The sequence below is a fragment of the Pseudomonas sp. 2FG genome, assembly GCF_005502935.1.
In the GTDB taxonomy this organism is placed as follows: domain Bacteria; phylum Pseudomonadota; class Gammaproteobacteria; order Pseudomonadales; family Pseudomonadaceae; genus Aquipseudomonas.
This window is the reverse complement of the sequence record NZ_SCMP01000005.1, coordinates 112016-167940: the sequence shown is the minus strand read 5'-3', so window position 1 is coordinate 167940 and position 55925 is coordinate 112016. Positions and strand designations below refer to the sequence as shown.

Here is a 55925-nt window from a genome sequence, read left to right as displayed (position 1 = left end):
GATGGCCTGAACTACGGAGTGGCCCAGCATGCGCTGGGTCACCTTCAGGCTTACTGTGGTGCGGGCCGCGCCGCACTGTACAAACTGGAGTGCGAGCTGCCGGCGCTCTCCCGACCGCTCTACGAGTGCATCCTCACCGGCATCCCGCCGATCGAAAGCGGCATAGTGCATAACGATGTCTCGCGCCTGTCCACCCAGCGCAGCATCTTCCACTACGCCAGCGCTGCCGGGCGCAGCACCGCCGCCGCGGCCTACCACTGGGTCAGCGAGCTGTACAACCGCTCGCCGTTCGATGCCGCCCGCGACCGCCACACCGAGGCGCCGGAATTGCCGATCCAGCACGGGCACTTCTACTACGCCGACCACTATCCGGATTCGCACCTGTTCTCCGACGCAGAGAGCCTGCGCCTGCGCCATGCGCCAAACTTCCTCCTGGTGCACCCGATGAACGTCGACGACGCCGGGCACCAGCACGGCCTCGACTCGGCGCAATACCGCAATAGCGCGCGGGTGGCCGACATCCTCCTCGCCGAATACCTGCAACGCTGGCTCGACGCCGGCTACCAGGTGCTGGTGACCGCCGACCACGGCATGAACAACGACCGCTCGCACAACGGCCTGCTCGTTGAGGAGCGCGAGGTGCCGCTGTTCGTGCTGGGTGACGCCTTCAGCCTCGACCCCTATGCACAGCCGAAGCAGACCGACCTCTGCGGTACCCTCTGCGAGCTGCTCGGTGTGCCCCACGACAAACCCCTATGCCGGGAGCTGTTGAAGTGAGTTCAACCACCCGCGGCAAATGGCTGGCCCTGCTCTGCCTGCTGCCTTTCGCCATCTTCTTCATCGCCTTCCAGATCGCCCCGCTGGCCTGGGTGGCGCTCAACAGTCTGAACAGTGCCGATGGCTGGGGGCTGGGCAACTATGCCAAGGCCTTCAGTTCGAAGTTCTACCTGCAGGCGATCAAGCACAGCCTGCAGATCTCCTTCTGGTCGAGCCTGATCGGCATCGTCATTGCCATCCTCGGCAGCTACTCGCTGCGCAAGGTGGACAGCAAACTGCGCGACTTCGTCATGGCCTTCTCCAACATGACCAGCAATTTCGCCGGAGTGCCACTAGCCTTCGCCTTCATCATCCTGCTCGGCTTCAACGGCGCGCTGACCATCCTGCTCAAGCAGAGCGGGGTGATCGAGGACTTCAACCTCTACTCGAAGACCGGCCTGATCGTGCTCTACACCTACTTCCAGATACCCCTGGGCGTGCTGCTGCTCTACCCCGCCTTCGACGCCCTGCGCGAGGACTGGCGCGAGTCGGCCGAGCTGCTCGGCGCCGGCACCTGGCAGTTCTGGCGCCATATCGGCCTGCCGGTGATGACCCCGGCGCTGCTCGGCACCTTCGTGATTCTGCTGGCCAACGCCCTCGGCGCCTACGCCACCGTCTATGCCCTGACCACCGGCAACTTCAACGTGCTGCCGATCCGCATCGCGGCGATGGTCGCCGGCGACATCTCCCTCAACCCGAACCTGGCCAGCGCCCTGGCGATGGTGCTGGTGGGCCTGATGGCGCTGATCACCGTAGTCCATCAGTGGCTGCTGAAGAGGAGCTACCATGTCGCGCGTTGAGTCCAAGGTCGGCAGCCTCTACCACCGCACCGTGGTCTGGCTGCTGTTCCTGATCCTGCTCCTTCCGCTGGCCGGCACCCTGCTCTACTCGCTGTCCACCAGTTGGTCGGCGACCATCCTGCCGGACGGCCTGACCTTCAAGTGGTACCTGGCGCTATGGAGCGATGCACGCTTCCTCAGCGCCTTCGGCCAGTCGCTGCTGGTCTGCTTCGGTGCCTTGTTGCTCTCGGTGGTGTTGATCCTGCCGCTGCTGTTCGTGGTGCATTACCACTTCCCGAAGCTCGACGGGCTGATGAACATCCTCATCCTGCTGCCCTTCGCGGTACCGCCGGTGGTGTCCTCCGTGGGTCTGCTGCAGCTCTATGGCTCCGGCCCGCTGGCCATGGTCGGCACGCCGTGGATTTTGATCGGCTGCTACTTCACCGTGGCCCTGCCGTTCATGTACCGGGCGATCACCAACAACCTACAGGCGATCAACCTGCCGGATCTGATGGACGCCGCCCATCTGCTCGGCGCCAGCACCTGGAAAGCCGCACTGTTGGTGGTGCTGCCAAACCTGCGCAAGGGTTTGATGGTGTCGCTGTTTCTCTCGTTCTCTTTCCTCTTCGGCGAATTCGTCTTCGCCAACCTGCTGGTCGGCACCCGCTATGAAACCCTGCAGGTCTACCTGAACAACATGAAAAACAGCAGCGGCCACTTCAACAGTGCGCTGGTGATCTCCTACTTCTTCTTCGTGCTGTTGTTCACCTGGGCAGCCAACCGTTTGAACAAGGACAAATCATGAGTTTTCTAAGCATCCAGGGTCTGCATAAAAGCTACGGCGGCACGACCATCTTCAGCGATATCCAGGGTGAAATCGGCAAAGGCGAGTTCGTCACCCTGCTCGGCCCTTCCGGTTGCGGCAAATCCACCCTGCTGCGCTGCATCGCCGGCCTGACCGAGGTGAACGGCGGCAAGATCCTCCTCGACGGCCAGGACCTGGTGCCGCTGTCGCCACAGAAGCGCGGCATCGGCATGGTGTTCCAGAGCTATGCACTGTTTCCCAATATGACCGCGCAGCAGAACGTGGCTTTCGGCCTGCGCATGCAGAAAGTTGCCGGCAGCGCTGCCGAAAAGCGCGTCGACGAAGTGCTGGGGCTGGTTGAGCTCGGCGACTTCGCTGGCCGCTACCCCCATCAGCTGTCCGGTGGCCAGTGTCAGCGGGTCGCGCTGGCCCGCTCGCTGGTCACCCGGCCGCGCCTGCTCCTGCTCGATGAGCCGCTGTCCGCCCTGGATGCACGGATTCGCAAGCACCTGCGCGAGCAGATTCGGCAGATCCAGCGCGAGCTTGGCCTAACCACTATCTTCGTCACCCATGACCAGGAAGAAGCGCTGGTCATGTCCGACCGGATATTCCTGATGAACCAGGGCCGCATCGTCCAGAGTGGCGACGCCGAGACCCTCTACACCGCCCCGGCCGATGTCTTCGCCGCGGGCTTTATCGGCAACTACAACCTGCTCGACGCCGACGCCGCCAGCCGCCTGCTGCTGCGCCCGGTCAACAGTCGCATCGCCATCCGCCCGGAAGCTATCCAGCTCGGTGTTCACGGCAATATCGAAGCCGAGGTACGCAGCCACAGTCTGCTCGGCAACGTGATCCGTTATCGCGTCGAAGCCCGCGGGGTAGAATTAGTGGTCGATGTCCTCAATCGCTCGGCGACCGATCTGCATAGCAGTGGCCAACGCCTTGCACTGTCCATCGATCCCAGCGCGATTCGTGAGGTAGCCTGATGGCTCTGGCAATTTTTGATTTAGACGAAACCCTGATCCACGGCGACTGTGCCAGCCTGTGGAGCCAGCAAATGGCCAGGCTCGGCTGGGTCGACGGCGACTCCTTCCTGCGCCGCGATGCCGAGCTGATGGCCGCTTACGCCGAGGGCAAACTGGCCATGGAGGACTACATGGCCTTCAGCCTCAGCCCGCTGGTCGGTCGTACCCCCGAAGAAGTGGCCTTTGTGGTCGAGCCCTTTGTCGAGGAGGTGATCGAGCCGCGGATCTATGGCGACGCCTGCACCCACCTGGCCAAGCATCGTGCGACGGGTGATCGCCTGCTGGTGATCTCCGCGTCCGGAGTGCACCTGGTGGCCCCGATCGCCGCACGGCTGGGCGTCGAAGACGTGCTGGCGATCGAGCTGGAACTGCAGCACGGCTTCTACACTGGCCACACCGAAGGCGTGCTGACCTACCGCGAAGGCAAAGTCACACGTCTGCAGGCCTGGCTGGAAGCCGAAGGGGAAACCCTGGAGGGCGCCAGTTTCTACTCCGATTCGCGCAACGATCTGCCGCTGCTGCAACTGGTCAGTCGCCCAAACACGGTCAACCCCGACCCGGTTCTGCGGCGCCATGCCGAACAAGCGGGCTGGCCGATTCTGACCTGGAGTTGAGTCAGGCGGCGGCTAAGGCTTGGCGCTGCTCGCCCTACGCGGGAGGAAAATCCTCGCAGGGCGAATAGAGTGCGGCACGATTTGTCCGCCGTCTCTTACCGCAAGCTTTCGTCGATCAGCAGCACCAGCTTGCCCGCCACCTTATTGCTCGCCAGCGCGGCGAACGCCAGCTCAACCTCCTTGCTCGGGAAGCTACGCTCCAACTGCGGTTTGAGTCGCCCCTCGGCAAACAGCGGCCAAACGTGCTGGCTCAAGTCACTGAGCAGATCGGCCTTGAACTGCTCGTCGCGGTTACGCAGAGTCGAGCCGCACAGCTGTAATCGTTTCGCCAACACCAGCGCCAGATCCAGCTGCGCCTCGCGCCCGCCCATCAAGCCAATCAACACCCAGCGCCCATCCTGCGCCAGCAGTTGCTGATTCAGCGCCGCATAGCTGCCACCGACCGGATCGAGGATCACATCGAAGGGGCCGAAGTCGCGCAGGCTTTCCAGGCTCTCGTCGCGAGTCGCCCCGCCCTGGGCGCCCAGTGCCTCGCAATAGGCCAAGCGCTCGGCCGAACCGACGCTGACCCAACAGGGATTGCCGAAGGCCTTGCACAGCTGGATCGCCGCCGAGCCAACGCCACTGGCGCCAGCGTGCAAGAGCACCTTCTCACCCGGTTTGAGCCCAGCCAGCTGAAACAGATTGAGCCAGGCGGTCGCATAGACCTCCGGCAACGCCGCGGCCTCCGCCAGGGACAGGCCCTCCGGCACCGGTAGCGCGTGTCGCGCATCGACCACCACTTCTTCGGCCATGCCGCCGCCGGCCAGCAGGGCGCAAACCCGATCGCCAACCTGCCAGGCGCTGCCGGCGCCAACCTCAGTGACCACCCCGGAACACTCCAACCCGAGGATGTCGCTAGCCCCTGGCGGCGGCGGATAGAGGCCGGCACGCTGCAACAAATCGGCTCGATTGAGACCCGCCGCCGCCACCCGAATGCGAATTTGCCCCACATCGCACGCCGGGCTTGGCCGTTGTGCCCATTCCACCTGCCCTTCAACGCCTTGCAATGCCTTCACGCTGCCTCCATAGTGACTTTGGACTGAGCCCCTTGCAAAACATCGGGCTATTTGCATTATGCAGCCGGACTCGAATGGAACCGGCGCTCTCAAAGACGGCCTAATATGCGTTATCAACTGCCCCCGCGTCGACTCAGCATGCAGCGCTTCCTCCCCAGCACCGCCCTCGCCTTACTCCTTAGCCTCAGCGCTTTACCGCTGGCGGCCAGCACCACTGCCGTCAACAGCTGGGACGGCCTACAGCCCGACCGTGAGCAGGTGATCGCCAGCCTCAATGTGGTGGAGTTGCTCAAACGCCATCATTACAGCAAACCACCGCTGAACGATGAGCGCTCGGCGATCATTTACGAGAGCTACTTGAAGCTGCTCGACCCGGCACGCAGCTACTTCACCGCCGCCGATATCGCGGAATTCGACCGGTGGCGCAACAAGTTCGACGATTTGCTGAAAAGCGGCGACCTCGAGCCGGGCTTCGTCATCTACAAGCGTCATCTGGATCGTTTGAAGCAGCGCCTGGACTTCGCCCTGGCCCTGCTCGACAAAGGCATCGGCAGCTTCGACTTCAGCGTCGATGAAAGCCTGCAAGTGGACCGTGAGAAAACCCCCTGGGCGAAAAACTCGGCGGAGTTGGACGAGCTCTGGCGCAAACGGGTGAAAGACGAAGTGCTGCGGTTGAAAATCGCCGGCAAAGAGCCCGAAGCGATTCAGGAGTTGCTGACCAAACGCTACAAGAATCAGCTCTCGCGCCTTGAGCAAACCCGCAGCGAAGATATCTTCCAGGCCTATATCAACGCCTTTGCGCAATCCTATGACCCGCACACCAATTACCTCTCGCCGGACAACGCGGAAAACTTCGACATCAATATGAGTTTGTCCTTGGAGGGTATCGGCGCGGTGCTGCAGAGCGACAACGACACCGTTAAAGTCGTTCGCCTGGTACCGGCTGGCCCGGCAGAAAAAAGCAAACAAATCGCACCGGCCGATAAGATTGTCGGGGTTGCCCAAGGCGACGGCGAAATGGTCGACGTGATCGGCTGGCGACTGGATGAAGTGGTCAAGCTGATCCGCGGCCCCAAAGGCTCCGTGGTGCGCCTGGAAGTGGTTCCCGCCAGCAATGGTCCGAACGATCGGACCAGCAAAATCGTCGCGATCACCCGCGAAGCGGTCAAGCTGGAAGAACAGGCCGCGAAAAAATCCCTCCTCAAGCTGTCCCATGATGGCCGTGAGTACAAGCTGGGCGTGATCGAGATCCCGGCTTTCTATCTGGACTTCAAAGCCTTCCGCGCCGGTGACCCGGACTACAAGAGCACCACCCGCGACGTTAAACGCCTGCTCGCCGAACTCCAGAAAGACCAGGTCGACGGCGTGGTCATCGACCTGCGCAACAACGGCGGCGGCTCCCTGCAGGAAGCCACCGAACTGACCGGCCTGTTCATCAACCAGGGCCCCACCGTGCTGGTGCGCAACAGTGACGGGCGCGTCGATGTGCTCGCCGACGAAAACCCCGGCAGCTACTACACCGGTCCGCTGGCGCTGCTGGTCAACCGCCTCTCCGCCTCGGCTTCGGAAATTTTTGCCGGCGCCATGCAGGACTACCATCGCGCCTTGATCCTTGGCGGCCAGACCTTCGGCAAAGGCACGGTGCAAACCATCCAGCCGCTCAACCATGGGGAGTTGAAGCTGACCCTGGCGAAGTTCTATCGCGTCTCCGGGCAAAGCACTCAGCACCAGGGCGTACTGCCAGATATCGCTTATCCGGCCGTCGTCGACACCAAGGAAATCGGCGAAAGCGCACTGCCCGAAGCCATGCCGTGGGACAGCATCCGCCCGGCGATCAAACCGGAAGTGGATCCGTTCAAACCCTTCCTAGTCGAGCTGAAAGCCCGCCATGATGCGCGCGTGGCCAAAGACCCGGACTTCGTCTTTACCCGTGACCGCCTGGAACTGGCGCAACAGCTGACCCACGAAACCACCGTCAGCCTGAATGAGACCAAGCGCCGGGCGCAACATGCCGACATCGAAACCCAGCAGCTGACCATGGAAAACACTCGGCGCAAAGCCAAGGGTGAGGAACCGCTGAAAGAGCTGAAGAAGGAAGACGAGGACGCCCTGCCGACAGAAGACGAAAAGCTCAAGCCAGAAGACGATGCCTATCTCGCGGAAACCGGGCAAATCCTGCTCGACTATCTGGGCTTGAACTCGGCGGTAGCCACGCACTGATCGAGTGTCATCAAAGAGTCATCACCCTGTCGTGAAATAAGGGGCTGATAGCGATATCAGCCCCTTCGCTTTTTCAGGACATCGAGCCCCAGCATGACCGTCACCGAGCAGCTGGGCGCACCAGGCCTAATCCTCGCTCAATCCACTGATGTTGCTAGCCGGTAACGTGCCGATTCAGCAATGCCTGATCAGGTTGTTGCAGCAAGCCCGCGAGGGGGAGTGCATCTACACCCGAAGAACTGCGCGCAACTGGCCAGCCTGGCCTCGGAAGCCAAGCGGCAGGCCAAGACAGTACCCGGCTACAGCCTGCATATCATCGACACGCAAAAGCTCTCGGCTTAAAACTCAAAGCCCCAACTCGGTCGCGCGCTGCGCATAGAGCGCGGCCTGCTCGGCATCGGCCGCCAGCCCGTGGCCGCCTTGTTGATAGAGTTTGGCCAAGCGGTGTGCCGCCAACGGATGCCCTGTGCTAGCGGCCAATGCCCACCAGCGCGCTGCCGCAAGCCCATCAGGGGCTGCACGGGTATCGCCCGCCAGACTGAGTACGCCCAACTGATAAGCCGCCTTGGCATCCCCCGCGTTAGCCGCCAAACCCAGCAGGCGAATGCCTTCCTCGCGCGCGCCGAAACCACGCCCGCGAAACACCAACAGATGACCGTAGAAACTTTGCGCCGCGACATCGTTCAGTGCCGCCATGCGAGCGAACCGTCCTTCCATCCAAGCCCAGGCCCGTGGTTGACGGACCAGCCACGACCAATGGAAAAGACGCCGGGCCAGGAGATAGCTCAGCCGCGCGCGCAAACGCCAGAGCAGCACTCAAACTTCCTCGGCGTAGCTGTACTCGAACACCCGCACGACTTCTGCGGCATGCCAGGACGCCGCGGCGATACCGTCAGACGGGCCAGCAAAGCGCCCAAGGCGCACGACACACTCAAAGAACCCCGTACGCGGCAGACGGCTCGCGCCCTGACTGATTACCAGCGCGCTGCGCAGCGGCTGATCGGCGCGGGCATCCAACGCAGCGAGATGCTCCAAGGCCGCAGTCAGGGTCTGCATGGCCGGAGTCGGCAGTTCCAAGCGCTCAATCAGCGCCCGATAGGTCAGCAGATGGCGCTGACGGCGCGCATCCTCAAGCTCACTGAGAAGCGCCTGCCAATGCTGGCGGCTAATGCGTACACTCAAGTCTCCAACTCCCAACCGCTAATACCCAGGGCCCGCGCCAAGGCACGACGAATCGCCGCATCCGGCTGGCGCTCGCCACTTTCGATCAGTGTGAGATAGTGCGGACTGATACCCACGGTCCGCGCCAACTCTTCGAGCGACAAGCCCTTGCCCTCACGCAATGCGCTGAGTTCAGTCAGCTTGGACATAACAGTCGGCGCTGGTACAGCGACAACCGGGGCCACCGCGCTGCGGCCGGCGGCCTGCAGCAAGGCCTGATACTCAGGCCAGGGCAAAATCGCGTACTCGGCTTCGCCGTCACGCATGATCACTTGCACATCCATCACAACTCTCCGTGGAAAGTAGTGCCGACAGCTTCAGCACCTTCCTTGCAGGCGGCCATCTTATCAGGCCAAGTATGCCTCTGGGCGTGATCTATACGGCCCTGGCGCAATGCGCGCTGGCAGGATGATGAGCGCGAAGCCACTGCACAGCGCAACCAGCACCTCCAGGCTCAGCGTGACGGGGCCTCTGGCTCCGACGACGGTGCAGACAACAACCGCTCCCAGGCAGTCTGCTGCTCCGGCGATTGCGCCGCTCGCCATGCGCGGAAAGCTTCCAGCTCGCCACTCCAGGCACGCATCAACCAGGCCAGCATGGCGATGTCATCGACAAAGCCCACCCCCAGTAACCCATCGGGAATCGCGTCCACGGGCGAGAGAAAATACAGCAGTGCCGCGACTACCGAGAGCAAAGCCTGCGAACTGATCGCTCGATACTCGCCGCGCCACCACGCCATACAAAGCGCCTGCAACACACGCAGATCCTCCTTCAACGCACCCAATCGCCCACCCTGCGTGGCGCTCTTGCGCGCGACTGCAAACAGCAACGCAGGTAACCGGCCGCGAGCGAGGAAACGCTGAGCTAACGGCAGGTAACGGGTAAAATTCCACGGTGCGTTCATCCTCACTCCTCGACAGCCCGCGTACTGACTGGGCTCGCTGGGTTATCCACTGAAGCTGTGGATAACCTTGTGAACAAATTTTCAATCAGCCGGGCAAAAGCCCAGCCCATGCGGCCTCGCTACAGATCGGGCATTTTTTAAACAGAACAAAAAAACCAATAAAATCATCAGCTTAAAAACAAAACCAAGTTAGCACTAAAGTGTCACCCGAAGTCGATGCGAAACAATCGCGCAATGTGCATAACCGTAACACTCGCAGCGCACTCACCTGTATTCAGACCCTATAGTCAGCTTCGGGTTCGTTTCCTGACTGGCAGAAACAACAACGCCCCGTCTCGACGGGGCGCTGCATAAAGCCGTATTACTTATTGCTGAGTGGCGGCCGGTTGCTGAGCAGCGGCCGGATCTTTGATCCCCAACAGCTCCAACTCGAATACCAGTACCGCGTTAGCCGGAATCGCCGGGCTCGGACTTTGCGCGCCGTAAGCCAGCTCGCTAGGGATGTACAGTTTGTACTTCTCGCCAACGTGCATCAGTTGCAGGCCTTCAACCCAACCTGGGATCACGCCATTGACGGGCAGATCAATCGGGCTGCCACGCTCGACGGAGCTGTCGAACACCTTACCGTCGGTCAGCTTACCCTCGTAGTGCACAGTGACCACGTCGGTAGCTTTCGGCTGAGGGCCATCGGCTTTCTTCACAACTTCATATTGCAGACCAGAAGCGGTAGTGGTTACCCCCTCACGCTTGCCGTTCTCTTCGAGGAATTTCTTACCGGCTGCAGCCGATTCTTCGCTGATTTTGGCCATACGCTCTTCAGCACGCTTCTGCAGATAGGCGAACGCTTCCATCAGCTCTTCGTCTTTCAACTTCTGCTCTTTCTTGCCGACGGCGTCTTCGATGCCCTGAGCAACAGCCTTGGAGTCCAGGTCGTCCATGCCTTCCTGAGCCAAGCTTTTGCCCATGTTCAGGCCGATGCCGTAGGAGGCTTTTTGCGCCGGGGTTTTCAGCTCTACGCTAGTCTGCGAATCGCAACCCGCGAGAACCAGGCCAACCAGGGCCACCGCCGCCGCTAAACGATGTTGTCTCATGCTATTTCCTTGTTCGTGCGCTAAAGGGCAATCGAGTGAAGACGCGAGCTTAGCAGGCTGCCGCAATCACTGGCTACCGGGATACGAACCAGAAAATGTCGATAAGTTCAGGTGTTTAAACGAGTTTTGCGCGGATTGAAGCGAGCTTGGGTAGAACAGAAGCGGGATGATGCGGAGGCGAAGCGAGGAGAAAAATGGCGCAGCGGACGGGACTCGAACCCGCGACCCCCGGCGTGACAGGCCGGTATTCTAACCGACTGAACTACCGCTGCGCGTAACCCCAAAAGTTATGGTGGGTGATGACGGGATCGAACCGCCGACCCTCTGCTTGTAAGGCAGATGCTCTCCCAGCTGAGCTAATCACCCTTCACTCTCGAAGTGGGGCGCATTCTACGGAGCGATCCACCCCCTGGCAAGCGCTTTTTAAAATAATTTTTACTGCCGTTCCAAAGGCTTAGCGCAGGGTTGGCCAATGGCGTCGAGGGGAGAATAATGCGCGCTTTGCGTTAATGGAGATGCCCCCCTCATGTGGTTCCGCAACCTGCTCGTCTATCGCCTTACCCAAGATCTACCCTTCGATGCGCAAGCGCTGGAAACCGCACTGGCCGCCAAGCCCGCCCGCCCCTGCGCTAGCCAGGAGCTGAGCACTTACGGCTTCATCGCACCCTTCGGCAAAGGGGAAGATGCACCCTTGGCGCATGTCAGCCAGGACTTCATGCTGATTGCCGCGCGCAAAGAAGACCGTATCCTGCCCGGCAGCGTGGTGCGTGACGCCTTGAAGGAAAAGGTCGAGGAGATCGAAGCCGAGCAGATGCGCAAGGTCTATAAGAAGGAGCGCGACCAGCTCAAGGACGAAATCATTCAGGCCTTCCTGCCGCGGGCCTTTATTCGTCGCTCGGCCACCTTCGCCGCCATCGCACCGAAGCAAGGCCTGATTCTGGTCAACGCCGCCAGCCCGAAACGCGCCGAGGATTTGCTCTCCACGCTGCGCGAAGCCATCGGCTCGCTGCCAGTGCGGCCGCTGTCGGTGAAGGTCGCCCCCACCGCGACGCTGACCGACTGGGTGAAAACCCAGAAGGCCGCCGACAACTTCACCGTGCTCGACGAATGCGAACTGCGCGACACCCAGGAAGACGGCGGCATCGTGCGCTGCAAACGCCAGGACCTGACCAGCGAAGAGATTCAGCTGCACCTGTCCTCCGGCAAACTGGTCACTCAGTTGTCGCTGGCCTGGCAGGACAAGCTGTCCTTCGTGCTCGACGACAAAATGATCATCAAACGCCTGCGCTTTGAAGACCTGCTGCAAGATCAAGCCGAGCAAGATGGCGGCGATGAGGCCCTGGGCCAGCTCGACGCCAGCTTTACCCTGATGATGCTGACGTTCGGCGAGTTCCTTCCAGAGCTGTTCGAAGCCCTCGGCGGCGAAGAGATCCCGCAAGGCATCTAACGCCGCCACATGGCTTGCGGGGACCTGAAGGAAAACCCCCGCAATAATTCACGCGCCCCATCCATCCCGCCGACCTTGCCCGGTTCGGCGGGATGTGCAAAATAGCGCACGGTGTAAGGACGACCTTACCGCTCGTTGAGTGACCAACCGGGGACGGCCCCATCCATAGTCGTACCCTTGGAGGTCACCATGTCCTGGATCATTCTATTTTTCGCCGGCCTGTTCGAAATCGGCTGGGCTGTCGGCCTGAAATACACCGACGGTTTCAGTCGCCCCCTGCCTACCGCCCTCACCCTCGGCGCCATGATCGTCAGCCTGGCCCTGCTCGGCCTGGCGATGAAGGAACTGCCGCTGGGCACCGCCTATGCAGTCTGGACCGGTGTGGGAGCCGTCGGCACCGTCATCGCCGGGATCATCCTGTTTGGTGAATCCATGGCAGTGATCCGTCTGGCCAGCGTCGCCTTGATCGTCTGCGGGCTGCTCGGTCTCAAGCTCAGCAGCCGTTAAAAGAGTGCATAAGAAGCCCGCCAATTGGCGGGCTTCTTCGTTGCCGAGGTTTAACGCGAACTGCCCCGCAGCTCGGCCACCTTCGCTTGCAACGTCACCCGATCGGCCACTTCCGGCGCCAGTGGGGCACCCGCCACCAGGGTGATGCGCGACCACAGACGACGGAACAAGCCCTTGTTCGGGTGGCGACTGAAGAAACTGCCCCACAGCCCCTGCAGCGCCATCGGAATCACCGGCACCGGATTTTCCTCGAGGATCCGCGCGATGCCATTCTTGAACTCATTAAGCTCGCCATCGCCGGTCAGCTTACCTTCGGGAAAGATGCACACCAGCTCGCCATTCTTCAGGTACTCGCCGATCTTTTTGAACGCCTGATCGTAAATCAACAGGTCTTCACTGCGTCCGGCGATCGGTACGGTACCGGCGGTGCGGAAGATGAAGTTGAGTACCGGCAGGTTGTAGATTTTGTAGTACATGACGAAGCGGATCGGCCGCCGCACCGCACCACCCACCAGCAGCGCATCGACGAAGGACACGTGGTTGCAGACCAGCACGGCCGCGCCTTCATCGGGAATCGCCGCCAAACCACGGTGCTCGACGCGGTACATGGAATGGCTGAGCAGCCAGATCATGAAGCGCATGCTGAACTCGGGAACGATCTTGAAGATGTAACTGTTCACCGCGATATTCATCAGCGACACCACCAGGAACAGCTGCGGAATCGACAGCTTGGCCAGGCTCAAGAACAGAATCGAGGCGAGCGCCGAGACCACCATGAACAGCGCGTTGAGGATGTTGTTGGCCGCGATCACCCGCGCCCGCTGGTTTTCTGCAGTACGCGACTGGATCAGCGCGTACAACGGCACGATGTAGAAGCCGCCGAACACGCCGATGCCGAGAATATCCGCGAGCACCCACCAGGCCTGGGCATGGCTCAGCACCACGAGCCAGCTCTGCGCTTCGGGACCCTGCGGGAAGTTGCCGGAGTGCCACCACAGCAAGATGCCGAACAGGGTCAGGCCAATCGAGCCAAACGGCACCAAGCCGATCTCGACTTTGCGCCCCGACAGCCGTTCGCAGAGCATCGAACCCAAGGCGATACCGACCGAGAACACCGTGAGGATCAGCGTCACCACCGTCTCGTCGCCGTACAGACACTCTTTGGCGTAGGCCGGAATCTGCGTCAGATAAATAGCCCCGAGGAACCAAAACCAGGAGTTGCCGACAATCGAGCGCGACACCGCCGGCCGCTGGCCCAAGCCCAAACGCAGAATCGCCCAAGACTGCCGGAAGATGTTCCAGTCCAAGACCAGCGTCGGCAAGGCGGCCGCCGCACGGGGAATGCCACGGCTGACCAAGTAACCGCAGCAAGCGACCAGCACGATCGCGGTGGCCACCAGCGACGCGTAAGCCTGCCCCGACATCATGATGCCGGCGCCGATGGTGCCGGCGAGAATCGCCAGGAAGGTGCCCATCTCCACCAGCGCGTTGCCGCCGACCAGTTCCTCCTCACGCAGCGCGGCCGGCAAGATCGAGTATTTCACCGGGCCGAACAGCGCCGAGTGGGTGCCCATGCCGAACAAGGCGATAAACATCAACGTCAGGTTATTCAACAGGAAACCTGCGGCGCCAACCGCCATGATGACGATCTCGGCCAGCTTGATCGCCCGGATCAACGCATCCTTGGCGAACTTCTCGCCGAACTGCCCACCGAGGGCAGAGAACAAGAAGAACGGCAGGATAAACAGCAGCGCGCAGAGGTTGACCAATACCGCCCGATCACCGGAAACACTGAGCTTGAAGAGGATGGCGAGAATCAGCGACTGCTTGAAGATGTTGTCGTTGAAAGCGCCGAGCAATTGCGTGATGAAGAACGGCAGGAAGCGTTTTTTACCAAGCAAAGCGAATTGCGAGTCTGTGGTCATGATCCCTTTGTACCTATGCGAGGCCACGCTGGCCGTCCAACATTGGACTGCAAGTACATGACGCCAAGCCACAGGTCACGATAAATTTTGCTGCCTACTGCAAAAAACGGGCGCTCATCGGCGCCCGTTCAACTTGTCGCTGAGGATTAAAAGCTGACGCTGGTCTGCAGATACAAGGTACGCGGCTGACCGAGGTACTTGCCCAGGTTGTTGTCGGTGGAGCGGGTGTAGTACTCGCGGTTGAACAGGTTCTTCACCCCGGCCGCCACTTTCAGATTGGCCAGCTGGGGGCCGAAGGCGTACTCGCCGCGGCCATTCCAGTAGGCGAAGCCGGGGATCTCGCCGAGCGAGCCGTTGGCGCTTTCCGCATCGGTGTTGGCCGCATCGGCGAACTGCCGCGACTGGGCGTAGCCATCCAGGTTCCAGGTCCAGGGGCCGGTCTCGTAGCGCATACCCAGGGTGGCGATCTCGCGCGAATAGAACGGCAGGTCGTTGCCCTGGTTTGCCCCCTCCTCGCGGGTGGCCTCGGTCAGCGCCAGCGAGGCGTAGGCGGAAAGCCCCGCCAGACGCGGATCGAGCGCGGCGAACTGGTAGCTGCCGGCCAGCTCCGCGCCGCGGTGGCGGGTCTCACCGGCGTTGGCCCAGGCGCTCGGCGACGAACCAGGCACTAACTCCAACTGGTCTTCGAACTTGATGTGGAAGAAGGTCAGCTCGGCGCTCCAGACGCTGTCGTTGTAACGCGTGCCGAACTCGTAGGTCTGCGCCTTCTCGGCGCTGAGGTCGTCGTCCTGGGACAGCTGGATGTGCTGGATGCTGCCGAAGGAGGTGTTGTAGTTGGCGTAGAGCTTCCAGGCATCGGACAGGTGATACAGGGCGTTGAGCGCCGGCAGCGGCTCGCTGTAGCGCTGCTGGCGGTGCTCGCCGGTCAGGCGGTTGTGCGAGCTGACCCGCACCTGCTCGTAGCGGATGCCGGGAGTGAGGGTCCAGTTGCCGATATCGATGCGGTCATCGACATAGGCGGCATGCGCCTCGGTCGCGGCGCTGTTGGAGGTCGCCAGTTTTTTCGGCACGCTCCAGGGGTTGGCACCGGCCTTGAAGCTGCGGTCGAAGCGCTTCTCCGTGGAATCCTCTTCGATATAGCGGTAGCCAACCCCCAGCTCGTGGCTGCTGTCGCCGGCGAGGAACAGCTGCGAATAGCGCGGCTCGATGCCGAACACCTCGTACTCACGGGGGAACTGGCGCAACCAGGTCATCTTGCGCGGGTTGCCATTGGCCAAGCTGCTGCCGCGATGACTGGTGTTGTAGAAGCTGGTCAGCTCGAACTTGCGATCGGCATCCGGGGTGCGGCTGTACTTGAGCACCGCCTGTTTGCGCTCGCCCTCGAAATTATCGAAAGGCCGGCTGCTCTGGTAGGGATCCTCATCGAACTCGTCGCTGGTCAGGCCGCCGGGCATATCGGCGTCGGCCTCGTAGTACTGCAGGCTGGCGGAGAGCTCGTCGATGTCGGACAGCTTGTAGCTGGACTTCAGCATCACATCATCGATCTGGGTGTCGCTGTGGTCGCGGTAGGTGTCGCCGCGCACGCCCGAGTAGAGCAGAGCCATGCCTAGACCGTTGTCGGCGGTGCCGCCGATAAAGGCATTGCTGCGGTTGAGGAAGCCGCCCTGGGCCGGCGCCGACTCGGTCTGGAAGCTCAGCTCACGTACCAATTCCTCGGGGATGCCGCGAGTGACGAAGTTGATGATGCCGCCGACATTCTGCGGGCCATAACGCACTGCACCGCCACCGCGCACCACATCGATCGATTCGATATTGCCAAGCGACGTCGGCGCCAGCGACAGCTGCGGCTGACCGTAAGGCGCCACCGCCAGCGGAATGCCGTCCTGGAGGATGGTCGCCCGTGGTGACAGGCGCGAGGTCAGGCCACGGGTGCCGACGTTGAGGGAGATGTCACTGCCGCCGGTACCGTTACTGTCCTGCACCTGCAGGCCTGGCACCCGGCGCAGCACTTCACGGACGTTGCTGGCGCCACTCTCACGGATGGTTTCTTCGCGAATCACCGTACGGGCGCCGGGGTGGTTCTTCACGTCCTCGTCGGTTGCGTCACCGAGCCAGTCCCCCACCACTTCGACATTATCCAACTCCAGCGTTTCGGCAGCAGCCGCGACCAGCGAGGACAAGGCCAAAGCGACACCCAGGGCCAGGCGCGTGGATTTGCCGACAGACTGCATAACATGATCCCCAATAAACCAATGAGCCGATTGCCGGCCCAAAAAAGGGGAGCGAAAATAGGTGAAAAAGAATCAAAAGTAAATAGCAATTAGTCTCAAGTGTAATTTTTATCCATTTTAGACAGGCAGTTGTCCCAACGCCCAACGCAGCAAAAAGAACAGCAGCAGCCCACCGCCGATAGTCGCCAGCAGATTACGACTGAACGCGGCGACCAGGATCGCGCTGAGGCCCGCGAGCAGATAAGCGTTGTCCAGGTTGAGGGCGAGGTGCTGGCCGTCCGGCAGTAGCATGCCGGGCACGACGATGGCCGTGAGCACGGCCGCCGGCACATAGTGCAAACCCTGCAGCACCAGCGGCGGGAAACGCAGACCTGGCCAGGCGAACAGGCTGTAGCGGATGGCGAAGGTAATCCCGGCCATCCCCAGAATCAGCAACCAGAGCTCCATTATCTACCCTCCCCAAGCAGTTCTGCGTCAGCCCGGCGCTCCAGCCAAATACCGACAGCGATCCCGGCCAAGGCCGCGGCCATCAAACCGAGCTTGTACGGCCAGGCATGCGTCAGCACCGCGACTGCACCCGCCATCAGCGCCGCCGCGACCTGCGGCCGATTGCGCAACATCGGCACGACTATGCCGATAAAGGTCGCCAGCATGGCGAAGTCCAGACCCCAGCCGGCCAAACTCGGCATGGCCTGACCGAACAGCACCCCCAGCAGCGAAGAGGATATCCAGCACAGGTACAGCGATAACGCCACGCCGGCGTGGTACCACTGGCCCTGCCCCCCAATGCCATGGGCGAGGTAACGGCGCTGCACGACCGCGAAGGTCTCATCGGTGAGGCCAAACGCCAGGGGTACGCGCCAGCGTTGCGACAGATGGGCGATATAGGACTGCAGGGAGGCGCTGTAGAGGACATGGCGCAGATTGACGATCAGGGTGGTAAACAGAATCACCGCCCATCCCGTTCCCGCCCCCAACAGGCTGATGGCGATAAATTGCGCCGAACCGGCGTACACCAGCAGCGACATGCCCAGCGCCTGCCATAAGGTCAAGCCGGCGACGCTGGCCAGGGTGCCGTAAATAATGCCGAAAGGCACAACACCGACAATCATCGGAATACTGTCGCGGGCACCATAGATGAACAGTTGTGAGCGGGTCATGGGAGCTCCTCCTGCCCGCCAGCCTAAGCGGCCCAGCTCAATCCGTCTTGAACGATCTTGCGCAAGCCAGCCGATACTGACCCGGGCCGACACCATAGGCCTGCTTGAACTGGCGGGTCAGGTGGCTCTGGTCGGCGAAGCCCAGTTGCGCCGCCACGCCGACCGGCGTGCAACCGTTTTTCAACAGCGCCCGTGCCTGCTCCAGCCGCCGCTGTTTGAGCCAAGCATGCGGCGGCAGGCCGGTGGCGCGGCGGAAGACCCGGGCGAAATGGAAGGGTGAGAGATTGACCGCCGCCGCCAGTTGCTCCAGCGAGGGCGGCTCGCTCAACTGCGCACCGAGCAGCTCCTTGGCCCGCCGTACCGCCTGCGGCTCACGCCCGGCAGCAGGCGCCTCGGGAACTCGCGCATGGCGTTGAAGCAGCAGTAGAAGCGTCTCGCGCCAGGCGGTCTGCTGCTGCAAGACGCAGCCTGGCTGCTCCAGCAGCCGATGCAGGGCATTGAAACGAGCGGTCATTTGCGCATCATGCAAAACGCTGCAGGTAAAAACCGGCCAACCATTTTTGGCCAGCCCCAACTCATCCAGCAGGGTATTCAACTGCTCGAACTCGGGGTAGAAACCCCGGTAGCGCCAGCCTGACTCATGGGCCTTGGAGCCGGTGTGCAGCTCATCCGGATTGATCAGCACCATGCTGCCCATGGGCGCCAGATGCTCGCTGCCACGATGACGGAAATACTGAGCGCCGCCCTCGATCACCGTGATCACATAGCCTTCGTGCACATGGGGGGCGAAGCGCTGCTCGACATAGCGGGCGTGCAGCAACTCCAAGCCGCCCACCTCGGCCGCCTTCCAGAAACGCGTCTGCTCGCCATGACTCATCCCGTATCAGCCGCTGAAACGCGCCTCCAAGCGAGCCTTCACCTGCGGCCACTCCTGATCGGTGATGCTGTACAGCAGGCTGCCGTCCAGCCGCCCATCGGCCAGGCGGCGATGGTTGCGCAACTCGCCTTCGCGCACCGCGCCGAGCTTCTCGATGGCGCGTTGCGAGCGCAGGTTGCTCGCCGCGGTTTGCAACTGCACCCGCACCATCCGCCAGCTCTCGAAGGCATGCCGGAGCATCAGGTATTTGATCGTGCTGTTCAGCCCAGTGCCATGCTGGCTGCGATCCAGCCAGGTCCAGCCGATTTCGGTGGACGGCAGGGCTGGCATAAACCCGGCAAACCGCGTGGTGCCGACCAATCGGTCGCCAAGCCGGATCACAAAGGGTAACGCCTGGCCGTTGCGCTGCTCGATCAGCCCGCTGCGGTACCAATCCAGGCGCAGCGGCCCACTCATATAGGCCAGCTCGTCACGGTTGGCCTCGGCCAAAGCCACCAGGGCGGGAATGTCGCCATCGACCATAGGCTCCAGGCGCAGGGCGCCGCGCTGCAGAGCGATCAACTGCGGTTTGAACATGAATACCATCCTCGTCGACATCTAAGCGTCATGCTAGCAGGGCGAAACGCCCCCAGACGGCTCTGCGACCATAGTCGCGCCTGACTGAATTGTACTTTGGTGCGACACTAACCGGGGCCCGAGTGTTCCCACCTGCTCGTCTCAACAGGCGAGCTGCGCTGGAATGCCACAGCCTCCAAGCCAGCCCCGCGGGCTGGCCGGCAAAACGCTGTACTTGGGGAGCACCCCAAGCGGGTTTACCTGGAGTTCGCATGTCGTTGTCCAGCGGGCTGATCGCCACGGTCGCCCTGAGCTATATGGCCATCCTGTTCGCCATCGCCTTCTACGGCGACCGGCGCCGCACGCCCTTGTCGCCGCGGCTGCGGGCCTGGGTCTACAGCCTGTCGCTGGCGGTCTACTGCACCAGTTGGACCTTCTTCGGCGCGGTCGGCCAGGCCGCCGGGCAGCTCTGGGCCTTCCTGCCGATCTACCTGGGGCCGGTGCTGTTGCTGCTGTTCGCGCCCTGGGTGCTGCAGAAGATGGTGATGATCAGCAAGCAGGAGAACATCACCTCGATTGCCGACTTTATTGCCGCGCGCTATGGCAAGTCGCAGTCGCTGGCGGTGGTGGTGGCCCTGATTTGCCTGGTCGGCGTGTTGCCCTACATCGCCCTGCAACTCAAAGGCATCGTCCTCGGGGTGAACCTGCTGATCGGCGCGGGCGCCGAGTCCACCGGCACCCGCGCCCAGGACACCGCGCTGATCGTGTCCCTCGTGCTGGCGCTGTTCACCATCCTCTTCGGCACCCGCACCCTCGACGTCACCGAACACCACCGCGGCATGGTGCTGGCGATCGCCTTCGAATCGCTGGTCAAACTGCTGGCCTTCCTCGCCGTCGGCGCCTTCGTCACCTACAGCCTGTACGACGGCTTCGGCGACCTGCTCGGCCAGGCCGAGGCCGCACCGCAACTCGACGCCTTCTGGGCGGAGACGGTGAACTGGCCGGCCATGCTGGTGCAGACCGGGGTGGCGCTGATGGCCATCATCTGCCTGCCGCGGCAATTCCATATGACCGTGGTGGAAAACATCGAGCCGCAGGATCTGCGCCTGGCGCGCTGGGTGTTCCCGCTCTACCTGGTGCTGGCCGCGCTGTTCGTCGTGCCCATCGCCCTGGCCGGGCAACTGCTGCTGCCGGCGGGGGTGCTGCCGGACTCCTTCGTCATCAGCCTACCGCTGGCCGAGGCCCATCCAGCTCTGGCCATGCTGGCCTTTATCGGCGGCGCCTCGGCCGCCACCGGCATGGTGATAGTCGAGGCGGTGGCGCTCTCGACCATGGTCTCCAACGATATGCTGCTGCCCTGGCTGCTACGTCGGCAGAGCGCCGAGCGGCCGTTCGAGGCGTTCCGCCAGTGGATGCTGACGGTGCGTCGGGTCAGCATCGTCGCCATCCTGCTGCTGGCCTACGTCAGCTACCGCCTGCTGGGCTCCACCGCGAGCCTGGCGACCATCGGCCAGATCGCCTTCGCCGCCATCACCCAACTGGCCCCGGCCATGCTCGGCGCGCTCTATTGGAAGCAGGCCAACCGCCGCGGGGTGTTCGCCGGCCTGGCCGCCGGCGCCCTGCTCTGGGCCTACACCCTGGTGCTGCCGCTGATGGCCCGCGGCCTGGGCTGGCCGCTGGAGAGTTTTCCCGGCCTGGCCTGGCTGGTAAGCAACCCGCTGGGCCTGCCGATCGACCCGCTGACCCAGGGCGTGCTGCTGTCGCTGACCGGCAACTTCCTGCTGTTCGCCCTGGTGTCGCTGTTCTCCCGCACCCGCGTCTCCGAACACTGGCAGGCCAGCCGCTTTATCGGCCAGGAAGTCAGTGCGCGGCCGAGCGGCCGCCCGCTGCTGGCGGTGCAGGTGCAGGACCTGTTGATGCTGGCCGCGCGTTTCGTCGGCGAGGAACGCGCACGGCAGAGCTTTGCCCGCTTCGCCGCGCGCCAGGGCAAGGACTTCAACCCCAACCAGACCGCCAACGGCGAGTGGATCGCCCACACCGAGCGCCTGCTGGCCGGCGTGCTCGGCGCCTCGTCCACTCGCGCGGTGGTCAAGGCCGCCATCGAAGGCCGCGAGATGCAGGTCGAGGACGTGGTGCGCATCGTCGACGAGGCTAGCGAAGTCTTGCAGTTCAACCGCGCCCTGCTGCAAGGGGCGATCGAGAACATCACCCAGGGCATCAGCGTGGTCGATCAGTCACTGCGCCTGGTGGCCTGGAACCATCGTTACCTGGAGCTGTTCGACTACCCGGAGGGGCTGATCAGCATCGGCCGGCCGATCGCCGAGATCATTCGCTACAACGCCGAACGCGGCCTCTGCGGCTCCGGCGATGTCGAGACCCATGTGACGCGCCGGCTGTATTGGATGCGCCAGGGCCATGCGCATACCTCCGAGCGGCTGTTCCCCAACGGCCGGGTTATCGAGCTGATCGGCAACCCGATGCCCGGCGGCGGCTTCGTCATGAGCTTCACCGACATCAGCGCGTTCCGCGAGGCCGAACAGGGCCTCAAGGAAGCCAACGAAGGCCTGGAGCGGCGCGTGGCCGAGCGCACCCATGAGCTCTCGCAACTGAACCTGGCACTGAACGAAGCCAAAGGCGTGGCTGAATCCGCCAACCAGTCCAAGACCCGCTTCCTCGCTGCGGTCAGCCATGACCTGATGCAGCCGCTGAATGCCGCGCGGCTATTCTCCGCCGCCCTCGCCCATCAGCCCGAGGCCCTGCCGGGCGAGGCCCAACAGTTGGTGCGGCATCTGGACAGCTCGCTACGCTCGGCGGAAGACTTGATCAGCGATCTGCTGGATATTTCGCGCCTGGAAAGCGGTCGCATCACCCCGGATCGGCAAGCCTTCGCGCTCAACGCGTTGTTCGAGACCCTAGGTACCGAATTCAAAGTCCTCGCGCACGAACACGGCGTGGACTTCCACCTACGCGGCAGCCAACTGCGGGTGGACAGCGATATCAAACTGCTGCGGCGGGTGCTGCAAAATTTTCTGACCAATGCCTTCCGCTACGCCAAGGGCCATGTGCTGCTTGGGGTGCGGCGCAGCGCTGGCGAGTTGCGCCTGGAGGTCTGGGACCGCGGCCCGGGCATTCCCGAGGACAAGCGCCAGGTGATCTTCGAGGAGTTCAAACGCCTCGACAGCCACCAGACCCGCGCCGAAAAAGGCCTCGGCCTCGGCCTCGCGATTGCCGATGGCCTCTGCCGGGTGCTCGGTCATAGGCTCGAAGTGCGTTCCTGGCCAGGTAGAGGCAGCGTGTTCAGCGTCAGCGTGCCGCTGGCGCGCAGCCCGGCAGCGGCCGCACTCGACGCCCCCGGCCCGGAACTCAACGGCCAGGCCTTGAGCGGAATGCAGGTGCTCTGCATCGACAACGAAGACAGCATCCTGGTTGGCATGCACAGCCTGCTCTCGCGCTGGGGCTGTCAGGTCTGGACCGCGCGCAATCGCCTGGAATGCGAGCACCTGCTGGATGAACACGTGCGCCCACAACTGGCGCTGGTGGACTACCACCTGGACGAAGGCGAAACCGGCACCGAACTGATGGCCTGGCTGCGCAGCAAACTCGGCGAACCGCTGCCGGGCGTGGTGATCAGCGCCGACGGCCGTCCCGAGCTGATCGCCGCAGTCCACGCCGCCGGCCTCGACTACCTGGCCAAGCCGGTCAAACCGGCGGCACTGCGCGCCTTGCTGAGTCGGCACCTGAGCCTGCGCTGAACCACCAACTGACACGCTCTACCCAGCCTACGGCTTGAGAAAGCCCTTGAGCAGTTCGCCGACCCGCTCGCCCAGCTCCCGATTGGCCGACAGTTGCAGGCCGCGCGCCAGTTCGGTCTCCACCACCTGCTCGACCAGCGGACGCAGCTGCAACAGCTGCGCGCTGAGGCGCTCCAGTTCCTCGGCGCGCGGCAGCGCGTTGGCCAGCAGCGGATTGACCAGATGCTGGACGATCATCCGCACTATGCCGGCGGACAGCTGTTCGACATTGGCGCGAATCGCTGCCAGCTCATCCAGCAGCACCGGCAACGGAATGCCGGCCTGGAACAACTGCACACCGGCGGCGAACAGCCGCGGGCTGGGTACCCGCAGGTGGTCGCCGGCGAACTCCAGGAGCCCCAGCGCCTGCGCCCGGTCGAACATCCCATCGTCCAAGGCCGCGCCGAACAACGCCTGCAACTCGTCGAAGCCGAGACTGCCGGGCTCCTCCTGGTTCCACGGACCGATGATCGCCTGCTCGAGCCCCAACACCTGCGCCAGCCCCTGGCCTTGCTGCCAGGCCTCCAGCAGTTCGCGGATGCTGGCGATGCTGTAGCCGCGCTCCAGCAGCTCGCCGATCTGCTTGAGCCGGGCCAGATGTTCGCCGCTGTAGATCCCCACCCGCCCACGCCGCTGCGGCGGCGGCAGCAGGCCGCGGTCCTGGTAGGCGCGCAGATTGCGCACGGTGGTGCCGGCCTCGCGGGCCAGCTCATCGACTGTGTATTCCGCCACCGGCTCAGGCTCGGCAGTGGCCGGGGCCGGGGCCTGGAGCAAGAGACGCTGCGACAAGGAAGGGACGTTTTTCATGGCGGCGATCATAGCCGCCCGCATCGGCCGCCAACAACCGCGTCATCCCGCCCAACCCTGACCCAACCTTGGATTGGACTTGCGCGCAGCGCCCACCACAGAACCCCGTCGGCAAGTCCTCCGGCCCAGCCGCAGCCTGGCTCTCAGGGCGACGGTAACGCGGTAACAGGCCGCCGCCGTAACCGGCCAAGGCACTGGCCAGAGGCGCACATCCTCGCCAATACTCAATGTGACATTAATCAATGTAATAGTTGACCTCCCCGGAGAACGCCCATGCCTGCCAGCGCCCCCTCCCTGACCGCTTACGACCTGACGCAATTTCGCGTCATCCAGCAACTCGCCTATCGCTGTGCGGAAAGCATCGCCAAGGAACTCAGGCCCGGCATCAGCGAGAAGGAAACCGCGGCGCTGATGAAGACCTGGCTACAGGATCACGGGGTGCAGGACTGGTTCCATCAGCCCTTCGCCTGGTTCGGCCGACGCACCGCGTTCGAGGGCTTCGACGGCCTGCGCCATCTGGGCGGCTTCAACTTGGCGTTCTATCCGGGCAAGCAGCGCCTGGAAGAAGGCATGCCTTTTATCCTCGACTGCGCGCCAACCCTCGGTGCCTATACCGCCGATATCGGCTACTCCGGCGCACTCGGCGAGAACTTGATGGTGGAGCGGCTGCTGGACGACCTGATGGCCCACCGCCAGCTGATAGTCCAGCAGATCAAGCAGCGCCTGCCCATGGCCCAGGTCAGCCAGGCGGTGGATCGCCTATGCGCCGAGCAGGGCACCCTGCCACGGCACAAGGCCTACCCCTTCGAGGTCCTGGCCCACCGGGTCGAGAAGCTCAGCGAGCGCAACAGCGGGCCCTCGCTAGCGCGCTTCGGCGTGCGCAATATCGCCACCCTGATGAAGAATGCGCTGATCACCGGCCGCCGCGAGGGTTGGTCTCCGCTCTGGTCGAGCCACGCCCGCTCGGAGCATCCACCGACGCCAGGGCTCTGGGCAGTGGAGCCGCACCTGGGCAGCTCGCAGCGCAGCATCAGCGGGTCGCAGGCGATGGCGTCGAACTGGCGGCCTACCGCTGGGGTAACGCCGCCGGCCCTACTCTGCTGCTGGTGCACGGCTACCCGGACAACCATGAAGTCTGGCTGCCGCTGGTGCGCGAACTGGCCGCCGACTACCAGATCATCGCCTACGACGTACGCGGCTTCGGCGCCTCGGACAAACCAGGCAAGCGCCTGGACTACCGCCTGGACAAACTGGCCAATGATCTGGAGGCGGTGATCCGGGCGCTCAGTCCGGATCAACCGGTGCATCTGCTCGCCCACGACTGGGGCTCGATCCAGAGCTGGGAGGCGGTGACCGAACCGCGCCTGGCACCGCTGCTGGCCTCCTACACCAGCATCTCCGGGCCCTGCCTCGACCATGTCGGCCATTGGCTGCGCGACCGCCTTCAACAGAAAAGCCCGCGCGCCTGGGCGCAGGTCGGCGGGCAGTTGCTCAGCGCCTGGTACATCGGCCTGTTCCATACGCCCTGGCTGCCGGAGTTGGCCTGGCGCGCCGGCCTGACCCGGCTCTGGCCGAAGTATCTGCAACGGGTCGAAGGCGTGCGGGGCGCCACAGCCAGCGCCAGCCTCGCGGCCAATGGCCGGCATGGGGTCAAGCTGTACCGCGCCAACTTTATCCGCAGCCTGTTGCAGCCGCGCCAGCGCCCTACCGAGGTGCCGGTGCAACTGATAGTGCCGACCCGCGACCGTTATGTGCGGCCGCAACTGTTCGAGCAACTTTCGCGCTGGGCGCCCAAGCTGTGGCGCCGCGAGATCCGTGCCGGGCACTGGCAATTGCTGGCCGAGCCCACACAACTGGCACGCTGGATTCGCGAATTCGTCGGCCACCTGGAACGGGGTGAGAACACCGAGGCGCTGCAACGGGCGCAGGTCAAAGCGGATGCCGGCCCGGATGCCGGCAAGCTGGTGCTGGTCACCGGCGCCGGTGGCGGGATCGGCCGCGCCACCCTGCTCAGCTTCGCCGAGCGCGGCGCCAGCGTACTGGCCGCCGACATCGACCTGGCCGCCGCCGAGCGCAGCGCCGAACGGGCCCGCGCCCTCGGCGCCGAGGCGTACGCCTATCGGCTCGATGTCGGCGACAGCGCGGCGATGGAAACCTTCGCCGGCTGGGTCAAGGAACGCTTCGGCAGCGTCGACATTCTGGTCAATAACGCCGGCATCGGCATGGCCGGTGCCATGCTGGACACCAGCGCGGCGGACTGGGAACGCCTGCTGCGGATCAACCTGTGGAGCGTGATCGACGGTTGCCGACTGTTCGCCCGGCAAATGCTCGAGGCCGGCAAGGCCGGGCATATCGTCAATATCGCCTCGGCCGCGGCCTTCGTGCCCTCGCGCAACTATCCGGCCTATGCCACCAGCAAGGCCGCAGTGTTGATGCTCAGCGAATGCCTGCGGGCCGAACTGGCCGGGCAAGGCATCGGCGTGACGGCCGTGTGCCCCGGCCTGGTCAACACCGGAATCATCCAGACCACCCGCTTCAACGGCCTGAGTGCCGCCGCCGAAACCCAACAGAAAGCCAAGGCCCAGCGTCTCTACCGCCGCCGCAACCTCAGCCCCGAAACGGTCGCGCAGCAACTGGTGCGTGCCGTACAGCGCAACCAAGCGCTGATCGCCGTCGGCGGCGAGGCGCACCTGAGCATCGTCCAGTGGCGTTTCGCACCCTGGCTGTCGCGCTTGCTGGCCCGCCTGAATCTGGCCGCCTGATAAGGAGAACCACAATGAACGAACAACGGCAGCGCCTGGAACAATGCAAGGTACGCTTCGACTTCGCCGACACCCCGCTGCACTGGGTACCCGGCGAAGCGGAGGCCTCGCACATCATGAACACCCTGCACATCCTGCTGCCCGCCGGCGAGTTCTGGTTCTGCCGGGTCTACAACCGCGCCCTGCCACTGGTGACCGACGAGCATCTGCGCGAGGACGTGCGCGGCTTCATCAAACAGGAAGCGCAACACGCCCGCGCCCACGACAGCGCGCTGACGCCCTACCTGGTGCGCCACGGCATCGACCCCAAGTCCTTCACCAAGCGCCTCGACTGGCTGTTCGAGAAAGCGCTGTGCGACTACCCCCTGGGGGAAAACCAGCCGAGCCGGCTGCTGCAAAACTGGTGGCTGCGCCAGCGGGTCGGGCTCATCGCCGCCGTCGAGCACTTCACCTGCGTGCTCGGCGACTGGATCATCAGCACCCGCAGCCTGGATGCCGCCGACCCGGTGATGCTCGACCTGCTGCGCTGGCACGGCGCCGAAGAAGTGGAACACCGCTGCGTCGCCCATGACCTGCATGTGCACCTGGGCGGCAGCATCCTGATGCGCTGGCTCTATATGCTGATCGCGGCTGATGATGCGCCAGGACCCGACGACCCGTTACCGCCCGGGCTTCTCAAGCTCTGGTACGAGCTAGGCAAGCGCGATGTGCTGCCGGCCATGGGTGGCATCGGCCGCTCGGTGCTGCGCTACTTCCTGCCCGGGTTCCATCCGCGCAGCGAGGGGAATATCGAGGTGGCGCTGGACTATCTGCAGCACTCGCCGGCGGCGCAGCGGGCGGCGGCGGCGGAAGCGCTACGCGGTTGAACAAAGCTAATCGACCGCCGCGTCGACCGCTGCATCGAAGTGCGGCACGCCGGCCGCCCGCTCCAGCAAGTCCGTCGGCAGGCTCTTGCTGGCGCGGGCGCCGAGCAGTTTGAGGTTTTCCACCCGACTGATGATATTGCCGCGGCCCTCGCTGAGCTTGTTGCGTGCCGCGGCGTAGGCCTTGTCCAGCTGTTGCAGACGACTGCCGACCTCGTCCAGATCCTGAATAAAGGCGACGAACTTGTCGTACAGCGCGCCGGCCCGCTCGGCGATCTCGCGGGCGTTCTGGCTCTGCCGCTCCTGGCGCCAGAGGCTGTCGATCACCCGCAGGGTGGCGAGCAAGGTGGTCGGGCTGACGATCACGATATTCTGCTCGAAGGCCTCCTGGAGCAGCCCGGAATCGGCCTGCAACGCCGCGGCAAAAGCCGCTTCGATCGGCACGAACAGCAGCACGAAGTCCAGGCTGTGCAGCCCTTCCAGACGCTGATAATCCTTCACCGAGAGGCCTTTGAGGTGGTTGCGCAGCGACAGCACATGCTGCCTCAGCGCCTGCTGGCGAAGCGGCTCAGCGTCGGCGGCAATAAACTGTTGATAGGCGGTCAGGCTGACCTTGGCATCCACCACCACCTGACGGTCGCCGGGTAGCAAAATCAGCACATCGGGCTGGAAGCGCTCGCCATCGGCGCCCTTGAGGCTGACCTGGGTCTGATACTCGCGGCCCTTCTCCAGGCCGGCATGCTCCAGCACCCGCTCCAGTACCAGCTCGCCCCAGTTGCCCTGGGTCTTCTGGCCTTGCAGGGCGCGAGTCAGGTTGGTCGCCTCATCGCTCAGGCGCTGATTGAGCAGTTGCAGGCGCTCCAGCTCCTTACTCAGAGAGAAGCGCTCGCGGGCTTCCTGCTGATAGCTCTCCTCGACCCGTTTCTCGAAGGACTGGATACGTTCCTTGAGTGGGTCGAGCAGTTGTCCGAGGCGCTGCTGGCTGGTTTCGGCAAAGCGCTGTTCACGCTCATCGAAGATCTTCCCGGCCAGTTCGGCGAACTGCGCCCGCAGCTCATCGCGGGAACCTTGCAAGTCATTCAAGCGCTGCTGATGGCTGTCCTGCTGCTCGCGCAACTCGGCAACCAGGCCGGCACGCTCGGCGCCCAGTTGGCGCAGCTCGGCTTCTTTCTGTTCACGCTCGGCACGCCAGGCCTGGGCAGCCTCGCGTGCCGCGCCCCGTTCAACCTGCAGCAGCTCGGCTTCGCGACGCAATGCAGCCAACTCGGCCTGCTGCTCGGCTTTAGTTTCGCCGAGTTCGGCGACTTCACTGCGATAAGCATCGAGCTGCGCAGCCAGGCCATCCTGAGCCAGTTGCGCAGTGCTCAAGCGCTCATCGAGTAATGCGCATTCCGCCTGTTTGAGCGCCAAACGCCGTTGCAGTTGCCAAGCCAGCGCCAACAACGGCACGGCGGCTGCGAATAAACCAATCAGCAAGTTGGGCAAATCGATAGGCATAGACGGCTCCACGCAAGAATGCCGGGCAGTATACCCAGCCCGGCGCGGCGCGCTTAAGAATGGGGATAGCGGTTGCTCAGCAATCGCTTGGCTTCGTGAGAGCCCTGCGCCGCGGCTTGTTCCAGCCAATGCCGGGCTTGCTGCGGGTCGTGCTGACGTGGCTGGCTGTACAGCCGACCCGGCCTCCAGCTGAGCCTGCCGCTCACCCGCACGCGCGGCCTGGCGCTGCAGCTCGAGGCCAATCCGGCGGTCACGGCTATTGCCGCAGTCACGACAGAGCAACTGCCCCAGACGACTTTGCTCGACTACCACACCCTGGCGGGCAGGTTGTTTGAGCAGACGCACGGAGGCTGGAGCGGCAGGCAGAGAGAGTGAGTGAGTGAGACGCGAGGCATCAATGACTGGGATGACGGGAAAGGCACGCCACTCCACTCTTTTTTCTTGGCCGGTAAAGCCTTGCAAAAGACCTCCAACCGCGATCTAGAGCAAGCGCTCGGGACAATCCACAGAAGTTGTGGATAACTCAGTGGACAACTTGGTAGCAAGACTCGCCAAGCCTGATGGGATGGGCCTCCAAGTCAAACTGATGCTTTTTTCACCAGCAGAAAAAAACTATATTTTTCATTGACTTAATAAATCAACTGAAAGAATCAAGGACTTACAGGCGCTGGTGGCAGGCGCTTGACAAGCCGCTTCGCAATTGTGCACAAGTTTTCGCGGGGGCACCCTGGGCGCCCCGTTTCAGGGCATCTACATGGCGCTTTGCGGGTTAAATTCAATAGCCGCATGAGCGCTCAAGCGACGCAAGACACGGAACAAGCGACCCTGCTCGGCCAAGCCCAAATATGCAGCGGTATTCCCCAGCCTCGCCTTGCGCCGAACCTGTGCACAGCAGCACCCGGCCAAAAAACTGCGAGCAGCCGTCAATCGCCAATGTTCAGACGCGCAGCAAGCCGCTGACTCGATCGCGGCCGTCACGCCGGCTGCGGCAAGCGCCCCTCGACCAGAAAGTCGTCCCAACGAAACAACCGCGGCGTATCGGGGGCCTGCGCATGCTTGAAAGCCACATAGGCGGCGGTGGTTTCGCACAGCCAGGGCGTCAGGTTACGCGGCCGCTTTTCCATGAAGGCTTGCGGGGTATACAGCGCGACATTGGCACCACCCAGCGGACAACGGGCGGACTGGTACTCAAAAGCCTCAACGCCGGCAGCACGCATCGCCCCACCGAGCGCCTGAGTCGCCCGGTAGTGCAGCGGATCGGTCAATTCACGCTGGTGCTCGGTGAACGGCGGGTGCTGTAACTGGATACCGCGTTCAACCTGGTAACGCGCTTCGAAGGAAGAATGCTCGGACAAGATACGCCCGCTAGGCGGCGGGCTGAGCATGCCGTCCCACAGCACGAAACGGTAATACGCCGTCTCGGCCATGGCGGTTTCCAGGCGTGTAGCCGCGTAGAACAGGCTGGGCTCGTAGACGCTGCCAAAACGCGAACCCCAACGCAGCGGCGGATAGCGAAAGGGGGTTTTCAACAGATAATGCAGCGGTTCGGCACTTTTCGGCAGCGGCGGTTTGCTGGCCTCGATCAACTCCTCCAGCAGCGCCTGCTCTGCCAGGTTGTCGACCAATTGCAGCGTCGCGACCTGCTCCTGGCTTTCTACTATGCGCACCAAGCGCCCGCGTAGCGGCTTGATCCGTTCTGCACCGCGGCAGGCCTGCCAGATATCCATGGCCACTCTTCCTTGTATGACTCAGACCTTGCCGCGAATGGCATCCAGGTATTCGACCACCCGCACCAGCCCTTGCACGTGCCCCATCTGCTGCAGCGGCACGCCTGCCAGATGCCGGTTTTCGGTGCGCAAAAAGTGCCGCATGTCGGCGAGATTGCCGCCGAACAAGGCGAATAAGGCGCGGTAGGCGCGGATCAGCAACAAGGCCAGCTCACCGGTCTTGCTCTGCGGGCGCAAGCCGCCGCTATCCTGCCAGCGGGTGATCGCAGTGCGATGCACGCCAACGATCTCCGCCAACTCCTGCTGCGTCAGCCCCAGCTGTTCACGGGTATTGAGCAAAGCCTTGGCCAGCACCGTGTCGGCGTCAGGCAAGGCTTTAATGAGTGCGCTCATGGCGAAAGCCCCTGTGTGTTTGCAGCAATATTAATAGAAAATAGCGCAAACGCACAAGCAAAGTTCCATTCGACAACCCAGCCCTGCCGGTGCAGGCACCCGACTAACAGCAATAGATCCAGAAGACTTACGGAGCCCACCGGACCACCTTTGCAAAAGCGCTATGGCCCTCATCTGGTTCGGTGCTGCGTGCACAGCAGAAAACGCCACAAACGTGTCGCCATCGCCCGCGCCTTAGCGATGGCGCCGGACGTAATCCTCTTCGATGAGCCGACTTCGGCAGTTTCTCTCGCAGTCAGGATCGCAACCCAGCGAGCTGGTCAGCCCCTAAGCCACGCGGGGCAGGCAGGGGTCGTCGCACCGCTCATGCATCTGCGGTCGGTTTGAACAGCGCGTCGAGCCCGAGATAGCTTGAGCTTGCCCCAGACTAAGGGCGAGCTCCACGGCATTAGACTAGCGGCAGTACAAAGGCTCGCACTTCCCGGGCAAACCGCGTATGGTGTTGCGACTGTGCTGCATGTGTCACCGCGAATCGCAATTGATGTTAGATCTCGATCCAACCATCTCGACTCCTTTTACTCTTTGCACTCAGTCTCGGCTTGGGCTCTTCCAGGACCGTAGTTAACTTTGTTCAAGGAGATACACCATGTCCAATCGCCAAACTGGTACCGTCAAGTGGTTCAACGATGAAAAAGGCTTCGGCTTCATCACCCCACAATCTGGCGGCGACGACCTGTTCGTGCACTTCAAAGCCATCCAGAGCGACGGCTTCAAGAGCCTGAAAGAAGGCCAGACTGTTTCCTTCGTGGCTGCCAAAGGCCAGAAAGGTATGCAAGCTGAAGAAGTTCAGGTGGTCTAAACACCCCCTGCGCTGCTCAAAAAGCCCCGCCCTACGGCGGGGCTTTTTTGTGCCCAGATTTTACCCGAGCAACCCAAGCGCCCAACAGCCGAACGGATTCTTTTTAGCTCTACCCGACACCTTCGGTCGGCCTCAGTATCCAAAAACCGACCGATCGATTACAATGCGCACGTTAGTACCAAGCTGAAAGTCAATTAGGCCGCTAAACCCCTCTAGCAAATTTACTCACCAAGAGTACCTTGCTAACACCAAGGGCACCGGCCCTAGATGGCTCCCAGGTAAAGACTTCTGCCAGCTTCTTTCCAACTTGAAAGACTGCTGCGAAGGCCATTTACTCTGCCCTAGCCAACCTGTCGATTGATCAGGCTCACCACCCAGGATATCTAACCATCCTTGGTATCGCCTGCCCTCCTAAGTACCTACCTGCCAGCCTAAGCGCCGCGATACTGCGGAACTTTATCTTGCGGCCCTGCTCCGATCAGATTCATTCCGCCTGCCCATTTGGCCAGCGATACCGGAGCTTTTAATTTTCGCGGTTACATAACCGTAATTTGTAGGAAACACCTAATAAATATGTCCACCCAACACCAAGTTCAGGATGCTATTCGCACCCTATCCACTGCCTTCGCCCCATTCGATTGCCAGATCCAAGCCGTTCGCAAAGGCTGCTTCAGTTTCACCATCGTCAACGAACGCGGCATTGCCCGTCATAGCGAACGCTTGTATCCAGAACAGTACTCCTCCGGATCACTGCAACTGGTAATCGATCGAACACGTCAGGTATTGGCCAGCAAGGGCTTTACTGCGTGAACCTAACGACCCCATGACGGTCACAACTACTCACTCTCGCGATGGAGCGCCGTCATGCAACACATTAATATCGATCTGCTCGAGAAAACGTTTCACCCTCTCCGTGTTTCCCTCGGCAACCGCCGACCTGATGGCGGTATAGTGCTCACCTTGGCTGACACGACCGATGTAACAGCTTATAGCCGTGTTATCCACTCAAAAGAAGTGAGTAGCTCGGATGTATTTTGTCGCGTGGTAGAAGATATTCGCCGCGAGCTATCGGTCCGCTCAGGGTATTTATCTACAGAGATAAGAAAACAGCTGGTAGAGAATGCAGGTGTTATGCCCTACATTTCTGACTGACAGTCTGCAAACCCAAGTCCCGCAAGCCGCGGGCTTTGGGCTTACAACCACCCCTCAGAGTTAAATACGTTAGATATCTACTCGAGATACTGCCTTCTACAAGCATTCTGTATCTGATTAACAGCCATGCTGTTTTCAACACCAGGTATGTTTTTTAGCAAGCACTCGTTATATGCCTTTTCTTTACCCAACAGAAAAGCACCTTCTTGGTAAAGCTTCCTACACGCATATTCGATCAAATACGCAGATAGATTTGTTTTTGCACCTTTCTGATACTGCAACAAACAGACATTGTATTCATCGTCATCAGCGCACGCGCTGGACGAAAACACCATCACAAGCAAACATATAGCGCTGAATTTATACCTCATTGCTTTCTCGCCAAGAGCATATATTTCTTGTCGTTAACATATGCGAATTTAAAGCATATGGAGCACCATCAACGTCATAGCTGCAGCCCGCTGACACTTCAAACTATAGCGCTGGCACGGGTCATAGCCATAAGCAGCCAGAATCATTGTTCGCCACGCTATCTTCGGCAGGGCTTACGGAAAATTACTCGAAGCTCTCCATGCCTCGGCGTCGCCGCTCCCTGAGCGTTCGGGATAGCAACTGTGCAACGACAGCCAGGAGCAGCTGAAGCCATGAGCCCCTTATGATGAGGCTCTATGGACGTCCTCGCCCCGGCGTTGCAGGCACGCCGGGCAACTGTTTTGCGCCCTGATAGCCGTCACCATGATTACTTGCAGATAACAACCAGGCTCCGGCTAGCGAACGTACCAGACTCTATACCGAGTAGACCGTCAGCTGGGTCGGCGTCCGGCCTGCCTTTCTTGCCGACGGTCTCATAGCCACTACCAGCGCATGCCTGGGTTGCCTTCTCGTAGCAGTGCTCCCACTTTAAGGCCTGACCAGAGCAGTCAATGCTGAGGGCATCACTGCCATCTTTCGTTGAGGTTTTATTCACCGTCGCGCATCCGCCGATGGCCAGCAGAGTGGTGAATACGATAAGCCGGATCATGTCCTTACCTGAGCTAATGTGTTGCACCCTGCAGCCAGCACCAAACGTCACTGCTTAGCGGCAGATAACGATCATGTTGCGACTAGAGAAACCGTCTGGATTTAAACCAAGCGGGTAGTTTTCCGCATAGTCACCTTCACCGACTCCCGACTTTGCCATGACCTTATAACCAGCTAAGCCGCATGCCATGACCGCCTCTTCGTCACACTTTTCCCACGAGGAGGTAAGACCAGAACAGTTGATATGCAGCCCTTTTTTGCCATATTTCTTGTGCACTGTGGAAGTCGCGGCGCAGCCAGCAATTGCCAGAATGGTAAGCAACACCAAGAGACGCTTCATGCAGTTTCCTTATGCGGCGCCTATTTTTATGCGGCTAGTCGCAGATTGTCATAACCACTCAGCTAGAACTCAGCAGCTGAGCTGCTCCCGAACTGCCAGCCGACTGGAAGCCCTATGCTCATTCGCTGCTACCTAGGCAGTATCTCATTATTACCCGAGACTCACGACCACCAGCCACTTGCAAGATCGGCTCACATTGCTCAGCAGCAGCTTGGCCGGGGCGCCCCTCAGCGCTGCCTAGTTAAGCCGCCATATCGGGCTTCAGTCAGTCTCTTTTGGATTTCGCTCAAGCGGCAAACTCTTACTATTGCGCTGCCACTGCTGCTCCAGCAGCGGAATAGCCTTATCCCGCGGGTTAACCGAGTCGGCTCGCGGCAGGCGACTACTGTTGTTGTTCAACAACCGCGGAAGGTTCGGCGCCACTTCTGGCGCATTGCGCGGCGTCACTTGCTGATAGGGGTTGGGCGTGGCCGTACCCGGTGAGCCGGGTGGCGGACTGCCTGGGGGACGCAGCAGGTATTCCTGCGCGTATGCCCCGGCTGAGCACAACGCGGCGAGGGTAAGCATCACAAGAGTCTGGATCCGCATGACGAACCTCCGTGACGCGCCGAGGGGCGCTGGCATTGGGCAGTGGCCAAAGCAGGCGCTGACCATGTCTTGCATCAGGCGCCGGTTTGTCACGTTAGACTATGCACCCGCGGCGCTTTGCCCGCATCCCTTCGCTCAGCACCAGCGACCCCACCGCCAATCCCGAGACCGCCATGAAGCGCTTTGTATTGCTCGACACCGTAGAGATCCCCAATAACGGCGGCGCGCTGTGCCTGTTCGAATACGGCGAGGATTTCGTGATCAAGATCCAGGGCGGTGACGGTGGTCAGTTGATGAACACCCGCATGCACGGCTCGGAAGATGCCCTGGCTGAGATCCCCTGCAAGAAAGTCGCCCAGCGCCCGCAGCCACGCGTGCTGATCGGCGGGCTGGGCATGGGTTTTACCCTGGCCTCGGCACTCAAGCACCTGGGCGATAACGCCGAAGTGCTGGTGGCCGAACTGGTGCCGGGGGTGATTGAGTGGAATCGCGGGCCGCTCGGCGCCAAGGCTGGCCAGCCGATTCTGGATAAGCGTGCCGAGGTCCGGGCCATCGATGTCGCCAAGGTGCTGCAAGCCGAGCCGCAAGGCTTCGATGCGATCATGCTGGACGTGGATAACGGCCCCGAGGGGCTGACCCACAAGGGCAATAGCTGGCTGTACTCGATGGAAGGGCTGAATGCCTGCCATAGCGCGCTGCGACCAGCAGGCGTACTGGCGGTATGGTCGGCCAGTGCGGATCGCAAGTTCTCGGAAAAAGTGCGCAAGGCCGGCTTCAGGGTCGAAGAGGTGCAGGTGTATGCCCACGGCAATAAAGGCACCCGGCATACCATCTGGATTGCGGAAAAACTCAAACCCACGCACTGTGCCAAACCTTGATGGACGGCATGGCTACAGCGCTGCCAGAGAAAGCGTTAAGCTTTATTCAAGCAATCAGACGATTCAGCAGGTAAGAACATGAGCACGGAAAAATCCGCGGCGACGCAAAAGACCGACCGCATCATCGCCGAAGCCCAGCGCAGCCGTGAAGCAGGCTACCGAGATAAAGCCCTGAAAATGTACCCCCATGTCTGCGGCCGCTGCAGCCGTGAGTTTTCCGGCAAGCGCCTGAGCGAACTGACCGTTCACCACCGCGACCATAACCACGACAACAACCCGCAAGACGGCTCTAACTGGGAGTTGCTGTGCCTCTTCTGTCACGACAATGAGCACTCGCGCTACACCGACCAGCAGTATTTCGCCGAAGGCTCCACCGCCAGCCCGCAAGGGCCTAAATCGACCCACAAGGCCTTCGCCGATCTGGCCGCCTTGCTGAAAAGCAAAGAGTAGCCGGCGCTGTTTGCAGGCAACGACACCTCAAGCGTCCAAGCCTGCAAACGCGATCATCACCCCAGCCTCCTAGGTTGCGGCCAAGCCCGTATAATCGCGGCTTTCTTCAAGAGCACGCGCACGTGGCGAACAGAAGGTACAGCTGCATCGGGTTATTCAACCCCAAGTCCCCGGAAAACGTCGGCTCGGTGATGCGCGCGGCGGGCTGCTACGCGGTCAATTCGGTGTTCTACACCGGCACCCGCTATGCCCGCGCGCAAGACTTCATCACCGACACCAAGAAGATCCACCAGGATATCCCGCTGATCGGCATCGACGATCTGCAGAAGATCATCCCGCTCGGCTGCACGCCGGTCGCGGTCGAGATGGTCGAAGGGGCCAAACCCTTACCCGAATACACCCACCCGGATCGCGCCATCTACATCTTCGGCCCGGAAGACGGCTCCCTGGGCAAGGACGTACTGGCCTGGTGCGAAGAGGTGATCTACATCCCCACCACCGGCTGCATGAACCTCGCGGCGACGGTCAATGTGGTGCTCTACGACCGCCTGGCCAAGGGCCTGAACACCAAATCCGGGCCACAGTTTTCCCGCTGAACAGCCGACCCATTTTCGCGGCCGCCGAAGTTCTTTACCCGCTACAGAGCTACAGCCCCGACTTCAACCGGCTAAACGCCCGAGTCAGCGCACGGTTGAACTCGCGGGCATTGTCGTTCTTGGTATAGAGCGCGGCGCGCACCGCTTGCGGCGGGTAGGTGCCGGGATCGTTGAGGAGCGCCGGATCGACCGTCGCTGCCGCCGCTGGCACGGCGTTGGCGTAGTAGATGGTGTTGGTGATCGCGCCGATGATTTCCGGGGTCATCAGGTGATCCATCAGTGCCAAGGCGGCTTCAGGGTGCGGAGCATCCTTGGGGATGACCATGGCATCGAACCAGAGCAAGGTGCCCTCCTTGGGTATCTGGTATTTCAGGCTGAACGGCTTGCCGGCCTGCTCGGCCTGGCTCGCGGCAATCGCGACATTGCCGTTCCAGGACATCGCCAGGCAGGTGTTGCCGTTGGCCAGGTCGTTGATGTTGCGGTCGTTATCGAAATAGCGGATATACGGGCGGACCTTCGCCAGATGCGCCTCGGCGGCCTTCAGGTCATCCAGGTTCTGCCGGTTGATGTCCAGGCCCAGGTAGCGCATGGCAGCGGCGAACACTTCATTGGGATCGTTGAGGTAGCTCACCCCGCAGTCGGCGAAGCGCGCCACCACCTGCGGATCGAGCAACATCGACCAGCTGTCCACGGGCGCATCCGCCATCCGCGCCTCGACCGCCTGCTGCTGGTAACCGATGCCGGTCGTGCCCCAGACATACAGCCCGGCGTAGCGGTTGCCCGGATCGAAGCTCGCCATGTGCTTGGCGAACTCCGGATCGAGCCCTTGGAAATGCGGCAACTGCGCCTTATCCAACGGCTGCAGGGCGCCGCTGGTGATGGCGCGGGTCAGATGCTGGCCAGCGGTCAGCACCAGGTCATAGCCGCTGCGACCGGTGAGCAGCTTGGTTTCGACGGTTTCCAGCGAGTCGAAGTGATCGGCCACCACGTGGATGCCGGTCTTCTCTTCGAACGCAGTCAGCGTGTCCGGCGCCAGGTATTCACTCCAGATATACAGATTGACCTGGGGCTTGTCGGTTGCTGCCTGCGCGCCTGCCGCGGCAAGGCCGAGGCAGGCGCTGGTGAGCAGAGTACGAAGGTTCATCGTCGTGCTCCTCTAGCCGTGGGTGGCGGCCGCGTATTGCGGCATGGTGATGCAGGCGACGTTGCCGCCGCCGAGGAGGATTTCCCGCGAGTTCTCGATGCCGATGATCCGGTGCCTGGGGAACAGCTCGGCCAGGGTCGCCTGCGCCACGCGATCGTTGGCATCGCCAAACAGCGGCAGGACGATCACCGAGTTGCCGGCGTAGTAGTTGATATAGGAGGCGCAGATCCTGGTGCCGGCCTGGCGCAGATGCGTGCCATCGTTTTGGTCCAGCCCGGCCGCCTCCTGCGCCGTCCACTCCAGCAGCCGTGGCTGCGCCAGCTTGTGCACGATCAATTCGCGGCCACGGGCATCGCGGGTGCTGCGCAGGATGTCGTAGGCCTCCTGGTAGATTTCCCACTGCGGGTCGTCGCGCTCGTCGGTCCACTGCAGCACCACCTCGCCGGGGCGGACGAAGCAGGCCAGGTCGTCGACATGGCCGTCGGTCTCGTCGAACTTGCAGCCGCGCGGCAGCCAGATCACCTGCTCGGCGCCGAGGTAATCGGTCAGCCGTTTGGTCACCTCGCTCTTGCCCAGTTCGGCATTGCGGTTGCGGTTGAGCAGGCATTGCTCGGTGGTGAGGATGCTGCCCTGGCCATCCGCCTGGATGCCGCCAAGCTCGGCGATCAACGGCACGCGGTAGCGGTCGAAGCGCTCGATTTCGAGGATCTTCTGCGCGATCTGGTCGTCCTTGTCCCAGGGATAGTAGAGGCCGCCGTCGAGGCCGCCGTAGGCGTTGAACTCGAAGTCCACGCCGCGCACCTCGCCCGTCGCGTCATTGACCACGAAGCACGGGCCACTGTCGCGAAACCAGGTGTCGTTGCAGGTCATTTCCACCACCCGGATGTGCGCCGGCAACAGGCGGCGGGCGTTGGCGTACTGGCTGCTGGAGGCACAGATGGTCACCGGCTCGCTCTCGGCAATCGCGCTGGCGATCTGCACCCAGACCTGCTGCGCCGGCTTGCCGCCATTGCGCCAGACGTCCGGGCGCTCCGGCCAGCCCAGCCAGCAGCCGGCCTTGCGCTCGAACTCGCCGGGGAGACGGAAGCCATCGGCCTTGGGAGTGGAAGTCAGGGAACGCGCCATGCAACACCTCTGGTTGTTGTGGAGAGATGTCCAGACAGTACGCGCCGCTCAGGGCGGGCTGCCAATGACGATTTTCGCGGAACCCTTGAATTTAATTCAGGGGTTTTCCAGCTGATCGTTTAGCCAATCGACGAACTGCAACACCGCCGGTTTCTCCAGGCGAATGCGCTCGCAAACGAGGGCGTACTGCCCGAGCGAGGTCACGCTGGCGGCGAAAGGCCTGACCAGGCGCCCGCTGGCCAGGTCCTCGGTGGCCGTCAGGTTGTCGCCCATGGCCACGCCCTGCCCTTGCGCGGCGGCCTCCAGGGCCAGGCCGGCGTGGGGGAAGTACAGCTGGCGACTGGCCTGGATATCCCCAGCGTGGGTGGTCAGCCAGGCCATCCAGGTCTTGCCGTCCTGATCGTCATGCAACAGGCAATGGCGAGCCAGGTCGCGCGGCTGTTTCAGGCTGCCCTGGTTGAACAGGCCGGGGCTGCACACCGGGAAGAACACCAAAGTGGGCAGAGGTCGCACGAAGTAGGCACTGGCATCCTCCGGGCCGGTGCCATAGGTGATGGCCAGGTCGATATCATTGCCCGGCACCCGGCCTTCCAGCGCCTGCTCGTGCAGGTGCAGGGTGATATGCGGGAAGCGTGCGCTGAAGTCGGCCAAGCGACTGACCAGCCATTTTTGCGCCAGCTCGGCGGTGACCGCGACACGCAGTTGCGCTTGCGAGCCGGGGTCGCGCAGCTCGTCGCAGGCTTCGCCAATCAACTCGAAGGCTTGTTGCAGGCTGTGCAATAAACGCTGCGCGGCCGGCGTCGGGCTGACCTGGCGGCCTTCGCGAACGAACAGACTGGCGCCGAGCTGCTCTTCCAACTGGCGAATCTGATGGCTGACGGCGCTATCGGTCACGCAGAGTTCAGCGGCAGCACGACCGAAATGCGCGTGGCGGGCGGCGCATTCGAAGGTGCGCAAGGCGGTGAGCGAGGGTAGGCGGCGCATGAAAACTCTCAGGAACGCAATGCGCTGAATCCTCGCCCAGCGCGGCAATGACGTCCAGGCTTAACGCAGCAGTGGCGTATCCAGCACCTTGGAAGGTGCTCCCATCAGCCCCTCGGTGACCTCGATAAAGTCCTGGGTGCTGACCACATCCATGCGCATCAGGCCGCGGCTGACGTCATCCAGCGAGCGCTGATTCTCGCTGCGCTGACGGATTTCTCGATCCAGTTCCTGCAACAGCAACACCGCCCGGGCGGTGGTCGCGCCGCTCGCGCTCTCGCCGCGCAGGCTGCCGACCTGGCTGCTCCATCGGCTCAGGTTGGCGCGCACAGCCTGGTAACGCTCCTCGCTCATGCCACCGGCACGGCGCACCAGTTCGATGGCGTAATACTCGGCCAGGCCTTCGCTGATCCAGTCGCTCTTGTCGGTGTCGCGGATGCGGCTGAACACATGCACCAGTTCGTGCACCAGGGAACTGGTGCCATTCTCGCTGACCAGCGGCCGGTCGGCGTGCATGAATAAGGAATTGGACGCCGACAAGCCGCCACGCCACAGCGGATCGCCGGCGCCGACCACCAGCAGCTTGGCCGGGTCACGGGGGAATACCGCCTGCACTTCGGGCCAGACGAAGGTCAGCAGCGTGAGGATGTCCATCCGCCGCATGCCTGCGCCGATGGGGGCGGCGATGGTGACCTCGGTTTCACCGAGCTTGCTGCGGCGGCTGCCGATTTTACCGGCGAGTATCCAACCGGTCGGGCGGTCGAACTGGCGTGAGGGGTTGTCGATCCGAAAACGATTCTTGCCGATCCGCGGCCAGCCGGTTTCAACGCTTTTCCAGCCGTTTGGCAGGGCGAATTCGAGGCGCGAGACCAACTCGACAACGCTCTTCTGCTTCAGTTGCGCGCTGGGCACCAGGTCATCGCCACGCAGCAACGCCCAGTCCTCGGTCAACCGCGCATCGAAGCTGCCGGACTTGCGCGGATGGCTGATACGCACGCGGTAGCTCAGGCTGGCCTTACCGGCCGCCGGCTGCCAGATGCCGCGCTCGCTGCCCTGCTGCTGCCAGTTGCCGTCGGCCTTGAAGTCGCTGTAGTAACCCTTGTTGCCGAGATCGAAGTTCAGGCTTCTGACGGCCTCGCCCTGCTCCAGGGTTAGGCGCACTTCGGCCTGATCGCTCTGCGGCAAGAACCGCACGTGGTAATCCAGATCGACCTTCTGCACAGCCCACAGTGGTGTACTCAAGGCCAGCAAGACGACGGACAGCAGCAGATTCAAGCGGGTGGGCATTGCAGAGGGTTCCTTAGGGCCTGTTCACGAGCTGCTGCGCAGTTCACTCCCTATGAGTCGGCCGGCTTCGATTGATTCAGCGCCGACTCAGCCGGAGCGGAAAATCATGTAATCCTCCCAGTCATCCTCGGCCACGCTGTTTTCACTGAGCATGTTGCCGGCCTGGGAAATACCGGCGTTGTGCACCATCTGCGGATCGCCACACACCAGCGGGTGCCAGTGATGCAGATCCTTACCCTCGGCCACCAGGCGGTAACCGCAGGTCGGCGGCAACCATTGGAACTGGCTGGCCTGCCCTGGCGTGAGCTGGATGCAATCGGGCACGAACTTGCGTCTATTGCCGTAATCGGTGCAGCGGCAGCTGTTCAGATCGAGCAACTTGCAAGCGATGCGCGTGTAATAGACGCTGCCGTCGTCCTCATCTTCGAGCTTTTGCAGGCAGCACAGGCCGCAGCCGTCGCACAGCGATTCCCACTCGTCCTGATCGAGTTGGTCGAGGGTTTTGCGTTTCCAGAAGGGTTCGACTTTGGCGGCCATGGCGATGGTTACGGAGTGACTGGCGAAAAGGCCGGCAGTCTAGCCCGGCGCCACGACCCGGCCAAGGCCGCGACGCCGAACGGCTTTAATAACCGCGGGCGAAATCCACCTGGCCGCGCATGGCTTCGCCGGCCTGATAGCGCTTGAGGTTGTCGAGGAACAGCTGCGCCATCAGCTTGGGCTGCGTCGGCGCCGAGCTGTGGCCGGTCAGCAGCAAGCCGAATGCGGTCCAGAATGGGTGACGAGCAGGCAACGGCTCCTGACGACACACGTCGATCACCGCGCCCGCCAGATGGCCCTCGCGCAGCGCGGCCACCAAGTCGGCGTCGACCACGGCGATGCCGCGCCCGGCGTTGATAAACAGGGCGCTGGGTTTGCACTGGGCGAACAGTGCGGCGTCGTAGATATCCTGGGTGGCCGGGGTATCCGGCAGGAGGTTGATTACATAGTCGGCCTGCGCCACCAAACGATCGAGATCGGCCAGCCCGGCGACTTCCACGAAGGGCGCCAGGGCCCGCGGCTCACGGGCGACACCGAGCAACTCGACGGCAAAAGGCGCGAGGAACTGCGCCACGCTCACACCGATGTCGCCGGCGCCGACGATCAGCACGCGGCGGCCGGCGAGACTGTGCGGCAGGCGGTTGTCCCAGTGCCGCTCGACCTGGCTGGCCAGACGCGCCAGCAATTCGCGTTCATGGGCGAGCATATAGGTCAGCACATACTCGGCCATCACCTGGCCGAAGATACCGACCGCACGGGTCAGTCGATAATCGTGCGGCAACTCCTTGGCCAGCAGCGGCGTAATGCCGGCCCAGGTCGACTGCAGCCACTGCGGCTGGTGGCCTTTACGCAGCAGCGGCGCGAGCAGATCCGGCTGCCCCAGCCAGAGTGGGCAGTCAACGGCCAGTTGCGCCAACTCGGTAGGATCATCGCTGGCCCGCACCTCCAACGCAGGCTCTGCGCGACGCAATAAGTCGGCATAGGTAGCGTGGTGCTGCTCGGCAATCAGGACGCGCATGACTTAAAACCTTTCAAAAACATAGCCAGCCACCGTTAACCGCCCGGTAGCAATTGCAGTAATTAGGGGTAATGCCCGTAGGCATGAGACGGCCTACGGCAAGGCGCTCGCGCCGTTCAGCTGCCGCTTAAAGCGGATCGTTGCGGCGCAGTAGCTCTTCCGGCAGATGCTCGATGTACTCGTCTTCGGCCGGCGGCATTTGCAGGTGATAGCCCTGGCTGTCGAGGTTTGCCAGCACCTTGTGGATGTCCTCACGGGCCAATTGCCGCTCGGGGTTGAGCACCAGATCGAAGGTGTGCAGCGGCGCGCCAAACGCCGTGAGTAGCGACTCCGGCACCCGCTTCAGCGCATCCGCCTTGAGCACGTAGAGGTACATCTCGTTCTTGCGCGGGCTTTTATAAATCGAGCAGATACGTTTCATGCTTGTTCTTCCTGGGGGTGCGCAGCCAAGCTGTCGAGCAGTGCCTGGCCCATCAATTCACGCCGCCAGCCGCGCAGGGACTCGGGCAATTGGTAAGGGCCGTTGGGGTAGCCGCTTTTCAGCAGCGCTTCGAGGGTCTTCTTGCGCAGCATCAGCTCGGGCGCCATGTCCAGCCGCTCGGCTTCGCGCTGGCCGATGGCACGCAGGGCCTTGAGCAGCGTCGCGGCTTCCATCGGCAGCGGCTCGGGCAATGCCTGCGGCCACTCGGCGGCTGGGGTGGCGGCCGCCTGCTTGATCAGCTGGAGAATGAAGTCGCCATCCTGACGCACGGTCTTGGGGTGCATATCGTCGATACGCGCCAATGCGACCAGGTTGTCCGGCTGGGTGCGAGCCAGCGGCCACAGCGAGTTTTCCCGAATGATCCGGTTGCGCGGCTGATTCCTCGCCCGCGCCTCACGCTCGCGCCAGGCGCACAGCTCCCGCAGGACCGCGAGCTGTGCCGGCGAGAGTTTCCAGGCCAGTTTGGCCTCGCGGTAGAGCTCATCCGGATCGATTTCGCGGCGCAGGTTGATGACCAGCTCGGCACCGTCCTCCAGCACCCAGGCGGTTTTCTCGGCCGACAGCTTGGGCCGCAAGGCCTCAAAGATCTGCGCCAGGTGCAGGGCATCTTCGGCGGCGTAGCTGATTTGCGTCTCCGAGAGCGGGCGCTGCAGCCAGTCCGAGCGGGTCTCGCCCTTGGGCAGTTCAATTCCCAGCACGGCCTGCACCAAGCGCGAGTAGCCCATGGAGAAGCCTAGGTTGAGGTAGGCGGCCGCCAGTTGGGTGTCGAACAGCGGCGCCGGCAGGCTGCCGGTCAGGCGCAAAAACACTTCCAGATCTTCGCTGCAGGCGTGCAGTACCTTGAGCACCGCCGGGTTTTCCAGCAGTGCGGTAAAGGCCGTCCAGTCCTGAATCAGCAAGGGGTCGAGCAGATAAACCCGTGCGCCGTCGCAGATCTGCAGCAGACCGGCGATCGGATAGAAGGTGTCGACCCGCATGAATTCGGTATCGAGGGCCACGTAAGGCAGGCGCTGCCACTCGGCACAGCGTTGCGCCAGGCTGACGTCGTCACGAATCCAATGAATATCGATGGCCACATGACTCTCCTTAAATAATGGCGCGCAGTATATATCGACCCCGCCGCTTGCCGGACATTCCCGGCTTGCCCTGTGCCATGCGCGCTCCTATGCTGCCGGCGCTTGTCCGACAAGAATCAGAACAAGGATATGTCATGCAAAAGCTTCTGGGCCTGCTTGCCCTGCTGCTCGCCGCCGCAGCCATCTACCTCGCCGTCACCCCCAGCCCGATCGAGCCGCTGGCCTGGGACGCGCCGCAAGCACCGGCCATGACCGGTGTGCTGGAACCCAACGACACCCTGATGAAGGCCGAGCTGCTTGCCCAAGGGCAGATCCAGGGCCCGGAAGATACCGCCGTCGATGCCCAGGGCCGGCTCTACGCCGGCCTGCAAGACGGCAAGATAGTGCGGATCAAGACCGATGGCAGCCTGGAAACCTTTGCCGACAGCCAAGGCCGGCCCTTGGGCATGGACTTCGACGCCAACGGCAACCTGGTCGTCGCCGATGCCTATAAAGGCTTGCTCAGCATCGACCCGCAAGGGCAGATCAAGGTGCTCAGCACCCAAGCCGAGGGGCAGCCGTTGCGTTTCACCGATGATGTGGAGATCGCCAGCGACGGACGGATCTACTTCTCCGATGCCTCGAGCAAGTTCGAGCAACCGGATTATCTGCTCGACCTGCTCGAGGCTCGCCCCCATGGTCGCCTGCTGCGCTACGACCCGACGACCGGCAAGACCGAGGTACTGCTCAAAGACCTGTACTTCGCCAATGGTGTAGCCCTGTCGGTCAAGGAAGACTTCGTGCTGGTCAACGAAACCTACCGCTACCGCATCACCCGCTACTGGCTGAGCGGGGAAAAAGCCGGCACTCAGGAGATCTTCATCGACAACCTGCCGGGCCTGCCGGACAACCTGCAAGGCGATCACGCCGGCACCTTCTGGGTTGCCCTGCCTTCAGCGCGCAAAGCCGATGCCGACTTCCTGCACCAATATCCGTGGCTGAAAGCGCAGCTTGCCAAGCTGCCGCGCAGTCTGTGGCCGAAGGTAGTTCCCTACGGCTTGGTCATCGCCGTCAACGAGCAGGGCGAAATCCTCCGCAGCCTGCACGACACCAGCGGTGCGCACCTGCGCATGGTCACTTCGGCCAAGCCGGTGGGGGGCTACCTGTACTTCGGCAGCCTGGACAACGACCGCATCGGCAAGCTGAAGATCGACTAAGCCTTGCCGGCTGAAGGCTCCCCGCGCCGGCAGGATGGCGTTGCGGCTGCGGTCATGGGTGGCCGGAGTCACTGCGCTGCGCCGCCTGCGTTTATGATGCGCACTGACCTCGATACGACTCAGGAGCCCGTCATGCCCCTCGCACAACTGCTCAGCCCCCAACAACTGGCCGCCCGCCTAGGCCAATCCAACTTGCTGATTCTCGACTGCCGATTCGCTCTCGATGACGCTGCCTACGGTCAACGCAGCTACGCCGAAGGGCATATCGCCGGCGCTCAATTCGCCGATCTGGAGCTCGACCTCTCCGGGCCTATCGTCAAAGGCCGCACCGGTCGCCATCCATTGCCAGAACCGGCGGTGCTGATTGAGCGCTTGCGCAGTTGGGGCCTGGACGCTGCCAGCGAGGTGGTTGTGTATGACGACGGTCCCGGTGCCTTTGCGGCCCGCGCCTGGTGGCTGCTAGCCTGGCTGGGCAAGCGCGACGGCGTGTTCCTGCTGGATGGCGGTTTGCAGGCCTGGCGCGCAGCGGGCCTGGCGTTGACGGCCGAGCCGACTAGCGCCAGCCGGGGCCATTTTCACGGCCAGCCCGACGCCAGCCTGCTAGTGAGTGCCGAGCAGTTGCAGCAACGTCTTCACGACCCACAGCTGACCCTGCTGGATGCGCGCGCCTTGCCGCGCTTTCGCGGCGAAGTGGAGCCGATCGATCCGGTTGCCGGGCATATCCCCGGCGCGCAGTGCGCGGTATTTACCGACAACCTCGGTGCCGATGGGCGTTTCCTGCCGGCCGCACAATTGCGTCAGCGTTTCGCCAGCCAACTCGGTCAACGCTCGCCGGCCGGCCTGGTGGCCTATTGCGGTTCCGGCGTGACGGCCTGTCATAACCTGTTCGCCCTGAGTCTCGCCGGCTATGCGCTGGCACCGCTGTACGCCGGTTCCTGGAGCGAATGGATTACCGACCCACAGCGCCCCATCGCCAAAGGCGAGTGAGGCGTACGACCGATCGACCCTCTGAAACTCGCCTGCAGGGCTCTAGCAGGCCATTTGCCACCCTTGCAGTGGGAAACGCCTGCTAAGCACCAAGCGGAATATCGACAATAACCAAAAGCTGGAAACGATTTAAAAACAGCCCTTTACAGCCGAAAGATCGCACTAGACTTCAACATGAGCGGCTAACCCCGCTCCCGGTGGGGCCTTTCTAGAACAATGAATAGAAGCTGCCATGCGCCCTGGCCCCACCGGTCACCTTTCGCGAGGCTTATATGGGCATTGCCGCCAGCGAGTTACGTCAGCACGTTATCCGCCCTACCCTCCTCTACCTGGGGCGTCATTCAGCCAGCGCCGAAGCCCTCTTGCTCGGTGCCGCCGCCTGCCAGTCGGCACTCGGCTCGGCCCTTGACGACCGCCGCGGCCACGGTCTCTACCGCATCGCCGCACTGCGTCATCAACTGCTCTGGGATCGCCATCTGGCCCTCGACCCCGAGCTGGCCAGTCAAGTGCGTGGGCTGGCCAGCCAGCATGCTTTCCTGGCTGCGCCGCACCTCGAGCTGACGGTGAATCTGCGCTACGCCACCGCCATCGCCTGGCTGCTGGTGGAAGCCGAAAAGACGCCGCTGCCCGATGCCGACGACCTACTCGGCTTGGCCCATGTATGGCGCCAGGTGTTCCAGCCGCAGGGCCGCTTACGCGACTTTATGACGGCTTGGCAGCACTGCATCGGCAACTTCAGCCAGGTCGCTTAAGCAGCTGCAAGCGTGCAAGTACCGCTGTACAAGATCGCTGCAGATGCCATCACTTTGACTTAGATTGTCCGACAAAAGCGCTCTAGTTCGCGGTTTTTAGCGACTGGCCAGAGCCTGGAAATCCTGCTAATTTTCGCGCCCCGCGATACCCCACAGGATTTCCCCGATGAAACAAGCCTGGTTCAAGACCACCCTCGCCCTGGCCATCGGCGCCGCTTCCAGCTACAGCCTGGCCAGCGGCTTTGCCCTCAACGAACAAAGCATCAGCAGCATGGGCACGGCCTATGCCGGGCGCTCCTCTTCCGCCGACGACGCCACCACCGTCTTCGGCAACCCAGCCGGCATGTCCCATCTGAAGCGCGAACAAGTCAGCGGCGGCCTGGCCCTGCTGAACGCAAAGACCGATATCGACGATGCCAGCGGAAGCTCCGGCGGCAGCAATGACGGCGATATGGTGCCGCTCGTCGGCGTGCCCATGGGTTACTACGTCAAACCGCTGGACGACCAGTGGACCTTCGGCCTGGGCGTGTACGCGCCCTTCGGTCTGGTGACCGACTATGAAAGCAGCTTCCAGGGCCGTTACTACGGTGACCGCAGTGCAGTGCGTGTCATCACGCTGCAGCCAACCCTCAGCTACCAGATCAACGATCGACTCTCGGTCGGTTTTGGCCCGACCATCAACCGCATCGACGGCGAACTGACTTCCGCAGTACGCAATCCTTTTGGCGGCGCTGACGGCGAAGTGAAGATCACAGGCGACGACGTTGCCGTAGGTTTCAACGCTGGCGTGCTGTACGAGATGACAGCGCACACCCGCCTGGGCCTGGCCTACCACTCGATGGTCGACTACACCCTCGAAGGTGACACCAGGATTTCCGGCAGCGGCCTCTTCGCCAGCGCCGCCGGCAAGTACGACGCCTCCCTGGATCTGAAAACCCCGGAGTCGGTGGATCTCTCCGTGACCCATGAGCTCAACGACAGCTGGACGCTCTACGCCGGCAGCACCTGGACACGCTGGAGCCGCCTGGAAGAAATCAGCGTCGACAGCCAAGGCCTCATAGGCCCATTGGCACCTGTGTTGGGCACCATCACCGAAGAACAGAAATGGCATGACACCTGGTCCTACGCGGTCGGCGCGGCCTACAAGCTGAACCAGCAATGGCTCCTGCGCGCCGGCCTGGCCTATGACCAGACGCCGACCAACAACCAATTCCGCTCGCCGCGCATCCCGACCGACGACCGCAAGATCCTCAGCCTCGGCGCCGCCTGGAGCCCCAACGCTGACATCAGCGTCGACCTGGCCTACTCCTATCTGAAAGAAGATGACGCGGATATCGAGCTGAACAGTCCTCTCAAGGGCTCCTACAACGCCACCTACAAAAACACTGCGCACGGCTTCGGCACGCAAGTGACGTACCGTTTCTAATCGCTTAGACAGGGGTCGCGCGACGCCCGCGCGGCGACCATAAAGCTGGCGCTCAGACTCGTAGGGTGGGCTTAACCGATCAGGGCTGCGTGGGTTTCTCGTCGTGACTCAAATCCAGCACGGTAGTCGCCGGAGCGATTGGCGGCGCCGGCGGCTCCTGGCTGGCCAGCGGTTCGGCAACCGGCAGCGGCTTGGCCTGCCTGCCACGCAACCGCTTGATCAGCCAGACGCCAGCGGCAATCAGAATGAACCAGAACTTCTTCAGTAGTAGCAATGCCGCCGCCAGCAGACCTGCCTTAGCCGCCACCTTGCCGGCGATCAGCGCACCCAGGCCGTAAGCGGCGACCTTGTCCAACTCGGGATTGAAGTCGGCGTAGCGGTTGCCATCGTTGAACTCGGTCATGGCCAGAACGCCCGGCAGGTTCTGCTCGATAGCGGCCAGTTGCCCCATGTCGGCGACAAAATTGAGCACCAGCACGCCCTTACGGCCGAGCACGCGGATGTTGTAGTTGAGGGTGTTGCGCTCGGCCTCGCCGAATTTCAGCTCCTTGGCCCAGTACAATTTTTTGCCTTCGGCGTCGTAATGCGGCTTGGTGGCCCAGCCGATCAGGGCCACCGGCTCGTAGCCCTGTTCACTGCGCCACTGGTTGTTGGCGATCGAATCTTCCTGCATGCCTTTGAGCATTTCGTCGTAGTCGATGTCCGCAGCATCCTCATCGGAGACGTAGCCGTTCTCCTCGTACTCGATGGTCACCGCCCACGACTCGCCCGCCAGCGGGGAAATCCCGGCGGGCAAGATCATACCCAAGGGCAACGGCTCACTCGGCGGGTTACCCCAGGCCTCGGTCAGGACCCGCTCGGCATCTGCGCTATCGAGGAAGACAAATTGCTCCGGCAGATCCAGAGTCGCCAGGTTGGCGCCGATGACGACTTTGCCTGTTCGCAGGTGCAGGCTCTCAACGAACTGCTCGTCCGTCACGGTCGGCTCTTGTTCGGCGGAGCTCTCGGCGGCGACCTCGTCCTGCACCTGCGCGGCAGGCTCTTCGGCGGCTTGGCTGGTTGAGGCATAGGGAATGGCGGCGGCCAACAGGCCCGCCAGGATCAGTTCCTTGATCGACATCGGTAACTCCATGGTGGGGGGGAATAAAGCAGTAGAAGACCTTAGCAAAACCGGCAACTGTCAGCCGGCAGAGCACAGTATCAGGCTCGGTGCGCTGCTGGCCTGCGCGGCCAGCATCAGGGCTGCGAGGCGATGGCCTTCTCCACTGCGGCACGCAAATCTTCGTCATCCGGCTTGGTCAAGCTGGAGAAACTGGCAATCACCTTGCCCTGGCGGTCGACTACATACTTGTAGAAGTTCCAGCGCGGCGCGCTGCTCTGCTGCGCCAGGTCCTTGAACAGCGGGATGGCCTGATCGCCGGTGACCCGCTGTGGCTCGGTCATGGCAAAGGTGACGCCGTAATTGACGTAGCAGACCTTGGCGGTCTCGGTGGAGTCGGCGGCTTCCTGCTTGAAGTCGTCCGAAGGTACGCCGAGCACTTCCAGGCCCTGAGCCTGATAGCGCTTATACAGGGCCTCCAGCCCCTTGAACTGCGGGGCGAAACCGCAATGGCTGGCGGTATTGACCACCAGCAAGGGCTTGCCGGCAAAGCGCTGGCAGAGATCGATGCTGCCCTTGGCCCGCAGTCTTGGCAGCTCGCCCTGCAACAATCGCGGGCACTCGGCAGCCAACAACGGGCCGGCCAGCGCGGCGAGCAAGAGTGGGAAGACCAACATGCGCAAGGTCATGGCTTAGATCCTGAAAGAACAAACTGGTGAGCCACGCTACTCGCCCTCTCCCACCACGGCAATCGGCCGCGCGTGACTCGCTCGATCTGACCACCTGTTTGCATCCGATTCGACCCTCGCGACTGTGCTGAGCCGGTCACCTGACAAAAGAGTCGTGCGAACGGCACAGATCGGCCAAAAGTGGACGGTGAGTAGAGCACCTGCACCCAATAAAAAATTAATCTCGTAATCTATAACTTATAGATTTGTGCCCCCTCAACATTGGTATCATATGGACACCGTCAATGGCAGATTTTTACCATGGAATCAGGGAGTGAAACATGATAGATCCCCGCTCATTAGCAAAAATATATAATCAATATGGATTCGAAGCAGCCAAGTGCCGAGAGGATGGCATTTATGTTTTTACTATTCGATCAGGCCATTTCCACAATGCCGATATTGTAAAAATAGGTGATGTTGGCGACGAGGAAAAGGTATTTGACGAATTCAAGAGATCTGGCTATGCATGTAAAATAAGAAAATACCAAAACACTGAGGCAGTAGAAAAGGAGCTATTTAAGGGGTTTTTCTCGGTCGACTCAACTAAGTCTCGCCTAGAGAAGGAGTATGATAAACATGCAGAAGCAATTACCAAAATACATTCTGACAATGGCACATACTCATACATTAATTCAAAATATACAATCAACGAAAAACAAGGCGAATGGGATGTCGTCAATGAAATTTATTCAAGGCTGGCCTCCAGAAAACCTATACTTTTTTTAGTGGAAGCAGCTGCAGGCTTTGGAAAAACCTGCACCGCTTTTGAACTACTAAAAAAGATAACAAATTTATCTGATGACAAAGTCCCTCTCTTTAGTGAGCTCTCCAGAAACAGGCAAGCCAAAATATTTCGTTATGTTTTGCTAGATGAAATTGATCGTAGTTTTCCATTGCTAAGTTCCGCCCTCGTAAGATCTGAGATCCAAAATGGAAATGTTCCTGTTATTCTTGATGGTTTCGATGAGTTACTTCATCAAAGCAAGAACAAAGAGAGCGAAGGCTACGACAATACTGAGCCGATGCTTGAAACCATTGGAGAACTGCTAAAAAAATCAGCAAAGGTCATTCTTACAACGCGCCGCACTGCTATTTTCGATGGGGATGAATTTCATAACTGGGTAGAAACACATAATGATGACTTTGAAATTTATCGTATAAGAATAAGCGAACCAACAATTAACGATTGGATCCCGCTCAGCCGGCTAGACGAGTTGAGACGGCTCAGTTTTCCAATTGAGCGCCTGAACAACCCTGTACTTTTATCTTATATTCGATGCATCACGGATCAAGATTTCCTAGAGGTCATTGACACCCCTGACCTAATAGTTGAGAAATACTTCAACTCTATGTTGGAGCGAGAACGCAAACGCCAGGACTTGCGGGTACTACCGAACGATCAATACAAAATTCTCAAACATATCGCAAAAGATATGATTGCTTTAGATTACACGTCGGAGTCGAGAGATTATATCTCTGATCTTATTGCTGACGCCTTCAGCGAGCTACTTGACAATGCTCGCAAACAGTACCCCGCTGACGAAAGACCAACACTTGACGAACTTGTAACTAAGCTTGCTGGCCATGCGCTCTTGGACAGAAGTGCAGATGATGGACAAGGTATTGGCTTCGTTAATGAGTTTGTACTAGGGAATTTTTGCTCAGAGTTAATCATGGAGGAGACATCTGGCGAATGGGTTGGCAATAGCCGATTTGTAGAGCCGTCTGTAGTGGCCGCTATGCCAAGATCTCAACATCGACGAGAAAAGCTATGGCGAGCACTAAAGTTTTTCTTGGAGTTTCTTCCAGCAAAAGAAAAGCTTTCATACACTATCGACCTAACAGGAAAAGCAGACATTGAGCTTTCCGACAACACCATAGAAAGCTTAGAAATTAATAATGTTGAACTCGGAAAATCTTACGAAGTAAGGAACTACTTATTTATCGGTTGCACTTTCACCAATACGACCATTTACACTGATCGATTGATAAATGTAACTTTTGTAAACTGCAAGTTTTATAACTGCAAAATAGATAAGCAAGGCAATAACGGAGAGATCTTTACTTTAGGATGCCATAGTGATTCTACAGAGTTCCTAAGCGAGCTATCGAAAGCTGATGACATCCCCAACGGTTCAAATTTGGATCAGATCGAAGCACTGAAAGCTGAGATTTATGTGTTAGAAAAATTTTGGCCTAAAGGGCGCCCTACGTTCACAAAGCATCGCCCAATAAAAGGGATTTGCGCTAACAATAATACTTTCCGCCAAGATCAAATTCTATCAGCCATCTCAGCCCTCAAAAACAAGCAGTATTTATTTGAAGGCGACAAAATAAGTTTTCTTGAGTTAAACATGATCTTTATTCCTGAAATCAAAACGCTGCTAGGGAAGGTCTGACATGTATAACTCTTCTGAAATGCGTGTCGCTAAGCAGTTGCAGGAAACAATTGAATCAGAACTTGCAAGACTAGGGCTATTGTGTAGAGTTTTTTCTAGAGCCAAGTCAGACCACTCAATGGCAACAAAACTGGAACGAGAACCTGGGAAATACAGTAGTACCGGGAAAAAAATCCAAGACATGTTTGGTGTTCGCGTTGCACTCTATTTCTTAGATGACCAGAAGATAGCAATCGATACACTAAAAAAGACATTTACCTATGATGATCAATCATCAACCATAGACGCTCCAACGGGAAGCAGCTTTTCCGCAACTCGTTGCAATTTGATATTTCATCTACCAGAAGCACTAGCCGAGAGCAGCACTATATTCAAAAGATATGATTGCTTAGATAAAACTTTCGAAGTTCAAATTAGAACGGTGTTATCAGAGGGGTGGCATGAGGTAGAGCATGACTTGAGGTTCAAATGCAAGGAGGACTGGGAGAATCATACAGACTTAGACAGAGCGCTTAATGGGATTTATGCCAGTCTAGAAACCTCGGACTGGAGTATGCTAAAACTCTTAGAGGATTTAGCATATCGCCATTACAAATCGTCCGAGTGGACGCAGATGCTCAGAGCTAAATTTCGCCTTCGTTCAAACGGCGTAATTAATTCGGGTATCACTGCTGTGCTAAATGAAGATACAAGTATTGGTAAGCTGCTATATAGGGTAGATCGAACAAAACTTATGGAGAAGTTAGCCAATAATAGAATTTCACTCCCTATAACACCCGACAATATAGTATTTTTATGTAATTTTTACTTTGTAAAATCAGAAAAAATTACTGCCTTAACCCCGCACCCAATTCTTGATATTTTTGAAGAGGCATAGATAGCGTCACATGACCTGCTATATCTGCTTTGAGTCGACTTCAGCCAGTCACGACCGGCTCAGTTCGGCCAAAAGTTTCTGATCGTTCCCAGGCTCCTGCGTTGGAGCGCAGCGGCTCTGCTTGTCACTCAACCATAAGAACCTGTTCAAGATCGTCGCGAGCACAGGTCAGGCAAGGCGAACACAGGCGAGGAAGCGGAGTTTATGCGTGGTAAATGAGCATTCCGAGCCTGTTTTCAACGCCGCATGACCAAGTGCAGCAGATATTGAGCAGGTTCTAACAGGCGCCCATGCCCAATTGCAGCAACGCCAGCCCGCCACGCTGCCAGCCCCACCAGATCAGCGCCAGCATGATCAGCCCGCCAGCGAGCCCGAGCGACCAGCCTATCGAACGTTTCATGCCGTACTCACCTCCGCCTGCAAACGCGCCACCGGCTGCTCGCGCACCGGCCAGTTGAGCGCCGCCGCGAGCAGGCTGAGGAGAATCGCAATCTGCCAGACCAGGTCATAACTGCCGGTACGGTCATACAGATAACCGCCCAGCCAGCCGCCGAGAAAGGCGCCCAACTGGTGGAAGAGGAAGACGATGCCGCCGAGCATCGACAGGTTACGCACGCCAAACAGCGTCGCCACAGTGCCATTGGTCAGCGGCACGGTGGACAGCCACAGCAACCCCATCGCGATGCCAAAGACGTAGGCACTCCAGACGCTCAATGGCGCCAGGATAAACCAGGCAATCACCAGCGCCCGCGCCAGGTATAGCGCGGTGAGCAGGCGGGGTTTCGACATCCGCCCGCCGAGCCAGCCGGCGCAGTAGGTGCCGAACACATTGAACAACCCGACCAGCGCCAACACCGTGGTGCCCACCTGCGCCGGCAGGTGTTGATCGATCAGGTAAGCCGGCAGATGCACCCCGATAAACACCACCTGAAAACCGCAGACGAAAAAGCCCAGTGCCAGCAGCCAGAAACCGGAATGGCCGACGGCCTCGCGCAGCGCCTCCAGCAAGGTCTGCTCATGGCCCAGCAGCGGCAACGGCCGATCACGCAGCATGCCCACCAGCGGCACGATCAGCGCGACCAATGCGCCAAGGGCTAACAGCGCCGCCGACCAGCCCAACCAACCGATCAAACCCAGGGTACCCGGCAACATGGCGAATTGGCCGAAAGAACCCGCCGCACTGGCGATCCCCATGGCCATGCTGCGCTTCTCGGCCGGCACCGCGCGGCCGACTACCCCGAGCAGTACCGAAAAGGAGGTGCCGGACAGGCCAATCCCGATCAGCAGACCGGCACTCAACGACAGCGACCAGGGCGAGTCTGCCAGCCCCATCAATACCAGCCCGGCGGCATACAAAACGCCGCCGACCAGGACCACCCGCGACGCACCGAAGCGGTCGGCCAGCGCACCGGTAAACGGCTGCGCCAAGCCCCAGATCAGATTCTGCAAGGCGATGGCAAAGGCAAACACCTCACGCCCCCAGCCAAATTCTGCGCTCATCGGCGCAAGGAAGAGGCCGAAGCCATGGCGGATGCCCAGCGATAACGCCAGAATCAGCGCCGCGCCGACCAGAATCCACACACTTGCCCGCCAAGTAGTCGTCATCACCCTCTCCAAATGCGGGTATATACCCGCTTAATCGCGCAAAAAATCAAACGATGCTTTCCAAATCATCCAGCAGCAAAATCAGCGCTTCGCGCTTGCCCTCGCCCAGACGCGAGGCCAACTGCGCCTGGGCATCCTTCCAGGCCACCTGCGCCTGAGCGATGCGCTCACGTCCGCCGGGGCTGATCTGCACCAGGCGACTACGTTGATCCTCGCCACCGCCCAGAACAATCAGGCCTTCGGCTT

General features: G+C 61.2%; 56 protein-coding genes, 2 tRNA genes and 3 pseudogenes (2 of these 61 running past the window's edge). 26 read left to right on the top strand and 35 right to left on the bottom strand.

Going from position 1 to position 55925, the window contains the following annotated elements; all coding sequences use genetic code 11:
* The 5 genes in view from FFS13_RS07435 to FFS13_RS07415 are tightly spaced (each overlapping or abutting the next) and all read left to right on the top strand, a layout consistent with a single transcriptional unit that may run on beyond the window.
* Positions 1-777: the 3' portion of an alkaline phosphatase family protein gene (locus FFS13_RS07435; protein ID WP_137818451.1), read on the top strand. The gene continues 30 nt to the left of window position 1, outside the view; only the last 777 of its 807 coding nucleotides appear in the window; its start codon lies beyond the left edge, outside the window; the stop codon is at positions 775-777.
* The gene (locus FFS13_RS07430) at positions 756-1616 is read left to right on the top strand and encodes an ABC transporter permease subunit (protein WP_137818450.1); all 861 of its coding nucleotides are present in this window, start codon (positions 756-758) and stop codon (positions 1614-1616) included. The genes FFS13_RS07435 and FFS13_RS07430 overlap by 22 nt, the downstream gene beginning before the upstream one ends.
* A complete protein-coding gene (locus FFS13_RS07425; RefSeq protein ID WP_137818449.1) occupies positions 1603-2400 on the top strand; it encodes an ABC transporter permease in 798 nt (265 codons plus the stop codon). The genes FFS13_RS07430 and FFS13_RS07425 overlap by 14 nt, the downstream gene beginning before the upstream one ends.
* The gene (locus tag FFS13_RS07420; RefSeq protein WP_137818448.1) at positions 2397-3386 is read left to right on the top strand and encodes an ABC transporter ATP-binding protein; all 990 of its coding nucleotides are present in this window, start codon (positions 2397-2399) and stop codon (positions 3384-3386) included. The genes FFS13_RS07425 and FFS13_RS07420 overlap by 4 nt, the downstream gene beginning before the upstream one ends.
* Positions 3386-4039 carry an HAD family phosphatase gene (locus FFS13_RS07415; protein ID WP_137818447.1) on the top strand — a complete coding sequence of 218 codons (654 nt, stop codon included), beginning with the start codon at positions 3386-3388 and terminating at the stop codon, positions 4037-4039. The genes FFS13_RS07420 and FFS13_RS07415 overlap by 1 nt, the downstream gene beginning before the upstream one ends.
* Before the next feature lie 95 nt (positions 4040-4134).
* Here the strand turns inward: FFS13_RS07415 and FFS13_RS07410 are convergent, their stop codons facing one another.
* The gene (locus FFS13_RS07410) at positions 4135-5097 is read right to left on the bottom strand and encodes an NAD(P)H-quinone oxidoreductase (protein WP_137818446.1); all 963 of its coding nucleotides are present in this window, start codon (positions 5095-5097) and stop codon (positions 4135-4137) included.
* A 138-nt stretch (positions 5098-5235) separates the two neighbouring features.
* Here FFS13_RS07410 and FFS13_RS07405 point away from each other — a divergent pair, with 138 nt between their 5' ends.
* Both FFS13_RS07405 and FFS13_RS20050 read left to right on the top strand, forming a co-directional pair.
* Positions 5236-7317 carry a carboxy terminal-processing peptidase gene (locus FFS13_RS07405; RefSeq protein ID WP_171006441.1) on the top strand — a complete coding sequence of 694 codons (2082 nt, stop codon included), beginning with the start codon at positions 5236-5238 and terminating at the stop codon, positions 7315-7317.
* Positions 7318-7536: 219 nt separating this feature from the next.
* Positions 7537-7659 (top strand): hypothetical protein, encoded by a 123-nt coding sequence (locus tag FFS13_RS20050; RefSeq protein ID WP_256657850.1) that lies wholly within the window; start codon positions 7537-7539, stop codon positions 7657-7659.
* Between the two features lie 3 nt (positions 7660-7662).
* On the opposite strand, the gene FFS13_RS07400 is transcribed toward FFS13_RS20050, so the two are convergent.
* The 7 genes from FFS13_RS07400 to FFS13_RS07370 all read right to left on the bottom strand — a co-directional run bounded on the left by FFS13_RS07400 (position 7663) and on the right by FFS13_RS07370 (position 10899).
* A complete protein-coding gene (locus FFS13_RS07400) occupies positions 7663-8130 on the bottom strand; it encodes a sel1 repeat family protein (RefSeq protein ID WP_137818532.1) in 468 nt (155 codons plus the stop codon).
* Positions 8131-8133: 3 nt separating this feature from the next.
* Positions 8134-8499, bottom strand: a complete 366-nt coding sequence (locus tag FFS13_RS07395) for a hypothetical protein (protein ID WP_137818444.1) — start codon at positions 8497-8499, stop codon at positions 8134-8136.
* The gene (locus FFS13_RS07390; RefSeq protein WP_137818443.1) at positions 8496-8822 is read right to left on the bottom strand and encodes a helix-turn-helix domain-containing protein; all 327 of its coding nucleotides are present in this window, start codon (positions 8820-8822) and stop codon (positions 8496-8498) included. Before FFS13_RS07390 ends, FFS13_RS07395 begins: the two co-directional genes overlap by 4 nt.
* A gap of 170 nt (positions 8823-8992) precedes the next feature.
* Positions 8993-9442 (bottom strand): YkvA family protein, encoded by a 450-nt coding sequence (locus tag FFS13_RS07385; protein WP_137818442.1) that lies wholly within the window; start codon positions 9440-9442, stop codon positions 8993-8995.
* Between the two features lie 365 nt (positions 9443-9807).
* On the bottom strand, positions 9808-10533 hold the full coding sequence (locus FFS13_RS07380; protein ID WP_137818441.1) for an FKBP-type peptidyl-prolyl cis-trans isomerase: 726 nt from the start codon (positions 10531-10533) through the stop codon (positions 9808-9810).
* 195 nt (positions 10534-10728) lie between these two features.
* A tRNA-Asp gene (locus FFS13_RS07375) sits at positions 10729-10805 on the bottom strand.
* A gap of 18 nt (positions 10806-10823) precedes the next feature.
* Positions 10824-10899: transfer RNA gene (locus FFS13_RS07370), tRNA-Val, on the bottom strand.
* A gap of 160 nt (positions 10900-11059) precedes the next feature.
* Between FFS13_RS07370 and rdgC the strand changes: the two genes are divergently transcribed.
* Together rdgC and sugE are read left to right on the top strand one after the other, a co-directional pair.
* Complete coding sequence (rdgC, locus tag FFS13_RS07365) at positions 11060-11980, top strand: recombination-associated protein RdgC (RefSeq protein WP_137818440.1); 921 nt, start codon at positions 11060-11062, stop codon at positions 11978-11980.
* Positions 11981-12169: 189 nt separating this feature from the next.
* Entirely contained in the window at positions 12170-12487 is a 318-nt protein-coding gene (gene sugE / locus FFS13_RS07360) for a quaternary ammonium compound efflux SMR transporter SugE (protein WP_137818439.1), read from the top strand.
* Positions 12488-12537: 50 nt separating this feature from the next.
* Here the strand turns inward: sugE and FFS13_RS07355 are convergent, their stop codons facing one another.
* The 6 genes from FFS13_RS07355 to FFS13_RS07330 form a co-directional block, all read right to left on the bottom strand.
* Positions 12538-14412 (bottom strand): MFS transporter, encoded by a 1875-nt coding sequence (locus tag FFS13_RS07355; protein WP_137818438.1) that lies wholly within the window; start codon positions 14410-14412, stop codon positions 12538-12540.
* 146 nt (positions 14413-14558) lie between these two features.
* Positions 14559-16643: a TonB-dependent siderophore receptor gene (locus FFS13_RS07350; RefSeq protein ID WP_137818437.1), complete on the bottom strand. Its 2085-nt coding sequence runs from the start codon at positions 16641-16643 to the stop codon at positions 14559-14561.
* A 117-nt stretch (positions 16644-16760) separates the two neighbouring features.
* Positions 16761-17090, bottom strand: a complete 330-nt coding sequence (locus FFS13_RS07345; RefSeq protein ID WP_137818436.1) for an AzlD domain-containing protein — start codon at positions 17088-17090, stop codon at positions 16761-16763.
* A complete protein-coding gene (locus tag FFS13_RS07340) occupies positions 17090-17803 on the bottom strand; it encodes an AzlC family ABC transporter permease (protein WP_137818435.1) in 714 nt (237 codons plus the stop codon). Before FFS13_RS07340 ends, FFS13_RS07345 begins: the two co-directional genes overlap by 1 nt.
* 37 nt (positions 17804-17840) lie before the next feature.
* Complete coding sequence (locus FFS13_RS07335) at positions 17841-18680, bottom strand: AraC family transcriptional regulator (protein ID WP_137818434.1); 840 nt, start codon at positions 18678-18680, stop codon at positions 17841-17843.
* 6 nt (positions 18681-18686) lie between these two features.
* Positions 18687-19256, bottom strand: coding sequence for a GNAT family N-acetyltransferase (locus tag FFS13_RS07330; RefSeq protein WP_137818433.1), 570 nt, complete (start codon positions 19254-19256; stop codon positions 18687-18689).
* Between the two features lie 251 nt (positions 19257-19507).
* On the opposite strand from FFS13_RS07330, the gene FFS13_RS07325 reads away from it, so the two are divergent.
* Positions 19508-22987 carry a PAS domain-containing hybrid sensor histidine kinase/response regulator gene (locus tag FFS13_RS07325; protein ID WP_137818432.1) on the top strand — a complete coding sequence of 1160 codons (3480 nt, stop codon included), beginning with the start codon at positions 19508-19510 and terminating at the stop codon, positions 22985-22987.
* A 27-nt stretch (positions 22988-23014) separates the two neighbouring features.
* Here FFS13_RS07325 and FFS13_RS07320 read toward each other — a convergent pair whose 3' ends face one another.
* Entirely contained in the window at positions 23015-23833 is an 819-nt protein-coding gene (locus FFS13_RS07320) for a MerR family transcriptional regulator (protein ID WP_137818431.1), read from the bottom strand.
* Positions 23834-24106: 273 nt separating this feature from the next.
* On the opposite strand from FFS13_RS07320, the pseudogene FFS13_RS07315 reads away from it, so the two are divergent.
* The 3 genes and pseudogenes from FFS13_RS07315 to FFS13_RS07305 form a co-directional block, all read left to right on the top strand.
* Positions 24107-24847, top strand: a pseudogene (locus FFS13_RS07315) (M24 family metallopeptidase); the annotation flags it as partial.
* On the top strand, positions 24823-26595 hold the full coding sequence (locus FFS13_RS07310; RefSeq protein WP_137818531.1) for an SDR family oxidoreductase: 1773 nt from the start codon (positions 24823-24825) through the stop codon (positions 26593-26595). The pseudogene FFS13_RS07315 and the gene FFS13_RS07310, both read left to right, overlap by 25 nt.
* 14 nt (positions 26596-26609) lie before the next feature.
* Positions 26610-27461 (top strand): metal-dependent hydrolase, encoded by an 852-nt coding sequence (locus tag FFS13_RS07305; protein ID WP_137818430.1) that lies wholly within the window; start codon positions 26610-26612, stop codon positions 27459-27461.
* Positions 27462-27467: 6 nt separating this feature from the next.
* Here FFS13_RS07305 and rmuC read toward each other — a convergent pair whose 3' ends face one another.
* The 4 genes and pseudogenes from rmuC to FFS13_RS07285 form a co-directional block, all read right to left on the bottom strand.
* Positions 27468-28955: a DNA recombination protein RmuC gene (gene rmuC / locus FFS13_RS07300; protein ID WP_137818429.1), complete on the bottom strand. Its 1488-nt coding sequence runs from the start codon at positions 28953-28955 to the stop codon at positions 27468-27470.
* 53 nt (positions 28956-29008) lie between these two features.
* Positions 29009-29354: pseudogene (locus FFS13_RS20045) on the bottom strand (tetratricopeptide repeat protein).
* Positions 29355-29929: 575 nt separating this feature from the next.
* Positions 29930-30682, bottom strand: coding sequence for an RES family NAD+ phosphorylase (locus FFS13_RS07290; protein ID WP_137818428.1), 753 nt, complete (start codon positions 30680-30682; stop codon positions 29930-29932).
* Between the two features lie 21 nt (positions 30683-30703).
* Positions 30704-31075, bottom strand: a complete 372-nt coding sequence (locus FFS13_RS07285; protein ID WP_137818427.1) for an antitoxin Xre/MbcA/ParS toxin-binding domain-containing protein — start codon at positions 31073-31075, stop codon at positions 30704-30706.
* Positions 31076-31285: 210 nt separating this feature from the next.
* On the opposite strand from FFS13_RS07285, the pseudogene FFS13_RS20040 reads away from it, so the two are divergent.
* From FFS13_RS20040 to FFS13_RS07265, 4 genes and pseudogenes are all read left to right on the top strand, one after another.
* Positions 31286-31361: pseudogene (locus FFS13_RS20040) on the top strand (ATP-binding cassette domain-containing protein); the annotation flags it as partial.
* A gap of 360 nt (positions 31362-31721) precedes the next feature.
* Positions 31722-31934 carry a cold-shock protein gene (locus FFS13_RS07275; RefSeq protein WP_119955720.1) on the top strand — a complete coding sequence of 71 codons (213 nt, stop codon included), beginning with the start codon at positions 31722-31724 and terminating at the stop codon, positions 31932-31934.
* A 573-nt stretch (positions 31935-32507) separates the two neighbouring features.
* Positions 32508-32744, top strand: coding sequence for a hypothetical protein (locus FFS13_RS07270; RefSeq protein ID WP_137818426.1), 237 nt, complete (start codon positions 32508-32510; stop codon positions 32742-32744).
* Positions 32745-32798: 54 nt separating this feature from the next.
* A complete protein-coding gene (locus FFS13_RS07265) occupies positions 32799-33086 on the top strand; it encodes a DUF3509 domain-containing protein (protein WP_137818425.1) in 288 nt (95 codons plus the stop codon).
* A 77-nt stretch (positions 33087-33163) separates the two neighbouring features.
* On the opposite strand, the gene FFS13_RS20250 is transcribed toward FFS13_RS07265, so the two are convergent.
* The 3 genes from FFS13_RS20250 to FFS13_RS07245 form a co-directional block, all read right to left on the bottom strand.
* Entirely contained in the window at positions 33164-33421 is a 258-nt protein-coding gene (locus tag FFS13_RS20250; RefSeq protein WP_305955914.1) for a VF_A0006 family four-cysteine protein, read from the bottom strand.
* Positions 33422-34161: 740 nt separating this feature from the next.
* Positions 34162-34446, bottom strand: a complete 285-nt coding sequence (locus FFS13_RS07250) for a hypothetical protein (protein ID WP_137818422.1) — start codon at positions 34444-34446, stop codon at positions 34162-34164.
* A gap of 261 nt (positions 34447-34707) precedes the next feature.
* Positions 34708-35034, bottom strand: coding sequence for a hypothetical protein (locus FFS13_RS07245; protein WP_137818421.1), 327 nt, complete (start codon positions 35032-35034; stop codon positions 34708-34710).
* A gap of 173 nt (positions 35035-35207) precedes the next feature.
* Here FFS13_RS07245 and FFS13_RS07240 point away from each other — a divergent pair, with 173 nt between their 5' ends.
* The 3 genes from FFS13_RS07240 (at position 35208) to FFS13_RS07230 (ending at position 36958) form a co-directional block, all read left to right on the top strand.
* Entirely contained in the window at positions 35208-35912 is a 705-nt protein-coding gene (locus tag FFS13_RS07240; protein WP_137818420.1) for a spermidine synthase, read from the top strand.
* Positions 35913-35990: 78 nt separating this feature from the next.
* A complete protein-coding gene (locus FFS13_RS07235) occupies positions 35991-36362 on the top strand; it encodes a YajD family HNH nuclease (protein WP_137818419.1) in 372 nt (123 codons plus the stop codon).
* Between the two features lie 122 nt (positions 36363-36484).
* Positions 36485-36958 carry an RNA methyltransferase gene (locus tag FFS13_RS07230; protein ID WP_137818418.1) on the top strand — a complete coding sequence of 158 codons (474 nt, stop codon included), beginning with the start codon at positions 36485-36487 and terminating at the stop codon, positions 36956-36958.
* A gap of 49 nt (positions 36959-37007) precedes the next feature.
* On the opposite strand, the gene FFS13_RS07225 is transcribed toward FFS13_RS07230, so the two are convergent.
* The 8 genes from FFS13_RS07225 to rnd form a co-directional block, all read right to left on the bottom strand.
* Complete coding sequence (locus tag FFS13_RS07225; protein ID WP_137818417.1) at positions 37008-38102, bottom strand: extracellular solute-binding protein; 1095 nt, start codon at positions 38100-38102, stop codon at positions 37008-37010.
* A gap of 12 nt (positions 38103-38114) precedes the next feature.
* Positions 38115-39227 carry an agmatine deiminase gene (gene aguA / locus FFS13_RS07220; RefSeq protein WP_137818416.1) on the bottom strand — a complete coding sequence of 371 codons (1113 nt, stop codon included), beginning with the start codon at positions 39225-39227 and terminating at the stop codon, positions 38115-38117.
* A gap of 96 nt (positions 39228-39323) precedes the next feature.
* Positions 39324-40211 (bottom strand): LysR substrate-binding domain-containing protein, encoded by an 888-nt coding sequence (locus FFS13_RS07215; protein WP_137818415.1) that lies wholly within the window; start codon positions 40209-40211, stop codon positions 39324-39326.
* Between the two features lie 60 nt (positions 40212-40271).
* Positions 40272-41495 carry a hypothetical protein gene (locus FFS13_RS07210; RefSeq protein ID WP_171006438.1) on the bottom strand — a complete coding sequence of 408 codons (1224 nt, stop codon included), beginning with the start codon at positions 41493-41495 and terminating at the stop codon, positions 40272-40274.
* Between the two features lie 87 nt (positions 41496-41582).
* On the bottom strand, positions 41583-42032 hold the full coding sequence (locus FFS13_RS07200) for a YcgN family cysteine cluster protein (protein WP_137818414.1): 450 nt from the start codon (positions 42030-42032) through the stop codon (positions 41583-41585).
* Positions 42033-42117: 85 nt separating this feature from the next.
* Positions 42118-43050 carry a D-2-hydroxyacid dehydrogenase gene (locus FFS13_RS07195; RefSeq protein ID WP_137818413.1) on the bottom strand — a complete coding sequence of 311 codons (933 nt, stop codon included), beginning with the start codon at positions 43048-43050 and terminating at the stop codon, positions 42118-42120.
* Positions 43051-43177: 127 nt separating this feature from the next.
* Positions 43178-43471 carry a YcgL domain-containing protein gene (locus FFS13_RS07190; RefSeq protein ID WP_137818412.1) on the bottom strand — a complete coding sequence of 98 codons (294 nt, stop codon included), beginning with the start codon at positions 43469-43471 and terminating at the stop codon, positions 43178-43180.
* Entirely contained in the window at positions 43468-44607 is a 1140-nt protein-coding gene (gene rnd, locus FFS13_RS07185) for a ribonuclease D (RefSeq protein ID WP_137818411.1), read from the bottom strand. The genes FFS13_RS07190 and rnd overlap by 4 nt, the downstream gene beginning before the upstream one ends.
* Positions 44608-44741: 134 nt before the next feature.
* On the opposite strand from rnd, the gene FFS13_RS07180 reads away from it, so the two are divergent.
* The 4 genes from FFS13_RS07180 (at position 44742) to FFS13_RS07165 (ending at position 48968) form a co-directional block, all read left to right on the top strand.
* A complete protein-coding gene (locus FFS13_RS07180; RefSeq protein WP_137818410.1) occupies positions 44742-45803 on the top strand; it encodes an SMP-30/gluconolactonase/LRE family protein in 1062 nt (353 codons plus the stop codon).
* Between the two features lie 132 nt (positions 45804-45935).
* Entirely contained in the window at positions 45936-46790 is an 855-nt protein-coding gene (locus FFS13_RS07175; RefSeq protein WP_137818409.1) for a sulfurtransferase, read from the top strand.
* A gap of 272 nt (positions 46791-47062) precedes the next feature.
* Positions 47063-47542, top strand: a complete 480-nt coding sequence (locus tag FFS13_RS07170) for a hypothetical protein (protein ID WP_137818408.1) — start codon at positions 47063-47065, stop codon at positions 47540-47542.
* Between the two features lie 166 nt (positions 47543-47708).
* Positions 47709-48968: an OmpP1/FadL family transporter gene (locus tag FFS13_RS07165; RefSeq protein WP_137818407.1), complete on the top strand. Its 1260-nt coding sequence runs from the start codon at positions 47709-47711 to the stop codon at positions 48966-48968.
* A gap of 79 nt (positions 48969-49047) precedes the next feature.
* Here the strand turns inward: FFS13_RS07165 and FFS13_RS07160 are convergent, their stop codons facing one another.
* Both FFS13_RS07160 and FFS13_RS07155 read right to left on the bottom strand, forming a co-directional pair.
* Entirely contained in the window at positions 49048-50088 is a 1041-nt protein-coding gene (locus tag FFS13_RS07160) for a DUF2167 domain-containing protein (protein ID WP_137818406.1), read from the bottom strand.
* A 116-nt stretch (positions 50089-50204) separates the two neighbouring features.
* Positions 50205-50756 carry a glutathione peroxidase gene (locus FFS13_RS07155; RefSeq protein ID WP_137818405.1) on the bottom strand — a complete coding sequence of 184 codons (552 nt, stop codon included), beginning with the start codon at positions 50754-50756 and terminating at the stop codon, positions 50205-50207.
* A 320-nt stretch (positions 50757-51076) separates the two neighbouring features.
* Here FFS13_RS07155 and FFS13_RS07150 point away from each other — a divergent pair, with 320 nt between their 5' ends.
* Together FFS13_RS07150 and FFS13_RS07145 are read left to right on the top strand one after the other, a co-directional pair.
* Positions 51077-53197, top strand: coding sequence for a hypothetical protein (locus tag FFS13_RS07150; RefSeq protein ID WP_137818404.1), 2121 nt, complete (start codon positions 51077-51079; stop codon positions 53195-53197).
* A gap of 1 nt (position 53198) precedes the next feature.
* Complete coding sequence (locus FFS13_RS07145) at positions 53199-54074, top strand: RelA/SpoT family protein (RefSeq protein ID WP_137818403.1); 876 nt, start codon at positions 53199-53201, stop codon at positions 54072-54074.
* Between the two features lie 277 nt (positions 54075-54351).
* On the opposite strand, the gene FFS13_RS20035 is transcribed toward FFS13_RS07145, so the two are convergent.
* The 3 genes in view from FFS13_RS20035 to FFS13_RS07135 are tightly spaced (at most 46 nt apart) and all read right to left on the bottom strand, a layout consistent with a single transcriptional unit that may run on beyond the window.
* Positions 54352-54474, bottom strand: a complete 123-nt coding sequence (locus FFS13_RS20035; protein WP_256657839.1) for a hypothetical protein — start codon at positions 54472-54474, stop codon at positions 54352-54354.
* Positions 54471-55679, bottom strand: coding sequence for an MFS transporter (locus tag FFS13_RS07140; protein WP_137818402.1), 1209 nt, complete (start codon positions 55677-55679; stop codon positions 54471-54473). Before FFS13_RS07140 ends, FFS13_RS20035 begins: the two co-directional genes overlap by 4 nt.
* Before the next feature lie 46 nt (positions 55680-55725).
* Positions 55726-55925, bottom strand: the 3' portion of a protein-coding gene (locus FFS13_RS07135) for a MarR family winged helix-turn-helix transcriptional regulator (RefSeq protein ID WP_137818401.1). The gene runs 214 nt beyond the window's last position; the window shows 200 of its 414 coding nt (coding positions 215-414); the start codon falls outside the window, past its right edge; the stop codon is at positions 55726-55728.

Coding starts and splice junctions, on each gene's coding strand:
- FFS13_RS07390 (WP_137818443.1), bottom strand. CDS start 8,822: ATGGATGTGCAAGTGATCATGCGTGACGGCGAAGCCGAGTACGCGATT.
- FFS13_RS07380 (WP_137818441.1), bottom strand. CDS start 10,533: ATGAGACAACATCGTTTAGCGGCGGCGGTGGCCCTGGTTGGCCTGGTT.
- sugE (WP_137818439.1), top strand. CDS start 12,170: ATGTCCTGGATCATTCTATTTTTCGCCGGCCTGTTCGAAATCGGCTGG.
- FFS13_RS07425 (WP_137818449.1), top strand. CDS start 1,603: ATGTCGCGCGTTGAGTCCAAGGTCGGCAGCCTCTACCACCGCACCGTG.
- FFS13_RS20035 (WP_256657839.1), bottom strand. CDS start 54,474: ATGAAACGTTCGATAGGCTGGTCGCTCGGGCTCGCTGGCGGGCTGATC.
- FFS13_RS07170 (WP_137818408.1), top strand. CDS start 47,063: ATGGGCATTGCCGCCAGCGAGTTACGTCAGCACGTTATCCGCCCTACC.
- FFS13_RS07180 (WP_137818410.1), top strand. CDS start 44,742: ATGCAAAAGCTTCTGGGCCTGCTTGCCCTGCTGCTCGCCGCCGCAGCC.
- FFS13_RS07430 (WP_137818450.1), top strand. CDS start 756: ATGCCGGGAGCTGTTGAAGTGAGTTCAACCACCCGCGGCAAATGGCTG.
- FFS13_RS07145 (WP_137818403.1), top strand. CDS start 53,199: ATGTATAACTCTTCTGAAATGCGTGTCGCTAAGCAGTTGCAGGAAACA.
- FFS13_RS07320 (WP_137818431.1), bottom strand. CDS start 23,833: ATGAAAAACGTCCCTTCCTTGTCGCAGCGTCTCTTGCTCCAGGCCCCG.
- rmuC (WP_137818429.1), bottom strand. CDS start 28,955: ATGCCTATCGATTTGCCCAACTTGCTGATTGGTTTATTCGCAGCCGCC.
- FFS13_RS07270 (WP_137818426.1), top strand. CDS start 32,508: ATGTCCACCCAACACCAAGTTCAGGATGCTATTCGCACCCTATCCACT.
- FFS13_RS07250 (WP_137818422.1), bottom strand. CDS start 34,446: ATGAAGCGTCTCTTGGTGTTGCTTACCATTCTGGCAATTGCTGGCTGC.
- FFS13_RS07215 (WP_137818415.1), bottom strand. CDS start 40,211: ATGCGCCGCCTACCCTCGCTCACCGCCTTGCGCACCTTCGAATGCGCC.
- FFS13_RS07340 (WP_137818435.1), bottom strand. CDS start 17,803: ATGACCCGCTCACAACTGTTCATCTATGGTGCCCGCGACAGTATTCCG.
- FFS13_RS07355 (WP_137818438.1), bottom strand. CDS start 14,412: ATGACCACAGACTCGCAATTCGCTTTGCTTGGTAAAAAACGCTTCCTG.
- FFS13_RS07175 (WP_137818409.1), top strand. CDS start 45,936: ATGCCCCTCGCACAACTGCTCAGCCCCCAACAACTGGCCGCCCGCCTA.
- FFS13_RS07165 (WP_137818407.1), top strand. CDS start 47,709: ATGAAACAAGCCTGGTTCAAGACCACCCTCGCCCTGGCCATCGGCGCC.
- FFS13_RS07140 (WP_137818402.1), bottom strand. CDS start 55,679: ATGACGACTACTTGGCGGGCAAGTGTGTGGATTCTGGTCGGCGCGGCG.
- FFS13_RS07155 (WP_137818405.1), bottom strand. CDS start 50,756: ATGACCTTGCGCATGTTGGTCTTCCCACTCTTGCTCGCCGCGCTGGCC.
- FFS13_RS07420 (WP_137818448.1), top strand. CDS start 2,397: ATGAGTTTTCTAAGCATCCAGGGTCTGCATAAAAGCTACGGCGGCACG.
- FFS13_RS07285 (WP_137818427.1), bottom strand. CDS start 31,075: ATGAGCGCACTCATTAAAGCCTTGCCTGACGCCGACACGGTGCTGGCC.
- FFS13_RS07350 (WP_137818437.1), bottom strand. CDS start 16,643: ATGCAGTCTGTCGGCAAATCCACGCGCCTGGCCCTGGGTGTCGCTTTG.
- FFS13_RS07275 (WP_119955720.1), top strand. CDS start 31,722: ATGTCCAATCGCCAAACTGGTACCGTCAAGTGGTTCAACGATGAAAAA.
- FFS13_RS07345 (WP_137818436.1), bottom strand. CDS start 17,090: ATGGAGCTCTGGTTGCTGATTCTGGGGATGGCCGGGATTACCTTCGCC.
- FFS13_RS07335 (WP_137818434.1), bottom strand. CDS start 18,680: ATGAGTCATGGCGAGCAGACGCGTTTCTGGAAGGCGGCCGAGGTGGGC.
- FFS13_RS07385 (WP_137818442.1), bottom strand. CDS start 9,442: ATGAACGCACCGTGGAATTTTACCCGTTACCTGCCGTTAGCTCAGCGT.
- FFS13_RS07305 (WP_137818430.1), top strand. CDS start 26,610: ATGAACGAACAACGGCAGCGCCTGGAACAATGCAAGGTACGCTTCGAC.
- FFS13_RS07265 (WP_137818425.1), top strand. CDS start 32,799: ATGCAACACATTAATATCGATCTGCTCGAGAAAACGTTTCACCCTCTC.
- FFS13_RS07200 (WP_137818414.1), bottom strand. CDS start 42,032: ATGGCCGCCAAAGTCGAACCCTTCTGGAAACGCAAAACCCTCGACCAA.
- FFS13_RS07190 (WP_137818412.1), bottom strand. CDS start 43,471: ATGAAACGTATCTGCTCGATTTATAAAAGCCCGCGCAAGAACGAGATG.
- FFS13_RS07150 (WP_137818404.1), top strand. CDS start 51,077: ATGATAGATCCCCGCTCATTAGCAAAAATATATAATCAATATGGATTC.
- FFS13_RS07245 (WP_137818421.1), bottom strand. CDS start 35,034: ATGCGGATCCAGACTCTTGTGATGCTTACCCTCGCCGCGTTGTGCTCA.
- FFS13_RS07225 (WP_137818417.1), bottom strand. CDS start 38,102: ATGAACCTTCGTACTCTGCTCACCAGCGCCTGCCTCGGCCTTGCCGCG.
- FFS13_RS07330 (WP_137818433.1), bottom strand. CDS start 19,256: ATGTTCAAACCGCAGTTGATCGCTCTGCAGCGCGGCGCCCTGCGCCTG.
- FFS13_RS07160 (WP_137818406.1), bottom strand. CDS start 50,088: ATGTCGATCAAGGAACTGATCCTGGCGGGCCTGTTGGCCGCCGCCATT.
- FFS13_RS07240 (WP_137818420.1), top strand. CDS start 35,208: ATGAAGCGCTTTGTATTGCTCGACACCGTAGAGATCCCCAATAACGGC.
- FFS13_RS07405 (WP_171006441.1), top strand. CDS start 5,236: ATGCAGCGCTTCCTCCCCAGCACCGCCCTCGCCTTACTCCTTAGCCTC.
- FFS13_RS20250 (WP_305955914.1), bottom strand. CDS start 33,421: ATGGTGTTTTCGTCCAGCGCGTGCGCTGATGACGATGAATACAATGTC.
- rdgC (WP_137818440.1), top strand. CDS start 11,060: ATGTGGTTCCGCAACCTGCTCGTCTATCGCCTTACCCAAGATCTACCC.
- FFS13_RS07210 (WP_171006438.1), bottom strand. CDS start 41,495: ATGCCCACCCGCTTGAATCTGCTGCTGTCCGTCGTCTTGCTGGCCTTG.
- FFS13_RS07195 (WP_137818413.1), bottom strand. CDS start 43,050: ATGCGCGTCCTGATTGCCGAGCAGCACCACGCTACCTATGCCGACTTA.
- FFS13_RS07325 (WP_137818432.1), top strand. CDS start 19,508: ATGTCGTTGTCCAGCGGGCTGATCGCCACGGTCGCCCTGAGCTATATG.
- aguA (WP_137818416.1), bottom strand. CDS start 39,227: ATGGCGCGTTCCCTGACTTCCACTCCCAAGGCCGATGGCTTCCGTCTC.
- FFS13_RS07415 (WP_137818447.1), top strand. CDS start 3,386: ATGGCTCTGGCAATTTTTGATTTAGACGAAACCCTGATCCACGGCGAC.
- FFS13_RS07235 (WP_137818419.1), top strand. CDS start 35,991: ATGAGCACGGAAAAATCCGCGGCGACGCAAAAGACCGACCGCATCATC.
- FFS13_RS07290 (WP_137818428.1), bottom strand. CDS start 30,682: ATGGATATCTGGCAGGCCTGCCGCGGTGCAGAACGGATCAAGCCGCTA.